The sequence below is a fragment of the Pseudomonas citronellolis genome (assembly GCF_900112375.1).
In the GTDB taxonomy this organism is placed as follows: Bacteria; Pseudomonadota; Gammaproteobacteria; order Pseudomonadales; family Pseudomonadaceae; genus Pseudomonas; species Pseudomonas citronellolis.
Map to the genome: position 1 here is coordinate 1 of NZ_FOLS01000025.1, position 57389 is coordinate 57389.

Consider the following 57389-nt stretch of genomic DNA (forward strand, 5'->3'; position numbering starts at 1 on the left):
CGGGGCTCTCGCGACATCCATGTCGCATGACCTCCTGAGCGCGGGTTTCGCTCGGCCTTCTGAAGGGGCGTTTCGGAGTGCGCGGATGTTTCTCTGGAAGTCCCAAGAGCAAACGCGCTTTTGCTTTTGCTCTTCGTAGGAGCGAGCTTGCTCGCGAACCCAAAGTCTCTGGGTTCCCGCGTTCGCGGGAATGACGAGGTGGAAGGATGGTGCCTGACTTCCAGGCCACTCCGGACAGCTCCCTCTCCCTTCAGGGAGAGGGCTGGGGAGAGGGCGCTCTTGAACCCAGCCCCGAAACCACCAACAGGCTCCACCCCAAATGCACAGCATCCCCCCTCATCAGGGTTTTTTCTGCCGCCTGCCGAACACATCCCGTTAGACTGCAGGCTGACGACAGGCGAGAGGCGAGAGGCGAGCATGGCTGAGTCCGCATTCACCCCCTTCGGCGTGCAGAACCTGCTGGATACCGACTTCTACAAACTGAGCATGATGCAGGCGGTGCTGCACAACTACCCCAACGTCGAGGTGGAGTGGGAGTTCCGTTGCCGCAACCGCGAAGACCTGCGCCCATACCTGGCGCGCATCCGCGAGCGCATCGAGGCGCTGGCCGGGTTGAGCTTCAGCAGCGAGCAACTGGCCTTCCTCGAACGCATTCCCTTCTTCAAGCCGGACTTCATCCGCTTCCTCGGCCTGTTCCGCTTCAACATGCGCTACGTGCAGACCGGCATCGAGAACGATGAGTTCTTCCTGCGCCTGAAAGGCCCCTGGCTGCACGTGATCCTCTTCGAGGTGCCGGTGCTGGCGAGCATCAGCGAGGCGCGCAACCTGCAGCGTTATCCACAGGTGACCCTGGAGCTGGTGCGCGAGCGCCTGAGCGACAAGCTCGACTGGCTGCGCCGCGAGGCCAGCGCCGAGGAACTGGCCGGCTTCAAGATGGCCGACTTCGGCACCCGCCGGCGTTTCTCCTATGCCGTGCAGGAATGCGTGGTGCGCGAGCTGAAGGCGAGCTTCCCCGGGCGTTTCGTCGGCACCAGCAACGTGCACCTGGCGCGCAAGCTCGACCTCAAGCCGCTGGGCACCATGGCCCACGAATGGCTGATGGCCCACCAGCAGCTCGGCCCGCGGCTGATCGACAGCCAGGCCGCCGCGCTGGATGCCTGGGTCCGCGAATACCGCGGCCAGCTGGGCATCGCCCTGACCGACGTGATCACCATGGACGCCTTCCTGCGCGACTTCGACCTGTACTTCGCCAAGCTCTTCGACGGCCTGCGCCACGACTCCGGCGACCCGCTGCTTTGGGCGGAGAAGGCCATCACCCACTACGAGAGCCTCGGCATCGACCCGCGCAGCAAGACCCTGGTGTTCTCCGACGGCCTCGACCTGCCGCGCGCGCTGCACATCTACCGCTCGCTGCGCGGGCGCATCGACGCCAGCTTCGGCATCGGCACCCACTTCACCTGCGACATCCCCGGCGTCGAGCCGATGAACATCGTGCTGAAGATGACCGCCTGCAACGGCCAACCGGTGGCGAAAATCTCCGATACCCCGGGCAAGATGCAATGCAACGACGAGAATTTCGGCCGCTACCTCAAGCACGTCTTCCGCGTCGACGAGGCCCGCGGCTGAAAAGCGCTTCGGCGCCGTTGCGCTCGGGCGCGCGAAGCGCCAGTCTTGCCGGGTGACCTTCCGTCCACCAGGGGAGCAAGGATGTCAGCAAGCAACCAACTCATCATTGGCGCCGGCCCCGATGGCCAGCCCGTCAGCCAGCCGTGGAAGCTGGCCAACCGCCACGGCCTGATCGCCGGCGCCACCGGCACCGGCAAGACGGTGACCCTGCAGCACCTGGCCGAGAGCTTCAGCGATGCCGGCATCGCGGTGTTCGCCGCCGACATCAAGGGCGACCTCTGCGGCCTGGGCGCGGCGGGCAACCCGCAGGGCAAGGTGGCCGAGCGCATCGCCTCGATGCCCTGGCTGGGCTACCAGGCCAAGGCCTACCCGGTGAGCCTGTGGGACGTCGCCGGCCACAGCGGCCACCCGCTGCGCACTACCCTCAGCGAGATGGGCCCGCTGCTGCTGGGCAACCTGCTGGAGCTGACCGACAGCCAGCAGGCCGCGCTCTTCGCCGCCTTCAAGGTGGCCGACCAGCAGGGCCTGCTGCTGCTCGACCTGAAGGACCTGAAGGCGCTGCTCAATTACCTCAAGGACCACCCGGAAGTGCTCGGCGACGACCGCGCGCTGTTCACCGGCGCCTCGTCCCAGGCGCTGCTGCGGCGCCTGGCGACCCTCGAGCAGCAGGGCGCCGAGGCCTTCTTCGGCGAACCGGCGCTGCAGCTGGAAGACATCCTGCGCCCGGATTCCGACGGCCGCGGGCGCATCCACCTGCTCGACGCCAGCAAGCTGGTGCACGAGGCGCCCAAGGTCTACGCCACCTTCCTGCTCTGGCTGCTGTCGGAGCTGTTCGAGCAACTGCCCGAGCGCGGCGATGCCGACAAGCCGGTGCTGGCGCTGTTCTTCGACGAGGCGCACCTGCTGTTCAACGGCACGCCCAAGGCCCTGCACGACCGCCTGGAGCAGGTGGTGCGGCTGATCCGTTCCAAGGGCGTGGGCGTGTACTTCGTCACCCAGTCGCCCAGCGACCTGCCGGACGACGTCCTGGCCCAGCTCGGCCTGCGCATCCAGCACGGCCTGCGCGCCTTCACCGCGAAGGAGCAGAAATCCCTGCGCGCGGTGGCCGACGGCTTCCGCCCGAACCCGGCGTTCGACACCCTGAAGGTGCTCACCGAACTGGGCATCGGCGAAGCGCTGGTGGGCACCCTGGAAGAGAAGGGCACCCCGGCCATGGTCCAGCGCGTGGCCATCGCCCCGCCGCAATCGCGCATCGGCCCGCTGACCGACGCCGAGCGCGTGCAGATCATCCGCACTTCGCCCCTGGCTGGGCGCTACGACAAGCCGATCGACCGCGAATCGGCCTACGAACGCCTGACCGGCCGCACCGACGACAAGATGGCGCCCAGCGAAACCAAGGCCGACGCCGGCAGCAGCCTGGGCAGCATGGCCGGGGAAATCCTCGGCAACCTGGCCAGCCAGACCATGAAGACGGTGGTGCGCCAGGCTGCCAACCAGATCGGCCGCGAGCTGGTGCGCGGGCTGATGGGCTCGCTGCTGGGTGGCAAGCGGCGGTAGGTGGGCATATCGCTTACAGCCGGCGCCGCGATGCTCTTCGTAGGAGCGAGCTTGCTCGCGAACAAACGCGGTGTCATGCGGTTCGCGAGCAAGCTCGCTCCTACGAAAATCGCCGCCAACCGGTGATGTAGGAGCAACTGTCTTGCGCCGAGGTGCTCTTCGTAGGATGGGTTGAGCTTGCGAAACCCATGCGGTTGCGGTGATGGGTATCGCTTCGCTCAACGCCATCCTACGAAAAGCCGTGCTTCCTGGAACCGTAGGAGCGGACTCCGTCCGCGATGGGCCGGGCACGGGAACGGATCGCGAACGGAGCGTAGGGCGTATAACGCTCCGCGTTATACGCCGCTTGACCTTGGTTCCAGGCCCTTGCACGGTCGAGCCCGGACCTCTGTTTCCGCGCACTCCGGGCTTGGCCATGGAGGTGGCCTGTGGATGAGGTGTATCGGCGTATAACCGCGAACGGTTATACGCCCTACGGGTGCCCATGCCTCGCACCCTTGTAGGAGCGCGCCCTGCGCGCGATTCGCGGGCAGGGCCCGCTCCTACAGATGGCATCTTGCGAACATGAAAAAGGCGCCCGCAGGCGCCTTGTTCATGGATGGCGGATCAGATACGGAAGCTGTCCACCAACTGCCGCAGCCGCCCGGCCTGGTTCTCCAGGTCGGCGCAGGCGCGCAGGGTGGCCTTGAGGTTCTCCACGCCTTCCTGGTTGAGGGTGTTGATCTCGGTGATGTCCATGTTCAGCGAGTCGACCACCGCGGTCTGTTCTTCGGTGGCGGTGGCTACCGACTGGTTCATCGCATCGATCTCGCTGATCCGCCCGGTCACGCTGGCCAGGCGCTGGCCGGCGCGGTTGGCGATCTCCACGCTCTCCAGGCTGTAGCGCTGGCTTTCGCCCATGGTGGTGACCGCCTCGCGGGCACCCACCTGCAGTTCCTCGATCATGCCCTGGATCTGCTGCGCGGCCTCCTGGGCGCGGTGCGCCAGGTTGCGCACCTCGTCGGCCACCACGGCGAAGCCGCGGCCCGCCTCGCCGGCGCGGGCGGCTTCGATGGCGGCGTTGAGCGCCAGCAGGTTGGTCTGCTCGGAGATGCCCTTGATCACTTCGAGAATCTGCCCGATGTTCACCGTGCGGCTGTTCAGCGCCTCGATGTGGGTGCTGGCGTAGCTGATCTTCTCCGACAGTTGGTTCATCGCGCTGATGGTCTGCTCCACCACCTGGCGGCCGTCGCCGGCCTGGTGGCTGGCGTCGCTGGCGTGGTGCGAGGCATCGGCGGCGTTGCGGGCGATCTCCTGGGCGGCGGCGCCCAGCTCGTTGATCGCCGCGGCAACGCTGTTGGTGCGGTTGGCCTGTTCATCGGAGTTGGCCATGGACGAGTTGGAGGCATTGACCACCAGTTGCGAGACGTCATGCAGCTGGCGGGCCGTGCCGGCCACTTCGCGGATGGACTCGTGGATACGCTCGACGAAGCGGTTGAAGGCTTCGGCCAGGGCGCCGAACTCGTCGCGGCTGTGCACCACCAGGCGCTTGGTCAGGTCGCCTTCGCCCTGGGCGATGTCCTGCATGGCGCGGCCCATGGCGGTGAGGGGCTGCATCAGCACGCGGATCAGCATGCCCAGCAGCAGGAGGATCGCGACTATGGCGACCAGCGCTGCGATCACCGCTGAGGTGCGGAAGGTGCTGAGCATGGCATAGGCCTTGTCCTTGTCGATGGACAGGCCGATGTACCAGTTCACCGAAGGCAGGCCCTTGACCGGGGCGAAGGCGAGGATGCGGGTGGCGCCGTTGAGTTCGCTCTCGCTGAAGCCGTTGCCGATCCGCGGGGTGTTCTGCGGGTAGATTTCGCTGAGGTTCTTCATCACCTGCTGCTTGTCCGGGGCGACCAGCACCTTGCCGTCGCCGCTGACCAGGAAGGCGTAGCCCATGCCGCTGAAGTCCAGCGAGTTGATGATCTGCACGATGGCTTGCAGGTTGAGGTCGCCGCCGACCACGCCCACCGTCTTGCCGGCGGCCTGGGCCGGCGTGGCGATGGTGATGATCAGCTGGCCGGTGGCGGCATCGACGTAGGGTTCGGTCAGGGTGGTGCCGCCGGCGGCCAGGGCGTCCTTGTACCAGGGGCGGGTGCGCGGGTCGTAGCCGTCGGGCATCTTGTCGTCCGGGCGCATGGTGAAGGTGCCGTCGGCCTGGCCGAGGTAGGTGAAGCTGAAGGTCGAGGTCAGCGCCTTCTGCTCCAGCAGGCCGCCGAGGCTGGCCGGCGCGCTGTCGCGGCCGATGCTCTGGGCGGTGTGTTCCACCAGCAGGATGCGCCCGCTGAGCCAGTTCTGGATGTTGCTGGCGGTGACTTCACCCATTTCCTGCAGGTAGGACTCCAGGTCCGCGCGGATGGCGCTGCGCTGCAGGTAGTCGTTGTACAGGGTGAAGAGCGCGAATGCGGCGAAAACCACCAGAGAAGCGGCCAGCAGTATTTTGTGGCTGAACTTCAGGTTCTTCATCATCTTGTTTTTGCATCCAGGGATGGGGCCAGTGATTGGGGGCCTCGGCGATGGTTCCGAGCCCCCGGACTACAGACCGCGCGCCGGGTGGGGCGGCGGTGGGGGCCGCCCGCGGGTGACGTGCGGCCGGTGGCACTCCTGTGCCGGGAAGCCCTTGCCCGGGGCTGAAGCGCCGGCTGATGCGGCTTTCAGACAAGAAGTCGGCATTTTCCGTAGGAAGCTTTAGCGAGGCGGACGAACGGTAGCGGTCGGAGGGTGAAAGGCAGAGACGTGCGTAGGGCGTATAACGCTCCGCGTTATACGCCGCTTGACCTTGGTTCCAGGCATTTGTTCGGTCGAGCCCGGACCTCTGTTTCCGCGCATTCCGGGCTTGGCCATGGAGGTGGCTTGTGGATGAGGTGTATCGGCGTATAACCGCGAACGGTTATACGCCCTACGGGTGCCCATGCCCCGCTCCTACCCTACGGGTGGGCACGGCTTCTCGTAGGAGCGAGCTTGCTCGCGAATGAGCCCGGCAGCGGAGTGTGTTCGCGAGCAAGCTCGCTCCTACGAAGAGCACAGGGCATGGCCGTCCGGACGCAAATGAAAAAGGCGCCCGCAGGCGCCTTGTTCATGGATGGCGGATCAGATACGGAAGCTGTCCACCAGGTGCCGCAGTCGTCCGGCCTGGGTTTCCAGGTCGGCGCAGGCGCGCAGGGTGGCCTGGAGGTTTTCCACGCCTTCCTGGTTGAGGGTGTTGATCTCGGTGATGTCCATGTTCAGCGAGTCGACCACCGCGGTCTGCTCCTCGGTGGCGGTGGCCACCGACTGGTTCATCGCGTCGATCTCGCTGATGCGCCCGGTCACGCTGGCCAGGCGCTGGCCGGCGCGGTTGGCGATTTCCACGCTCTCCAGGCTGTAGCGCTGGCTTTCGCCCATGGTGTTGACCGCCTCGCGGGCGCCCACCTGCAGTTCCTCGATCATGCCCTGGATCTGCTGCGCGGCCTCCTGGGCGCGGTGCGCCAGGTTGCGCACCTCGTCGGCCACCACGGCGAAGCCGCGGCCCGCCTCGCCGGCGCGGGCGGCTTCGATGGCGGCGTTGAGCGCCAGCAGGTTGGTCTGCTCGGAGATGCCCTTGATCACTTCGAGAATCTGCCCGATGTTCACCGTGCGGCTGTTCAGCGCCTCGATGTGGGTGCTGGCGTAGCTGATCTTCTCCGACAGCTGGTTCATCGCGGCGATGGTCTGTTCCACCACCTGGCGGCCGTCGCCGGCCTGGTGGCTGGCGTCGCTGGCGTGGTGCGAGGCATCGGCGGCGTTGCGGGCGATTTCCTGGGCGGCGGCGCCCAGCTCGTTGATCGCCGCAGCCACGCTGTTGGTGCGGGTGGCCTGCTCGTCGGAGTTGGCCATGGACGAGTTGGAGGCGTTGACCACCAGCTGCGACACGTCATGCAGCTGGCGCGCGGTGCCGGCCACTTCGCGGATGGATTCGTGGATGCGCTCGACGAAGCGGTTGAAGGCCTCGGCCAGCAGGCCGAACTCGTCGCGGCTGTGCACCGCCAGGCGCTTGGTCAGGTCGCCCTCGCCCTGGGCGATGTCCTGCATGGCGCGGCCCATGTCGGTGAGTGGCTGCATCAGCACGCGGATCAGCATGCCCAGCAGGAAGATGATGGCGACGATGGCGACCAGGGTGGCGATCACCGCCGAGGTGCGGAAGTCGCTGAGCATGGCGTAGGCGGCGCTCTTGTCCAGCACCAGGGCGACGTACCAGGACACCCCCGGCAGGCCCTCGACGCGGGTCATGGAGACCAGTTGCGTATGGCCGTCGACCTGCACTTCCTGCACCCCGGGGCGAACCTGCGGGGCGCCATGCGGGTAGACCTCGGTGAGGTTCTTGAACACCTTCGCGTCGTCCGGGTGCAGGAGGATCTTGCCGGCGTCGCTGACCAGGAAGGCATAGCCGTCGCCGTCGAACTTCAGCGAGTTGAGGATGGCGGTGATGGTCTGCAGCTTCATGTCGCCGGCGGCCACGCCGACCAACTGGCCGTTGCGCATGACCGGCATGGACATGGCGAGGATCTGCTCCTTGGTGCCGGCGTCGAGGAAGGGCTCGGTGACGATCAGCCGGCCGGCGGCCGCGGCGTCCTTGTACCAGCCGCGCTGGCGCGGGTCGTAGCCGTCGGGCATGGGCGAATAGGGGCGCATGGTGAAGACGCCGCTGGCGGCCTCGCCCAGGTACACCGATTCGAAGTTCCGCTGCAGCACCTGCTGCTCCAGCACGTGCTGGATGCGCTCGGCGGTGGGCTCGCCATCGGCCAGTTGCGCGGCTTCCATCTCCACCAGGTGGATGCGGCCTTCCAGCCAGCTCTGGATGTTGCTGGCGGTGAGGCTGCCGACCTCGCGCAGGTAGGACTCGGTGTCCTCCTGGATGGCGCGGCTCTGGCGGAAGTCGTTGAAGAAGATGAAGCAGGCGAAGGCGAAGATCACCACGAGGGAGGCCGCCAGAAGGATCTTCTTGGCGAAGGACAGCGAGCGAAGCATGGGTAGAGCATCCTGCGGGAACGACGGTGTGGGCAGGTTGTATCGGCCGTCTTCTGTAGGACTTTAGCTTTGCGATGGGAAAATGACGTCAGAAAATAATGACGGATCCCGCGGGCATCGTTCAGGTGAATGCCAGTTGCAGCAGATAGCCGGTAAAGATCGAGAAAACGAAGGGAAAAGACTTGGAACGGCTGACATCGAAGGATTTCAGCCGCGCCACGACGGGCTGCGGAAGCCTGTGCGAATCGATCGAAAGCCTGCTGCCCAGCATCAGCAGCAGCGTCGCCAGGCAGGCCAGGCCCAGGCTATAGAGCAGGGTGTCGGGGTCGCTGGCCAGGCCCAGCGCGGCCAGTAGCTTGACGTCCGCCGCGCCCAGCTTGCCGAGCAGGTAGCCGGGCAGGCTCAGCCCCAGGCCCAGGGCCGCCGCGGCGAGGGCGGCCGCCACGGAATGCTGGGTCAGGCTGTGGCCGTGCAGGTAGAGGTAGGCGGTGGCCGCGGCCAGGCCGCCGAGGGTCAGCAGGTTGTCCACCTTGCGGCGGCGCAGGTCCTGGTAGGCACAGGCCGCCAGCCAACCGAGCAGCATCCATGTCGCCAGCATTCGCTCGTGTCCTGCTCAGGTCAGGCCCGGATGGCCAGGCGACGCCTGCGCGGGGCAGGCGTCGGCGGGGCCGTCAGTAGAAGCGCGAGGCCAGCCAGAACAGACCGGCGGCCAGGGCCATGGAGGTGGGCAGGGTGAGGATCCAGGCCATCAGGATGTTGCGCACGGTGCCGCCCTGCAGGCCGCTGCGGTTGGCGACCATGGTGCCGGCCACGCCCGAGGACAGCACGTGGGTGGTGGACACCGGCAGGCTGTAGAGGTTGGCCATGCCGATCGCCGCGGTGGCGGTGAGCTGGGCGCTGATGCCCTGGGCGTAGGTCATGCCCTGCTTGCCGATCTTCTCGCCGACGGTGAGCACCACGCGCTTCCAGCCGACCATGGTGCCTACGCCCAGGGCCAGGGCCACCGCGATGATCACCCAGAAGGGCGCGTATTCGGTGGTGCTGGTCAGGTCCTTGCGCAGCTTCTCCAGGTCGGCCTTCTCGCGCGCCGGCAGGCTGTCGAGCTTGCCGACCTTCTTCGCGGTGTCGTCCAGGCACAGCAGGTAGCGGCGCACCTGCACGCGGCTGTCGGCGGACAGCTCGTTGTAGCTGGAGATGCCCTTGATGTCGCTCAGCAGGCCCTTGAGGGTGGACTCGGTCTGCTTCGGTTCGCAGCGGTACAGCTCGGGCATCTCGCCGTCGGCGCCCTTGCCCAGGGCGAGCATGTCGCCGAGCACGTCGGTGTGGCGCTGGTAGAACTGGCTGAGGTGGATGGCGGCGTCGCGGGTGCGTTCGATCTGGTAGGTGGTGCTGTTGAGGTCGAGGACGAACTTGGCGGGGACGATGCCGATCAGCACCAGCATGATCAGGCCGATGCCCTTCTGGCCGTCGTTGGAGCCGTGGACGAAGCTCACGGTCATGGCCGAGAGCACCAGCACCAGGCGGTTCCAGAACGGCGGGTGCTTCTTCTCGTCGACTTCGCGGCGGGTTTCCGGGGTCTTGTGCATCTTCGACAGCGGGTACATCCACTTCAGGCCGATCAGCACCAGGGCGGCGACGAAGAAGCCGGCCAGCGGCGAGAAGATCAGCGACATGGCGATGTCGATCGCCTTCTGCCAGTTCACCCCGTCGGCCAGCGGCACGCCGGTGATGACGGCGTTGGCCAGGCCGACGCCGAGGATCGAGCCGATCAGGGTATGCGAGCTGGAGGCGGGGATGCCGAAGTACCAGGTGCCCAGGTTCCAGGCGATGGCCGCGGCCAGCAGCGAGAACACCATGGCCAGGCCGTGGCCGCTGTTGACGTTGATCAGCAGTTCCACCGGCAGCAGGTGCACGATGGCATAGGCCACGCCGACGCCACCGAGCAGCACGCCGAGGAAGTTGAAGATGCCGGAGAGGATGACCGCGCGGTAGGGCGACATGGCCTTGGTGTAGATCACCGTGGCCACCGCGTTCGCGGTGTCATGGAAGCCGTTGATGAACTCGAAGGCCAGGACGAAGCCCAGCGCCAGCACCAGGCTGATGCCTACCCAGAGGTCGAGTCCGCTGAAGAGATCGAACATGAAGTTTCTGTGACCGGTCGGTGACGGGGCGGCGATTATGCCAGAAGCGATAGGATGTCGTCTGAAACCTGAAGCGATTCTCGGAATCCAGCGACACCCGGTCGCACGGGGCTTGCAGCACTGCGGGCAATGCTCTGCAACGTTTTCGAGGGGCCCCGCGGCTCAGTTCGCGTCCTGTTCGGCCTGGCGTTGCTGGGCCTTCTGCAGGTCGGTCTGCATCTTCTCCAGTTCCCGGTCGAAGGCCTTGTCCTGCACGGACGGGCGCTTGCGCCAGGGCTTCTTGTCGGGGTCGGGCTGGGCGGCGTAGAGGGTGACCTCGCCGCCATAGACATCCTTGTAACGCTGTTCCTGGCGCTCCAGTTCGGCGCGCAGTTCGTCTTTCGTCACCTGTGTTCCTGATGGCGTGTGGCTGATGGGGGGGGATATGCGGGAAAAGCATAGCAGGCGCGATTATAACCGCTGGCGGGGCGCTGTCAGCCGGGGGCGGGAAGAGCGGGTGGGTTCGCACAAATGTAACAGCAGGCTACGCTCAGGAAGCGATCAACATTCGAGGAGACCGCTCCATGATCAAGCTCCGCCTTCCCCTGCTGCTGTGTGCGCTGTTGTTCTCGGTGCAGGGTTTCGCCGCCAACACCGCCCAGCAGGAAAAGATGAAGACCTGCAACGCCGACGCCACCGCCAAGTCGCTCAAGGGTGACGAGCGCAAGACCTTCATGAGCAGCTGCCTGAAAGCCGGCGGCGGCGATACCGGCAAGAAGCTGACGCCGCAGCAGGAGAAGATGGCCCAGTGCAACAAGGACGCCGCGGCCAAGGCGCTGAAGGGCGACGAGCGCAAGACGTTCATGAGTGGTTGTTTGAAGAAATAGCGGAGGCGGGGCGCTGGTGTGGCCGGGGCGTTCGGCGTGGCCGGTGAACCCGATCGCGGACGAAGTCCGCTCCTACGCCCGTGCTTCCCTGTAACCGTAGGAGCGGACTCCGTCCGCGATTCGGCGGATAACGCCATACGCCAAGCCCACCGTAGGGCGTATAACCGTTCGCGGTTATCCGCCGCCACACCCAAGCCCCCAGCCAACGCCCAGGCCAGCCCCGGAGCCGCCGGGCGCCAAGGCCAAACGGCGGATAACGCGGAGCGTTATTCGCCCTACGGATTTCCAGAGAAACCTCCGAGCGCACCGGAACGCCCCTTCAGAAGGCCGAGCGAAACCCGCGCTAGGGACGTACCCTCGGGGCGGGCCTCCGTGGCGGGGGAGTTCGCGAGGGTAGCCCGACTCTGTCGGGCCCGTATGCGGGGCAAGCCTTTTTGGTTCCTTTTTGCGGGGGTGGCCTTCCACCGTTTGACAAAAGGGACTCGCCCGAGGGGGCGAAACAAGAAACATCAACGCACTCGGAGCGGCGCGCTACACCGAGCCCAACCCCAAAAGTCTCTGGGTTATTCCCCTTCGGGCCAGCGCAAGCGCTGTTCGCGATGGAGCCGCGTCCCGCGTTCGCGGGAATGACGGGGGTGGGGCAGGAGCGAGAGGGCAAGGTTCACGAGGCCCACTCGTTCAAACCCCCGAACACAACAACCAGGCCACCGCCAGCAGATAGAACAACACCGACCCATCCTCGCCCAACGGCGATTGAAGAACATGCCGTGCGTTCATGTTCATGCCTTCACCTCCGCCGACCAGTAGCCCTGGGCATTGCGGAAAGGCTGCCGGGCCATCTGCTCCGGGCGGGTGATGCCGTTGGCGCGCAGGGCGTTGACCAGCGCCGAGAAGGACTTCGCGGTATAGCTCATGGCGGGCTCCTTGCGTTCCGTCAGTGGGGGACGGAGCTATGAAAACGCAACGGCCACCATCAACGGAAATGGAACTTCCTGCTTTCGACTATTGATGAAATCGATGAAAGACCCTGCTCACCAGTCCAGCTGCAACTGGCTGTCGAACTGCCGCGGCCGGCCCGTCAGCGGATCGTCGAAGGCCAGGTGCCGGGCCAGCAGCTGCAGCGGGCGGGAGTAGTCGTCGCTGCGCCGCTGCTCTTCCGGCAGCAGCTGTGGATAAAGCGGATCGTTGCGCAGCGCCGCGCCCAGGGCGGCCATGTGCACGCGCAACTGGTGGCGCTTGCCGCTCACTGGATAGAGCGCGTAGCGCCACCAGTGCTCGCGGCACTCCAGCACCTCGATGCGGGTTTCGCTGTTGATCGCGCCCTCGGCCTCGCGCATGAGGATGAAGGGCTCGCCGTCCACCAGGCGGCTGCGCCGCACGTGGGGGAAGTCCAGCTGCGGCAGCGGCGGGGCGATCGCCTCGTAGCGCTTGTGCATGCGCCGCTCGCGGAACAGCGCCTGGTAGGCCGCTCGGCTGGCCGGGTTGGCGGAGAACAGCACCAGCCCGGCGGTGGGCCGGTCGATGCGGTGCAGCGGCACCAGCAGCGGGTTGTCCAGGCGCCGGGCCAGGCGCGCCAGCAGTGTCTGTTCGACGTACTGGCCGGAGGGCGTCACCGGCAGGAAGTGCGGCTTGTCGACCACCACCAGGTGTTCGTCGACGTGCAGGATGCGTTCTTCGAAGGGGATCGGCGTTTCCGCCTCCACCTCGCGGAAGTAGTGCACGCGCAGGCCCTCGCGGTGCGGTGTGCTGGCGTCCAGCGGCTTGCCCTCGGCGTCCAGCACGCGGCCGCGGGCCAGGCGCTGCAGCCAGGTCTCGCGGGGGATCGCCGGGAAGCGCGCGCACAGGCAGTCGAGCACCGTCGACCAGGGCCCGGCCGGCAGGTGCAGGGTACTGGCGCGGTGCTGGGCGGCGGAAAACGGCTTCTCGGACATGGTCGGCGGTGGCGGTCGGGGGCGTGCATTAGGCCGCAGATGGTTGCGTCCGTCAAAGACCGCTCGGCATCTCAGGCCGGGTTGACCTCGACCGTCACGTGGGCCAGCTCCTCGTGCTCCCCCAGCAGCGCCTTGAAGTCCTCCGGCCGCGCCGGGCTGGGACTGCTGAGGCTGAGGATGCAGGCGTACTTGCGCTTGCCCACCCGCCACAGGTGCAGGTCGGTGATGCGCGCCGGGTAGGGGCCGGCGGCGATGGCCTGGCGCACTTCCTCCAGCACCGGCGCGTCCATCTCCGCGTCGAGCAGCACCCGGCTGCTCTGGCGCAGCAGGCCGCGGGCCCAGATCGCCACCAGCACGGCGCCGACGATGCCCATCAGCGGGTCGAGCCAGGCCGCGCCCCAGAGCATGCCGCCGAGCAGCGCGACCATGGCCAGCACCGAGGTGGCGGCGTCGGCCAGCACGTGCAGGTAGGCGGCGCGCAGGTTGAGGTCGTGGCCATGGGCGTGCCCGTGGTCATGCTGGTGATCGTGATCGTGATCGTGATCATGGCCATGCCCGTGGTCATGACCGTGATGGTCGCGCAGCAGCCAGGCGCAGGCCAGGTTGACCAGCAGGCCGAGCGCGGCGATGGCGATGGCCTGGGCGTAGTGGATGGGCGAGGGCGCGAGCAGCCGCGCGACCGACTCGAACAGCATCAGCGCCGCCACGGCGAGCAGCAGCAGGGCGCTGCTGTAACTGGCCAGCACCTCGATCTTCCAGGTGCCGAAGGCGAAGCGCCCGTCGCCCTTCAGGCGCCGCGCCGCGACGTAGGCGAAGAACGCCAGGCCCAGGGCCAGGGCATGGGAACTCATGTGCCAGCCGTCGGCGAGCAGGGCCATGGAGTTGAAGTACCAGCCGCCGGCGATCTCCAGCACCATCATCAGCGCGGTGAGCACCACCGCGCGCAGGGTGTTGCGCTCGGCCAGCGGGTTGCTTTCGTTGAAGTCGTGCTGGTGCGACTGGTCGAGGGCGGGGGCTGGCATGCGAAAATGTCCCGGAGTCATTTTCAGATACTATACCCCAGTATACTTTCAGGACGTCAGCCCATGGCCCACACCATCCGTGACAAACGCAAGCTGCTCACCCGCATCCGCCGCATCAAGGGGCAGAGCGAGGCGCTGGAACGCGCGCTGGAGAAGGAGGAGGGCGACTGCGCCGCGGTGCTGCAGCAGATCGCGGCGATCCGCGGCGCGGTCAACGGCCTGATGGCCGAGGTGCTGGAAGGGCACCTGCGCGAGCACCTGGCGGCCGAGGCGCGCACGCCGCAACAGCGCGCGGAAGACCTCGACCAGGTGATGAGCGTGCTGCGTTCCTACCTGAAGTAGCTCAGTGGGACAGCCGCGCGGCCAGTTCGTCGACTTCCTCGGCCCAGTCCGAGTCCTCTTCCAGGGCCTCGCGGATGAAGGCCGCCTGGGCCTCGTTCCAGAAGGGCGCGTCGGCCAGGGCCTGGTCCGCGGGCAGGCGGTGCGCGGCGAGGAAGGCGTCGATCTCCTGGCGGCCGCTGGGCAGGCCCAGTTGCTTGAACAGTTCGGCGAAGGTGTGGGGTGTGGTGTCCATGGCGGGCCTCCTGTGGTCGGTCGTGCATCAACTATAGGCGTTCGGCGCGGGCCGGTCGGCCGCGGAATCGATAGGTGGCTTTCAATTTTCCCGGCGCCGGGCAATGATGGCGCAGTCCCTGACATCCCCTCGCGCCAGGCCCGTTCATGAGCTCTCCCGAGCAGCGTCCGCACGCCGTCACCCTGCAGATCGTCTCGATCGTCGGTTTCACCTTCCTGCTGTTCCTGTGCATCGGCTTCCTGCTGCCGGTGCTGCCCGGCTTCGTCCACCACGAGCTGGGCTTCGACGCCACCACCGCCGGCCTGGTGATCGGCGCGCAATACCTGGCGACCCTCGCCTCGCGGCCGCTGGCCGGGCGCCTGACCGACACCCTGGGGGCCAAACGCGCGGTGATCTACGGCCTGCTCAGCCTGGCCGGCGGCGGGGCGCTGGTGCTGCTGGCCACCAGCCTGCAGGCGCTGGTCTGGACGAGCCTGGCGCTGCTGCTGGGCAGCCGCCTGCTGATCGGCTTCGCCCAGGGCCTGATGGGCATCGGCACGGCGAGCTGGGGCATCGCCCGGGTCGGCGCGCAGAACACCGCGCGGGTGATCTCCTGGAACGGCATCGTCTGCTACGGCGGTATCGCCCTGGGCGCGCCGCTGGGTGTGGGCATGGCCGCGCAGCTGGGGCTGTGGAGCCTGGGCGCCGGCATCCTGGCGCTGGCCGGCCTGGGCCTGCTGCTGGCCCGCGGCAAGGCGCCGGCGCCGATCATCGCCGGCACGCGCATGGCCTTCTTCGCCGTGCTCGGCCGGGTACTCCCCTACGGTATGTGCGTGGCCCTGGGCTCCATCGGCTTCGGCAGCCTGGCCACCTTCATCACCCTCTACTACGGCAGCCGCGGCTGGGCCGACCCGGCCTGGTGCCTGAGCCTGTTCGGCATCAGCTTCGTCGGCGCGCGGCTGCTGCTGTCCTGGACCATCAACCGCTTCGGCGGCTTCAACGTGGCGGTGCTCTGCCTGCTGGTGGAAAGCGCCGGCCTGCTGTTGCTGTGGCAGGCGCCGAGCCCGGCCTTCGCCCTGCTCGGCACGGCGCTGACCGGCGCCGGGCTGTCGCTGGTGTACCCGGCGCTGGGCGTCGAGGCGGTGCTGCGCATTCCCGCCGCCAGCCGCAGTTCGGCGCTGGGCGCCTACGCGCTGTTCTTCGACCTGGCCCTGGGCCTGGCCGGCCCGCTGATGGGCGCGGTGGCCGCGCACTCGGACTACGCCAGCATCTTCCTGGTGGCCGCGCTGCTGGCCGCCTGCGGCTTCCTCATCTGCCTCTGGCTGCTGCGCTTCACCCGCCAGCGCCACGAGGAACTGGACTTCGACTAGACTGCGGCTTCCCCCGCCGTGACCGCTTCCCATGGACATCGAACTGGCGCGCACCTTCCTGGAAATCGCCCGTGGCGGCAGCTTCGTCGCCGCCGCGCAGCGCCTACACGTGACCCAGACCACGGTCACCGCGCGGGTGCACAACCTCGAGACGCAATTGGGCTGCCGGCTGTTCCAGCGCAGCCGCGCCGGCGCCCGGCTGACCGATGATGGTGAACGCTTCCTCGGCTACGCCAACCAGCTGGTGCAGACCTGGGACGCGGCGCGCCGCGACCTGCCGCTGCCGGCGGGCTACCGCGAGGTGCTCAACATCGGCGGCGAGCTGAGCCTGAGCAACCCGCTGATGCTCGCCTGGACGGTGCGCCTGCGCCAGCGCATGCCAGCCCTGGCCCTGCACGCCGAGATCGGCAGCGGCGAGCGCCTGCAGAAGCAGCTGGAGCTGGGCGTGCTCGACGCCGCGCTGGTCTACCGCCCGGACTACTGGCCGGGCATGCAGGTGGAGCAGTTGCTGGAGGAGAAGCTGATCCTGGTGCGCTCGACGCAGCAGCCGGAGCCCTACATCTACATCGACTGGGGCGAGGAATTCCGCCGCCAGCACGACGCCGCGCTGCCCGACCGGGCCCACGCCGCCACCAGCTTCAGCCTCGGCCCGCTGGCCCTGCAGCACCTGCTGCAATGCGGCGGCAGCGGCTATTTCCGCACGCGGGTGGTGCACAGCTACCTGCAGGCCGGGGTGCTGGAGCGGGTGCCGCTGGCGCCGGAATTCATCTACCCGACCTACCTGGTGTATTCCCGCGAGAAGGATTCGCCGGCGCTGCAGAACGCCCTGGCCATCCTCCGCGAGGTGGTGGCCGGGGACATCGACTGGTCGCAGCGCTGGGACTACGAGGCCTAGACCGCCACCTGCAGGGCGCGCTCGGCCTGCACCTGCGGCTGCAGCCAGAGGTGGCGGAAGGCGGCGATAAGGTCGGTCTGGCTGAGCATGCCGACCAGCCGGCCGGCGCCGTCGACCACCGGCAGGCAGTGCCGGCCCTGGTCGGAGAGCAGCTGGATCAGCTCCGGCAGCTGGGCGTCCTCGCGCAGCGACTGCACGCGGTGCGTCATCAGGTTGCCGACGCGCTGGCCGAAGGGCGAGCGCAGGCGGCGCTGGCCGCGGAACAGGTCGCTCAAGGTGAGGATGCCCACCAGGTGGCCGCGGTCGAGCACTGGCAGGGCCTTGAGGTGGTGCTTGTCGAGCAGGCCCCAGGCTTCCTCGATGCGCGCGTCCGGGCTGACCGAGCGGATGTCGCGGGACATGATGTCGCGCGCGCGGATGCCGCCCAGCAGGCGTTCGCTGGCGTGCTTCTCGGCGGCCAGCAGCAGGCGTTCGAGGTCCTCGGGCGTCACGTCGACGAAGCCGCCGGCGCTGGCCAGGGCGCTTTCCAGGTCGTCGGCGTGCAGGCCCAGGCGCTCGCCGGGCAGCGGGTCGGCGGTCAGGTGCGGGTTGCTGGCCGGGACGGCGAGCTTGCGCGGGTAGGGCGCGCGGGTGAGGTTGTTGTAGACCAGGGCCAAGCCGATCAGCGCCAGCGAGGCCACGCCCACCGGCAGCAGCAGGTGCAGCAGATGCTGGTCCACCAGCGGCCCGCCCACGGCCAGGCTGAAGGCCATGGCCGTGCTCGGCGGATGCAGGCAGCGCAGGCCGAGCATCAGTAGCACCGCCACCACCATGGACAGCGACGCCTGCGGCCAGCTGTGGCCGAGCCAGTGGCCGAGCAGCAGGCCCACCAGCGCCGCCACCAGATTGCCGCCCAGCAGCGACCAGGGCTGCGCCAGCGGGCTGGACGGCACGGCGATGGCCAGCAGGGCCGAGGCGGCCAGCGGCGGGCCGATGCGCAGCATGGTGTCGACGCCGAACAGCCAGGCGCACAAGGGCATGCACAGGCCCAGGGCGAACCCGCAGCCGAGCACCGCGCGCAGCCAGTCGCGGTTGGACGAGGGGCCGGCGCAGGGCGCCAGGCGGTGCAGCCAGGCGCCGAAGGCAGCGGCTTTCATCGCGGCACCTCGCGGGAGGCGCCGGGAAGGGGGGCAGTCAATGGATGCATGTCACGCAGGCACCGCGCATCACGATTCCGGGCTGGGCCGGTCGGGCGGGCGCTTCCTTATGGTTGGTCGAGCGGCGATTCGTCGCAGGGGCGAGGCCGACGGCCATCCTAGACAGCGTGACGATCCATATCCAATGAATGTTATTGCTGTTTGAGTGCAATATCGGTGAAGTGTGGGCGCGCCCGCGCGGGGCTCACACCGGTGGGAAGGCCTTGAACGCCTCCAGCGTCTCGGCGTAGGCGGTCCAGTCGCGCAGGGCCGGGTAGTCGCCGGCGGCCACGCGCTCGGCATGCACCAGCTGGATGAAGGTCCAGGCCACGGCGGCGCTCAGGCCGGCCTGGTCGAGGCGCCCGTCGCGCGGCAGCGGCTGCGTCAGCAGCTCCAGCTCCAGGCCGGCGCAGGCGGCGCGCAGCTGCTGGTCCACCCGGGCGTACCAGGCGGCGTCGCGGCGGGCCTCGTCGCGCTGCAGCTCGTAGTACAGCTGCACGGCCTTCTCGCAGGCCGCCAGGGCCATGCCCAGCAGGCGCGTGGCGCGCACCCGCTCGGCCGGCTCGGCGGGCATCAGGCTGCGCCCGGCCTGGTGTTCGGCCAGGTCGATGATCAGGCTCGAATCCATCAGCACCTGGCCGTCGTCCAGCACCAGGCTGGGCGCCTTGACCACCGGGTTGATGGCGCGGAACTCCTCGACGTGGCGGAACACCGAGAGCGAGCGGTGGCTGAAGTCGACGTCCAGCAGGCGCAGGCTGATGGCCACGCGGCGGACGTAGGGCGAGTCGAGCATTCCGATCAGTTGCATGGAGGCATCCTGTTATTGGAGATTACATGGGGTAGCCGGCCGTGAGGGCCGCATGGCAGCGCTGCTGTCGCTAAATCTAGCGGCTTGAAAGGCCGGAAAAAATCGACGATTTATAACTGCAAGGGTTAGCGGAACTTACATGAGTGCCTATCCACCCCTGTCCGCGCTGCGCAGCTTCGAGGCCGTGGCCCGGCTCGGCAGCGTGACCCAGGCCGCCGCCGAGCTGCACGTCACCCACTCGGCGGTCAGCCAGCAGGTGCGCCAGCTGGAGGAACTGCTCGGCGTCACCCTGCTGCAGCGCGAGGGCCGCGGCCTGCGCCTGAGCGAGGAGGGCCGCCTCTACGCCCTGCAGGTGCGCCGCGCCCTGCGCGACATAGCCGAAGCCACGCGCCTGGCGCGGGCGCGGCCCAGCGAGGGGGAACTGGTGGTGGCGGTGCTGCCGTCCTTCGCCCAGCAATGGCTGCTGCCGCGCCTGCCGGCGTTCCGCGAACGCCATCCCGAATACCGCCTGCGCCTGCTGGCCAGCCTGGAAGTGATCGACCTGCGCCAGGGCCTGGCCGACGTGGCCATCCGCATCGGCCAGGGGCACTGGGAAGGCCTGGCCCAGCAGCGCCTGTTCGACGACGAATTGCTGGCGGTCTGCGCCCCGCACTTCAACGGCGGACGCCTGCCGCGCACGCCGCAGCAGATCCTCGCCGGCCCGCTGATCCACGGCTTCGAGTCCTGGCTGCCCTGGTGCCAGGCCGCGGGCGTGGCACTGCCCGAAGGCGACGGCCTGTTCACCGTCAACGACTCCAACCTGGTGGTGGAAGCCCTGCGCCTGGGCCTGGGCATAAGCGTCGAACGCCGCAGCCTGGTGGCCGGCGCCCTGGCCCGCGGCGAACTGGTGCAACTGGGCGAGGTCAGCGCGCCCTACGCCTACCCCTACTGGCTGGTGTGGCCGCAGCGGGAGGAGACGCGGACCAAGGTGGCGGTGTTTGCCCAGTGGTTGGCGGAGGAGGTGGAAGAGTACCTGGGGCGGGGTGATTCGCGTCCATCGTAGGGCGGATAACCGTCCGCGGTTATCCGCCGTTGGCCGCGCCACCGGGGCGTCCGGCGTGGGCGGTGAACCCAATCGCGGACGGAGTCCGCTCCTACGTCCGTGCTTCCTTGTAACCTACGGATTTCCCGAGAGATTTAGGTGCTGAGTTCAAGAGCGCCCTCTCCCCAACCCTCTCCCGCAAGCGGGAGAGGGGGCTGTCCTGAGTGGTTGGAGAGTTCGGAGTCTTCCTGAAACGCCTAACCCCAACCCGTCATTCCCGCGAACGCGGGAACCCAGTGACTGGCGGGTTCGCGAGCAAGCTCGCTCCTACGAAAAGCAAAAGCGCGTTTGTTCTTGGACTTCCAGAGGAATATCCGCGTGCACCGGAACGCCCCTTCAGAAGGCCGAGCGAAACCGGCGCTCAGGAGGTCATGCGACATGGATGTCGCGAGAGCCCCGATGGGCTACAGGGACGTACCCTCGGGGCGGGCCTCCGTGGCGGGGGAATTCGCGAGGGTAGCCCGACTCTGTCGGGCCCGTATGCGGGGCAAGCCTTTTTGGTTCCTTTTGTGGCGTTTGACAAAAGGGACTCGCCCGAGGGGGCGAAACAAGAAGGCCGGGCAAACTCGGAGCGGCGCAGAAACACCCAAGCCAAGGCAACTGGGTTATTCCCCTTCGGGCCAGCGCAAGCGCTGTTCGCGATGGAGCCGCGTCCCGCGTTCGCGGGAATGACGAGTTCAAGATCGAAGCACGCGCTTAGCGACACAGACCGTCGCCCCACCCCGATAAAATCCCCCCTCGCAGGAAAAACCCTCCCACCCCACCCCGGCTTCTGCTCAAATTGCCGGGCACCCCGGCAAACCTGGAGAAACGATGAGCGAAGCCCTGAGCCCCGGCCTGATGGTCATCCACGGCAACCACCCCGAGGCGCTGCGCGACCTGCTGGTGGCCTGGATGGCGCGCTACCCGCTGGCGCCGCTGGAAAGCGAAACCATCCTGGTGCAGAGCAACGGCATCGCCCAGTGGCTGAAACTGGCCCTGGGCCGCGACGTCGCCGACGGCGGCTGCGGCATTACCGCGGCGCTGGACGTGCAGCTGCCCGCGCAGTTCCTCTGGCGCGCCTACCGCGGCGCCCTGGGCAAGGACCAGGTGCCGGAAGTCTCGGTGCTGGACAAGGCGCCGCTCACCTGGCGCCTGATGCGCCTGCTGCCGACCTTGCTGGCGCGCGAGGAATTCCAGGCCCTGCGCCGCTTCCTCGCCGACGACGCCGACCTGCGCAAGCGCTACCAGCTGGCCGAGCGCCTGGCCGACCTGTTCGACCAGTACCAGGTGTACCGCGCCGACTGGCTGGAGGACTGGAGCGAGCACCGCGACCAGTTGCGCACCGCCGGCGGCAACCTCCGCCCGCTGAACGACGACGAACGCTGGCAGGCCGAGCTGTGGCGCGCCCTGCTGGCGGAGGTGGGCGAGGACGGCCTGGCCGGCAGCCGCGCCGGCGTGCACCGGCGCTTCCTCGAACGCCTGCGCGAAGGCGCGCCGCCCAGGGGCCTGCCGCGCCGGGTGGTGGTGTTCGGCATCTCCGCCATGCCGGCGCAGACCGTGGAGGCCCTGGCCGCGCTGGCGCAGGTGGCCCAGGTGCTGCTGTGCGTGCACAACCCCTGCCGCCACCACTGGGCCGACATCGTCGCCGACAAGGACCTGCTGCGCCACGAATACCGCCGCCAGCAGCGCCGCCCCGGCGTGCCGCTGCAACTGGACGACGACCTCCAGCACCAGTACGCCCAGCCGTTGCTGGCGGCCTGGGGCAAGCAGGGCCGCGACTACATCAACCTGCTTGACCAGTACGACAATCCCGAGAGCTACCGCAGCCGCTTCGGCGAGGTCAGCGGCGGGCGCATCGATCTGTTCAGCGAAGAGTCGCCCGCGCACCTGCTCGGCCAGTTGCAGGACGACATCCTCGAACTGCGCCCGCTGGCCGAGACCCGCACGCAATGGCCGGCCCTGGAGCCGGCGCGGGACCGCTCCGTCCGCTTCCACCTGGCCCACAGCGCCCAGCGCGAGGTGGAGGTGCTGCACGACCAGCTGCTGGCGCGCTTCGACGCCGACCCTACGCTGCGCCCGCGCGACGTCATCGTCATGGTCCCCGACATCGACGCCTACGCGCCGCACATCCAGGCGGTGTTCGGCCAGCTCGGGCGCGACGACCGGCGCTTCATCCCCTTCACCCTGGCCGACCAGGGCCAGCGCGGCCGCGAGCCGCTGCTGGTGGCCCTGGAGCACCTGCTGCAACTGCCCGACAGCCGCTTCGCGGTGAGCGAAATCCTCGACCTGCTGGACGTCGGCGCCCTGCGCGCGCGCTTCGGCATCGGCGAGGCCGATCTGCCGCTGCTGCAACGCTGGATCGACGGCGCCGGGGTGCGCTGGGGCCTGGACGGCGAGCAGCGCGAAGACCTCGGCCTGCCCGCCGCCGAAGAGGCCAACACCTGGCGCTTCGGCCTGCGGCGCATGCTGCTGGGCTTCGCGGTGGGCGAGGGCGAGGCCTTCCAGGGCATCCAGCCCTACGCCGAGATCGGCGGCCTGGACGCCGCCGTGCTCGGCCCCCTGGCCGGCCTGCTGCAGCGCCTGGCCGAGGCCTGCGAGCGCCTGGCCGAGCCGGCGCCGCCGGAGGTCTGGCGCGAGCGCCTGCGCCAGCTGCTCGACGACTTCTTCCTGACCCGCGACGAGCACGACGAACTGCTGCGCCAGCAACTGCTGCAACTGCTCGAACGCTGGCTGGAAACCTGCGGGCGCGCCGCCTTCGGCGAACCGCTGCCGCTGTCGGTGGTGCGCGAGGCCTGGCTCGGCGGCCTCGACGCCGGCGGCCTGAACCAGCGCTTCCTGGCCGGCGCGGTGAGCTTCTGCACGCTGATGCCGATGCGCGCCATTCCCTTCCGCGTGGTCTGCCTGCTGGGCATGAACGACGGCGACTACCCGCGCCAGCAACCGCCGCTGGACTTCGACCTGATGCGCAACGACTACCGCCCCGGCGACCGCTCGCGGCGCGAGGACGACCGCTACCTGCTGCTCGAAGCCGTGCTCTCGGCGCGCGACCAGCTGTACGTCAGCTGGGTGGGCCGCAGCATCCGCGACAACAGCGAGCGCCCGCCCTCGGTGCTGATCGGCCAGCTGCGCGACCACCTGGCGGCCGGCTGGTCGTTGCCCGGCCAGCCCGGCGACGGCAAGGCGCTGCTCCACGCGCTGACCACCGAACATCCGCTGCAACCCTTCAGCCGCCGCTACTTCGAAGGCCGGGGCGAGGGCGTCGACGGCTTCTACACCTACGCCCGCGAATGGCGCGAGGTGCACCGCGACGACGAGCCGGCGGAACAGGCCGAGGCGCCGCTGCCCGAACTGCTGCCGGACGCGCCCATCGGCCTGCGCGTGCTCGCCGACTTCCTCGCCAGCCCGGTCAACGCCTTCTTCCAGCAGCGCCTGAAGGTGCGCTTCGCCGAGGAAGACCTGACCGGCCACGACGAGGAAACCTTCGCCCTCGACGGCCTGCAGGTCTGGCAGCTGCAGTTCGAACTGTGCGAGCGCCTGCGCCCGTGGATCGAGCAGCACTGGGCCGACGGTGAACTACCCGGCCGCATCGAGGGGCAACTGGCGCGCCTGCGCGGCGAGGGGCGCCTGCCGCTGGCGGCCTTCGGCGCCTTCAGTGCCCGCGAGCTGAGCGCGCCGCTGGGCGAACTGCTGACGCGCTACCGCGAGGAGCTGGAGCACTGGAGCGAGGCCGAGGAAGGCCAGCGCGAGCTTATCCACAGCCACGCGGCCAGCGGCGTGGAGCTGGGCGACTGGCTCGGCGGCCTGCGGCGCAACGCCGAGGGCCAGTGGGCCAGCGTGCAACTGGTCAGCGGCAAGCTGCACGAAGGCCGCGGCTACAAGTGGCACAGCCTGGTGCGCCACTGGGTGCGCCACTTGGGCCTGCAACTGTGCGGCGCGCCGGTGCGCAGCCTGCTGGTCAGCCAGACCGGCACCCTGGAACTGCCGCCGCTGACCGCGGAGATCGCCCGCGGTCACCTGGACGCGCTGATCACCGCCTGGCTCGAAGGCCTGCGCCGGCCGCTGCCGGTGGCCTGCAAGGCGGCCTTCGCCTGGCTGGGAGCCGGCGGTGACGAAGCCCGCGCCGCCAGCGAGGCGGCCAAGCGCTACGACGGCGGCTTCGGCAGCACCGGCGAGGCAGCTTCCTCGCCGGCGCTGGCGCGGGTCTACCCGGACTTCGCCAGCCTCAACGCCAGCGGTGAATTCGCCACCTGGGCCGAGAACCTCTACGGCCCGCTGTACCAGCTGCTGCAACGCCGCGACGACGAGGAGCAAGGCCAATGAGCCGCGAACTGCGCGCCCTGGAATTTCCCCTGCACGGCAGCCGCCTGATCGAGGCCAGCGCCGGCACCGGCAAGACCTTCACCATCGCCCTGCTGTACCTGCGCCTGGTGCTCGACCACGGCGGCGAACTGGCCTTCGGCCGGCCGCTGAGCCCGCCGGAAATCCTCGTGGTGACCTTCACCGACGCCGCCACCCAGGAGCTGCGCGAACGCATCCGCGCGCGCCTGGGCGAGGCCGCCGCCTGCTTCGCCGAGCCGGCGCTGCAGCACGACGCGCTGCTGGTCGAGCTGCGCGCCAGCTACCCGGAGCAGCGCTGGCCCGGCTGCGCGCGCCTGCTGCGCCTGGCCGCCGAATGGATGGACGAGGCCGCCGTGTCGACCATCCACAGCTGGTGCTACCGCATGCTCCGCGAGCACGCCTTCGACAGCGGCAGCCTGTTCACCCAGGACCTGATCACCGACCAGAGCGAACTGCTCGCCGAAGTGGTGCGCGACTACTGGCGGCGTAACTTCTACCCGCTGCCGGCGCCGGCGGCGAAGGTGGTCGGCGATATCTACAAGGGCGGCCCCGAGGCCCTGGCGCGCCTGCTGCAGCCCTTGCTGGCGCAGCAGGAGGCCGGCTTCCGCTATGCCGACCAGCCGCTGAGCGCGCCCGGCTCGCTGCGCGAGCTGCTGGAGGAAACCGGCGCCTTCTACGCCCGCCTGGACGAACTGGAGCAGCAGGCCCGCGCCGCCTGGGCCGCCGACGCCCAGGGCCTGCGCCAGCTGCTGATCGACCTGCGCCCGCAGCTCAACGGCAACAGCTACCGCAACAAGGATGACGACGCCGTCTTCGAAGGCTGGCTGCAGGCGCTGGAAGCCTGGAGCCTGGGCGGCGCGGCGCCGGACAACCTCGCCCGCTTCGGCCAGACGCGGATCAAGGTGAAGGGCAAGACGCCGGTGCCCGAGCATGCCGCGTTCCAGGCCATCGATGCCTGGCTGGAGGCCGCCGAGCAGCAGCCGGACATCGCCCCGCAACTGCTGCTGCACGCCCTGGGCGAAGTCAGCCGCGCCCTGGAGGCGGAGAAGCAGCGCCGCGCCGAACTAGGCTTCGACGACCTGCTGGCGCGCCTGGACCGCGCCCTGGCCGGCCCCGGCGGCGAGCACCTGGCCGAGCGCATCCGCGAGCAGTTCCCGGTGGCGCTGATCGACGAATTCCAAGACACCGACCCGCTGCAGTACCGCATCTTCGAGCGCATCTACCGCATCGCCGACAACCCCAGGGATTGCGGCCTGTTCATGATCGGCGACCCCAAGCAGGCGATCTACGCCTTCCGCGGCGCCGACATCCACACCTACCTGCGCGCCCGCGCCGCCACCGCCGGGCGCCACTACACCCTGGGCACCAACTACCGCTCGACCCTGGCCGTGGTGGAGGCGGTGAACCACTGCTTCGCCTTCGCCGAGGGCCATGAGCGCGGCGCCTTCCGCTTCGCCGCGCAGGGCGACAACCCGGTGCCGTTCCAGGCGGTGGCCGCCAAGGGCCGCGACGAGCGCCTGCTGATCGACGGCGAGGAAGCCGCGGCGCTGACCCTCTGGCAACTGGAGAACGACGGCCAGGTGGTTGGCAGCCGGCTCTACCGCGAGCAGATGGCCGCCGGCGCCGCCAGCGCCATCCGCCATTGGCTGAGCCTCGCCCAGCAGGGCCGCGCCGGGCTGTACAAGGCCGATGGCACGGGCCGCGCGCTGCGCCCGGCGGACATCGCCATCCTGGTGCGCGGGCGCAGCGAGGCCGAGGCGGTGCGCGCGGAACTGGCGGCGCGGCGCCTGGCCAGCGTCTACCTGTCCGACCGCGACTCGGTGTTCGACAGCCCCGAGGCCGGCGACCTGCTGCACTGGCTGCGCGCCTGCGCCGAGCCGGGCAACGACGCCCTGCTGCGCAGCGCCCTGGCCACCCGCACCCTGGGCCTGGGCTGGCAGACCCTGGAACGGCTGAACCAGGACGAACAGTTCTGGGAAGGCATGCTCATGCGCTTCCGCGACTACCGCAGCCAGTGGCAGCAGCAGGGCGTGCTGCCCATGCTGCGCCGGCTGCTGGCCGACTTCGAACTGCCGGCGCGGCTGCTGCGCCGCGCCGACGGCGAGCGCAGCCTGACCAACCTGCTGCACCTGGCCGAATGGCTGCAGCGCGAGGCCGCCGAGCTGGACGGCGAGCACGCCCTGCTGCGGGTGCTGGCCGAGCAGCTGGCCAGCCCGTCGAGCGAGGAAATCCTTCGTCTGGAAAGCGACGCCGACCTGATCAAGGTGGTGACCATCCACAAGTCCAAGGGCCTGGAATACCCGCTGGTGCTGCTGCCGTTCATCTGCAGCTGGAAGGAACTGGACGGCAAGAGCCAGACGCCGCCCAGCTTCCAGGGCGAGGAGGGCAAGGTGATCGAGCTGGCGCGCGGCAAGGACCTGGCCGAGGCCGCCTACCGCCTGGCCAACGACGAACGCCTGGGCGAGGACATGCGCCTGCTCTACGTGGCTCTGACCCGCGCCCGCCACGCTCTGTGGCTGGGCGTGGCGCCGCTGGTGGCGGGCAACGCGAAGAGCCCCGAGCTGCACAAGGGCGCCTTCGGCTACCTGCTCGGCGGCGGCGCGGCCATCGCCCTGGACGGCTTCGCCGGCTGCCTGCAGGCCCTGGGCGGCGGCTGCCCCGGCATCCGCATCGAGCCCGTGCCGGCGGTGGACGCCACGGCCTACGACGAGGCCCGCGCCGGCCTGCTCGGCCAGGCCCGCGAGCCGCAGCGGCGGGTGGCGGAGAAATGGTGGATCGCCAGCTATTCCGCGCTGGCCACCCTGGACGCCGAAGGCGACGCGCCGGCGCCGGCCAGCGAACCCATCAGCGCCGAAGAGGCCACCCTGCGCGAAGGCGACGCCGACAGCGCCGCGGCCGAACTGGCCCAGGCCGCGCCGGCCGCCGGCAGCCTGCACGCCTTCCCGCGCGGGCCCAACCCCGGCAGCTTCCTCCACGGCCTGCTGGAATGGGCCGCCGACGAGGGCTTCGCCGCCGTGGCGGAGCAACCCGAGGCACTGCGCGACCTGGTCGCCCGGCGCTGCCAGCTGCGCGGCTGGGAAGCCTGGATCGAGCCCCTGGCGCAGTGGCTGCCGGCCTTCCTCCAGGCCCGCCTGGCGGTGCCCGGCGCGGCGCCGGTGCAACTGGCGGCGCTGGCCAGCTACCAGAAGGAAATGGAGTTCTGGTTCGCCGTGAAACCCACCGACAGCACCCGCCTCGACGCCGCCGTGCGCGCCCACGTGCTGCCCGGCGAGGCGCGCCCGGCGCTGCAGCCGACGCAGCTGGGCGGCATGCTCAAGGGCTTCATCGACCTGGTCTTCGAACATGAGGGGCGCTACTACGTGGCCGACTACAAATCCAACTGGCTCGGCCCCGACGCCGCCGCCTACACCGCGCCGGCCCTGCGCGCGGCGGTGCTGGAGCACCGCTACGACCTGCAGTACGCGCTCTACCTGTTCGCCCTGCACCGCCTGCTCAAGGCGCGCCTGACGGACTACGACTACGACCGCCACGTGGGCGGCGCGCTCTACCTGTTCCTGCGCGGCGGCGAGCACGGCGTGTTCCACGAACGCCCGCCGAAGGCGCTGATGGAGGCGCTGGAAGCGCTGTTCAGCCAGCACGCCGAGGAGGTGCCGGCATGACCCGCGAGCAACTGCTGGAACTGCTCGGCCAATGGGCCGGGCGCGGCTGGCTGCGCGAGCTGGACCGCGCCTTCGCCGCCTTCCTGGTGGAACAGGCGCCCGACGCCGAGCCGCTGCTGATCCTCGCCGCCGCCCTGGCCAGCCACCAGCTGGGTCGCGGCCACGTGTGCCTGGACCTGGCCGCGACCCTCGCCGACAGCCGCTTCGCCCTGTCGCTGCCGCCGGACGGCGAACTGGAAGGCACGCCGCTGACGCTGCCCGGCGAACTGCTCGACGGCCTCGACCTGGCCGCCTGGCAGGCCGCCCTGGCCGACCTGCGCCTGGTGGGCGAGGGCCCCGGCGCCACGCCGCTGGTGCTGGCCGGCCCGCGCCTGTACCTGCGTCGCTACTGGCAGTACGAACGCGAGGTGCGCGCCGGCATCGACCAGCGCCTGGCCCGCGGCGAGGCCCTGCGCGCGGCATTGCCGGTGGATGCCCTGCGCCAGGCCCTGGACGCGCTCTTCCCGAAACGCCCCGGCGCCCCGGCGGACTGGCAGAAACTGGCCTGCGCCCTGGCCGCCGGCAACGCCTTCGGCATCGTCACCGGCGGCCCCGGCACCGGCAAGACCACCACCGTGGTGCGCCTGCTGGCGCTGCTGCAGAGCCTGGCCCTGGGCGGCGAGGGTGGCCGGCCGCTGCGCATCCGCCTGGCGGCACCCACCGGCAAGGCGGCGGCGCGGCTCAACGAATCCATCGCTAATGCCGTGGACCGCCTGGACCTCGGCGCCTTCGCCAACGGCGAGCAGATACGCCAGCAGGTGCCCAAGGAAGTCACCACCCTGCACCGCCTGCTCGGCAGCCGCCCGGACAGCCGGCAGTTCCGCCACCACCCCGGCAACCCGCTGGCGCTGGACCTGCTGGTGGTGGACGAAGCCTCCATGGTCGACCTGGAAATGATGGCCGCGCTGCTCGGCGCGCTGCCGGACAAGGCGCGGCTGATCCTGCTCGGCGACAAGGACCAGCTGGCCTCGGTGGAGGCCGGCGCAGTGCTCGGCGAACTGTGCAGCCGCGCCCGCGAGGGCCACTACCGTGCGGCGACCCGCGATTGGTTGCAGGCGGTCAGCGGCGAGCAGGTCGACGATGATCTGCTCGACGCCCACGGCCAGCCCCTCGACCAGGCCGTGGCCATGCTCCGCCACAGCCACCGCTTCAGTTCCGCCAGCGGCATCGGCCAGCTCGCCGAGGCGGTCAACGCCGGCGACGTGGCGGCCATGCGCGCGGTCTGGGAACGGGGCTACGCCGACCTGGCGCGCCTGGCCCTGGACGCCCGCGACGACCGCGGCCTGCGCGAACTGGTGGTGGAAGGCGGCGGCCGCTACTTCCTCGACGCCGCCGCCCGCCCGGATGTGGCGCCGCCCCAGGGCTACCGCCACTACCTGCAGGTGCTGCGCGACACCCGCCCGGCGCCGGACGCCGCCCAGGCCGACTTCGACGCCTGGGCCGGGCGCGTGCTCGCCGCCCACGGCCAGTTCCAGGTGCTCTGCGCCCTGCGCCGCGGCCCCTGGGGCGTGGACGGGTTGAACCTGCGCATCGCCGACCTGCTGCAGGACGAGGGGCTGATCCAGCCCCACGGCGGCGCCTGGTACCTCGGCCGCCCGCTGCTGGTCACGCGCAACGACTACGGCCTGGGCCTGATGAACGGCGACATCGGCATCACCCTGGCGCTGCCCCGGGAGGAGGGCGGCGAGCGCAAATGGCCGCTGCGCGTGGCCTTCGCCGACGGCCGCGGCGGCATCAAGTGGGTGCTGCCCAGCCGCCTGCAGGCGGTGGAAACGGTGTTCGCCATGACCGTGCACAAGTCCCAGGGCTCGGAGTTCACCCACGCCGCCCTGGTGCTGCCCGACGCGCTCAACCCGATCCTCACCCGCGAGCTGGTCTACACCGGCATCACCCGCGCGCGCAGCTGGTTCAGCCTGGCCAGCGCCGGACGCGGCCAGTGGGTGCTGGAGGCGGCCATCGAGCGGCGGGTGCAGCGGGCCAGCGGGTTGCTGGAAGCTTGAGGGGCAAAATTGCGATAGGCATCACAATTAGAATTGTCTGATGTCAGATTGAGGTCATTGCCTACAAGCTGACAGGATGAAGTTAGGACAATTCCTTCGTCCGCTGGACGCCTCCTTTTCCACTCCCAGCGCCGCCCGCAAACTGCTGCGCCTGCTCAGCGGCGCACTGCTGCTGTGCCTGCTGTGCAGCCTGGCGTTCGCCCTGAGCATGGCGTTCAACCATGAGGTGTCGATCCGCCGCCGCGACATGAACGCGGCCATGTACGAGGCGCAGCTGTACTTCAGCCAGCGCGAGTCGCTGCTCGACTACCTCGGCCGCGGCCAGTTGCCGCTGGCCACGCCGGCCGGCGCGGCCACGCGGCTGCCGGCCTGGCCCGGCGAAGGCCCGGCGCCGCTGTTGCTGCCGCTGCCTGGCGCCGCGCGGGCGCTGCTGCTGTTCCCCGGCGACCTGGCCGAGCTGCGCGACAAGCGCCTGGGGCTGATCCACGTGGCGTCCGGCGCTACGCCGCAGGTCAGCCGGCTCAACGAGGCGGGCCACCCCGACGCCGCGCTGCCGGCCGGCGTGCTCGCCGCCCTGGCGGGCAGCTCCGGGGCGGGGCCGGGCACGCGCTGGCTGGCCGACCCCGGCGACCCGCTGGGGCGGCTGTTCCTGTTCAAGCGCCTGGAGGACGGCTGGCTGGGCCTGGAAATCCGCGGCGACGACCTCGACGCGGCGCTGCAGCGGCCCGAGGCCGGCGACTACCTGCTGCTGGACCGCCGGCACCGGGTGGTTTTCTCCAGCCCCGCCGAAAGCCCCGACGGCGAGGTGTTCCGCAACCTGTGGAATGGCGACTGCTTCGACTTCGTCGGCCTGGGCCCGATTCCCCTGCAGGTGGCCCTGCTCAAGCACCTGGGCGCCTCGAACTGGGCGCTGGTCTACCACCAGGGCGTCGGCCAGCTGCTGGTCGCCCTCTGGCTGCCGATCCTGCTGGCCAGCGGCCTGGCGCTGGCCGCCGGCCTGCTGCTGCAGCGCCTGGGGCAGCGCATCGACCAGCGCCTGATCCGCCCGGCGCAGCAGCGCCTGGAGGCGCTCAAGGAAAGCGAAGCCTTCTCCCGCGCAGTCATCCGCGCAGCCCCCGTGGCGCTGTGCGTGCTGCGCCGCGCCGATGCCGCGGTGGTGCTGGAGAACCCCCAGGCCGAGCAGTGGCTGGACGGCGGCCAGGTGATCCCCCGCGACGGCGCGCGCTGGATCGCCCAGGCCTTCGCCAGGGAGGGCGGCGCGGCCTGCGAGGAACTGGCGGTGGGCGGCGGGCGTCACCTGTACCTGAGCTACACGCCGACGCGCTACAACGGCGAGGACGTGCTGTTCTGCGCCTTCAGCGACATCAGCGCGCGCAAGCAGGCCGAGGCCGAGCTGTCCCGCGCCAAGCAGCTGGCCGACGCCGCCAACCAGGCCAAGACGCTGTTCCTGGCCACCATGAGCCACGAGATCCGCACGCCGCTGTACGGCGTGCTGGGCACCCTGGAACTGCTCGGCCGCACCCGCCTGGATCTGCAGCAGACCGGCTACCTGCAGGCCATCCAGCGTTCCTCCTCGACCCTGCTGCAGCTGATCAGCGACGTGCTCGACGTGTCCAAGATCGAGGCCGGGCAACTGGTGCTGGAGCCGGAGGAATTCTCGCCCCTGGAGCTGACCGAGGAAGTGGTCCAGTCCTTCGCCGGGGCGGCGCGGGCCAAGGGCCTGCAACTGTTCAGCTGCATCGACGCGCAGCTGCCCCTGCGCCTGTCCGGCGACGCCACGCGCATCCGCCAGATCCTGGGCAACCTGCTGAGCAACGCGCTGAAGTTCACCGACAGCGGCCGCGTGCTGGTGCGCGTGCGCCAGCGCGGCGAGGAGGGCGGCAAGGCGATCCTGGACTGGCAGGTGATCGACAGCGGCTGCGGCATCGCCGCCGAGGAGCAGGTGCGGCTGTTCGAGCCCTTCTACCAGGTTGGCGGCAGCGCCCGCCAGGTGGGCGGCACCGGCCTGGGCCTGTCGATCTGCAAGCGCCTCACCCGCCTGATGCACGGCCGCCTGCGGGTGGTCAGCGACCTCGGCCTGGGCAGCAGCTTCACCCTGAGCCTGCCGCTGGAGCCGGTCGAGGCCGCGGCGCCGCAACCGATACTGGAGGACGGCCCGGTGCTGGTGCTCTCGCCCATGCGCGAGCTGGGCGAGGCGCTGTGCGGCTGGATCGCCCGCTGGGGCGCGCGGGCGCGGATGGCCACGCCGCAGCTGCTGGCCGAGGCCGACGACCAGTCGGTGCTGGTGGAGGTCCGCCTGCACGGCCCGGCGGCGGCGCCGCCGGAGGGCTGGCCGAGCTGCCGCGTGGTGCTCAGCGCCGAAGGGCACCTGCAGCCGGCGCGCCTGGGCTGCGACTGGCTGGTCGGCCTGCACAGCCTGGGCGCCCTGGGCCGGGCCATCGGGCTGGCCCAGGGCTGCCTCAGCGGCGGCGCCCAGCGCGAACGCCCGGCGGGCGCCGCGCGCGACCTGCTGGGGCTGCGCGTGCTGGTGGTGGAAGACAACCAGATCAACCAACTGATCCTGCGTGACCAGCTGAACGCCCTGGGCTGCCGCGTGGAACTGGCCGGCAACGGCCAGGAGGCCCTGCAGCGCGGGCGCGCCGAAGACATCGACGTGGTCCTCACCGACCTCAACATGCCACGCATGGACGGCTACCAGCTGGCCAGCGAACTGCGCCAGCGCGGCTGGCAGCAGCCGATCATCGGGGCCACCGCCAATGCCATGCGCGAGGAGCGCGAGCGCTGCCTCGCCGCCGGCATGGAGGACTGCCTGCTCAAGCCGGTGGACCTGGAGACGTTGTACCGCTGCCTGGCGGCAGCGAAGGAGATTTCATGAACCCCCTGCCTTACCGGGTGCTGGTCGTCGAAGACCAGGCCTTCCAGCGCGAGTACCTGCTGGAGCAACTGCGCACCCAGGGCGTGTGCTACCTCGAGGCGGCCGCCGACGGCGCCGAGGCCATCGAGCGCCTGGAGCGCCAGCGCTTCGACCTGGTGCTCAGCGACCTGCTGATGCCGGGGATGGACGGCGTGCAGCTGATCCAGCACCTGTCCACCCTGGAGTGGCGCCCGCAGCTGGCGCTGATGAGCTCGGCGCCGCAGCGGGTGCTCGGCGGCGCCTGCCAGGCGGCCCGGGCGCTGGGCCTGTCGGTGCTCGACCTGATCGCCAAGCCGGCGCCGCCGGCGGCCATCGCGCGGCTGCTGGAGCGCCTCGGCCAGCGCCAGGGCGCCGCGCGCGAACCGGGCCGGCAGGCGACCTGCTTCAGCCGCTCGCAACTGCTGCTGGCCCTGGCGCGGGGCGAGCTGCAGGCCTGGTTCCAGCCGAAGAAGTCGCTGCGCGACGGGCGCATCGTCGCCGCCGAGGCCTTGGTGCGCTGGCTGCACCCGGAGCACGGCCTGCTGCTGCCCGGCGCCTTCATCGACGACCTGGCCCGCCACGGCCTGGAGCAGGTGCTGCTGTGGACCATGATCGAGCAGTCGCTGCGCGCCCAGGCCGGCTGGCGCCAGCAGGGCTACCGCATACCGGTGTCGGTGAACCTGCCGACGCACCTGCTGGACGACCCCGGCCTGCCCGACCGCCTGGCCGACTTCGTCGTGTTGCAGGGCGGCGAGCCGGCCTCGCTGTGCTTCGAGTTGACCGAAAGCAGCACCACGCGCCGGCCTGGCAACTACCATGCCGGGGCCTGCCGCCTGCGCATGAAGGGCTTCGGCCTGGCCCAGGACGACTTCGGCCAGGGCTACAGCTCGCTGTACAACCTGGTGTCGACGCCCTTCACCGAGCTGAAGATCGACCGCGCCCTGGTGCACGGCAGCGTCGAGGACGAATCCCTCGCCGCGGCCCTGGAGAGCACCGTGGCCCTGGGCCACCGGCTGGGCCTGGAAGTGGTCGCCGAAGGCGTGGAGAGCACCGCCGAGCTGAGCCTGCTGCGGCGCCTGGCCTGCGACCGGGTACAGGGCTTCCTGATCTCCGAGGCGGTGTGCGCCGAGGCCTTCGACCGCCTGCTGCACGAAGACGGGCCGGCGGGGGCTCCCTGAGCCTCGTCCGGCGCCGCGCCGGCGGCGCAGCCTCGCGGGCTCGCCCGGGGCCATCTACAGTCAGCGAATCATGTTCTGCATGTTTCATGCGCGGAGCCCATTGCACCTTGGAACACAACGAAGGCTCGATCGGCAAGCTGGCCCGCAGCTCGCAGCGCCTGAACTTCTGGCTGTTCGGGCTGCTGGCGCTCAGCCTCGGGCTGGTGGGCGTGAGCTTCTGGGCGATCAAGCGCGTGCTGCAGGAGGAGTACGACAAGATCGACTTCCACTTCTCCCGGCTGATGGGCGACATCCGCGAGCACGAGGCGTTCCTGCTGCGCATCGCCCAGCAGAGCGACGAGGCCACGCGCAAGCGCGACCAGGACGTGGTGCCGCTGCAGCTCTCGCTGCAATGGCGCGAGGGGCCGATGGAGGTCTACGAGGGCCGCGAGTTCTCCTTCGCCATGCCCTTCACCCTGGCCGCCCGCGACCACGCGCCGGCGGACGGCGTCTCCACCGGGCCGTTCTCCCTCGGGGTGATGCTGGCGAACTTCTACTCCAGCGTCTGGAGCACTTCCAGCTACCCGGCGCCGCAGGCGCTGCTGTTCGACCTGGACGGCACCACCAGCATCGCGGTGCCGGCCCTGGCCAGCTCCCCGGGGCGCGGCGGGCTGGCCCGCGACACCTTCCTCGAAGTGGCCGCGCGGGTCGCCGCCGGCGTGCGCGAGCGCCCGCCCCCCGCGCACGACTACCAGGTGCACTGGGGCCGCGCCGACACCTACCACGGCGACAGCCGCGCGCTGCTCGGCTACGTCACCGTCGACCTGCCGGACAGCCTGTGGTGGGAAGGCGAGCGCGAGCGCCAGGTGATCGCCGCCAGCCTGCTCGACCTGGACCGCATCAACGACTACGAGCAGACCCTCCTGCGCCCGCTGTTCGGCCAGCTGACCCTGCTGGCGCCGGACGGCCGCCAACTGATGGGCCCGCCGCGCCCGGCGGAGCTGGACGACGGCCTGAGCCTGGGCAGCCGCGGCATGCTGTTCAAGCTGCGCAGCCAGCCCCACGGCGGCTGGGTTGCCGTCTACGGGGTGGACTACACGCTGTTCTTCCGCAACCTGGAGTGGCTGTTGCTGAGCCTGCCGGCGCTGGTGCTGACGGGCGTGGGCATCGGCCTGTACAGCGTGCGCTGGTACGCGCGGCGGGTGGTGGGGCCGGCCAGCGCGGCGCACCTGCGGGTGGTGGAGAGCGATGCCTTCAGCCGCACGGTGATCGACACCGCGCCGGTGGCCCTGTGCGTGCTGGGCCGCCATGGCCAGCAGCTGATCATCCACAACCAGCTGGCCGCGCAGTGGCTGGGCAGCGAGGCCGACATCCTCGCCCTGGCCCGCGACTGGCGGCTGTTCGACGGCGGCTGGCAGCACGGCGAGCTGTGCATCCGCAACGACGGCCTGTACCTGCAGGCGGCCTTCGCCGCCACCCGCTACCACGGCGAGGAAGCGCTGCTCTGCGTGTTCCGCGACATCACCGCCTACCACCAGGCCCAGGGCGCGCTGGCCGAGGCCAAGCGCGCGGCGGACTCGGCCAACGCCGCCAAGACGCTGTTCCTGGCCAACATGAGCCACGAGATCCGCACGCCGCTGTACGGCGTGCTGGGCACCCTGGAACTGCTCGCCCTGACCAGCCTGGACGTGCAGCAGCGCGGTTACCTGCAGGCCATCCAGGGCTCCTCGACGACCTTGCTGCAACTGATCAGCGACATCCTCGACGTGTCCAAGATCGAGGCCGGGCAGATGCTCCTCACCGAAGAGGACTTCAGCCCGCTGGACCTGGCCGAGGAAGTGATGCGCGGCTTCGCCGTCGGCGCCGCGGCCAAGCACCTGCAGTGGTACGCCTGCATCGACGCCGAGGTGCCGGCGCGCCTGCACGGCGACGCGGCGCGCCTGCGCCAGGTGCTGAACAACCTGCTGAGCAACGCGCTGAAGTTCACCGACGTCGGCCGCGTGGTGCTGCGCCTGAAGGTGCTCGGCCGCAGCGGGCAGCGGGTGCGCCTGCAATGGCAGGTCACCGACACCGGCATCGGCATTCCCGAGCACCTGCAGCCGCGCCTGTTCGAACCCTTCTTCCAGGTCGCCGAGGGCCACGGCAGCCTGGGCGGCACCGGCCTGGGCCTGGCCATCTGCTCGCGGCTCACGCAACTGATGGGCGGCGAGCTGCGCCTGGTCAGCGAGCCGGGCCTGGGCAGCAGCTTCTCGCTGTTCCTCGACCTGCCCGAAAGCGGCGAGGGCGGCAGCGCCCTGGCCGAGGTGCAGCTGCAATCCGGGCCGGTCTACCTGCGCGGCGCCGTGCGCGAGCTGGCCGGCTGCCTGGAGGCCTGGCTGCAGCGCTGGGGCTGCCTGGTGCTGCCCGGCGAGCCGCCGCCCGGCAGCGAGGCGACGACGGTGCTGCTGGAGCTGTTTCCCGATGCCCTGGAGCGCTGCGACTGGTCGGGGCCGCGGGTGCGCGTCCTGGCCGAGGCCGCCGGCCAGCCGCAGTTCGAGCGCGGCGCCTGGTGCGTCAGCCCGCTCAGCCTGCGCGGCATCGCCCGGGCCCTGGCGCTGGCGCAGAACGGCGAGGAGCAGCTGCCGGCGGTGGCCGAGCCGCCGCGCTTCGGCAAGCTCGGCCTGCGGGTGCTGGTGGCCGAGGACAACCCGGTCAACCAGGTGCTGCTGCGCGAGCAACTGGAGGAGCTGGGCTGCCAGGTGCGCCTGGCCGGCGACGGCCGCGAGGCATTGCGGCAGTTCGAGGGCGAGACCTTCGACGTGCTGCTCACCGACGTCAACATGCCGCACTGCAACGGCTACCAGCTGACCCGCGAATTGCGCGAGCGCGGCCTGGCGCTGCCGATCATCGGCGTGACCGCCAACGCCATGCGCGAGGAGGGCGAGCGCTGCCGGGCGGTGGGGATGAACGCCTGGCTGGTCAAGCCGCTGAGCCTGCAGGTGCTGCACGACACCCTGCGCGCGCTGGCGGCGCCCGGCGTGGCGCCCGAGGCGACGGCCGGCGCGGCGGCTGGCACTGCGCAGGCGCCGCAGGCCGCGGCGGGGCTGCAGGTGCCGGCGCACATGCTGCGGCTGTTCGTCGACACCATGCGCCAGGACCTGGAAAGCGCCGCCCAGGCCCGCCAGGCGGGCGACGCGGCGGCGCTGTGCCAGGCCCTGCACCGCATGGCCGGAGCCCTGGCGGTGGTGCGCGGGCAGGCCCTGGTGCGCAGCTGCCGGCTGCTGGAGGAGGGCCTCGGGGAAGGCCGCGTGGACTGCGACGATCCGCGGGTGGCGCGCCTGCTGGCGCGGATCGACGAGGCTCTGTGCAGCCTCTGAGGGCTAAGCTGAGAAGGACGGCCCGTCGCTGCGGCGGGCAACAGGCATGACCAAGAGACCGTTATGGAAAAACTCAGAATCGTGGTGGCCGATGATCATTCGATCGTACGGATGGGCGTGCGCGAAGTGGTGCAGGGGGACCCGCGCTTCTCCATCGTCGGCATGGCCGCCAACTCCAGCGAACTGGTGCGCCTGTACGGCGAGCTGGCGCCGGACATCGTCATCGCCGACTACAACATGCCCGGCGACGAGCAGTACGGCGACGGCCTCAAGCTGGTCGGCTACCTGCTGCGGCAGTTCCCGGGCACCCGCGTGCTGATCTACACCATGCTCAGCAACAACCTGATCTTCTCCAGCCTCTACGATCTGGGCGTGGCCGGGGTGGTGCCCAAGAGCAGCGACCCGGAGGAAATCCTCGCGGCGCTCGACGCCATCGCCGGCGGGCGCATCTACCGCGGCGCCTGCATGCAGGACCCGAACAGCGTGCTGCCCGGCGGCGACGACATCGAGGGGCGCATCGCCAGCCTCTCGACCAAGGAGTACGAAGTGCTGCGCCACTTCGTCTCGGGCCTGAGCGTGCGCGACATCGCCCGGGTGCTCAACCGCAGCGTGAAGACCGTCAGCGCGCAGAAGATCGCCGCCATGCGCAAGCTGGAGGTGGACAGCGACCAGGCGCTGCTGACCTTCTGCATCAAGGCCGAGCTCTTCCAGTGAGAGGCTGTAGGAATCTTCTCGTTACATCCATAGGAAGAGTTTGAAATTCCTTTGAGATTTGTCTGATTAAAGCCTTCCTGCGCACTCCCTAAAGTATGCGGCGTCGAGGCTGCCGGCCCTCCATCGCCACTGCGCTGGAAGGCGGTGGCGAGGAACCTTCGAGTGGCTCGGGTTCCTCGGGCGGGCCATTGCCGCTCGGCAGGCAGCCAGCGCAACCGCATTCAATTGGAGTTCGATCATGCACAAGAACCTGCTCGCCGCCCTGATCGTGGCCGGCGCCGGCCTGTCGCTAAACGCCCAGGCGGCCCAGACCGGGCAGATCCAGATCACCGGCAAGGTGGTGGACACCACCTGCTCGGTGGACGCCGGCTCGGGCAATGTCCAGGTGACCCTGCCCAACGTCGACAAGTCGCTGCTGCAGAACCCGGGCAGCAACACCGGCATCACCCCGTTCTCGGTCAAGGTCTCCGGCTGCACCGGCAGCTCCGGCACCGGCGCCGATACCGTGTCCATCGCCTTCGTCCCGGACGCCAACGTCGACATGAACGGCAACCTGGTCAACACCGGCGGCGCCAGCGCCGTGGCGGTGCAGCTGCTGGACAAGAACCAGCAGCCGATCAACATCCACAACGACAGCTACAGCGCCCAGGTGGCCCGCGGCGAGTCCACCGACGTGTCCGGCGGCGACATCAACCTGAACTACTACGCCCGCTACTTCTCCGCGGCCGGCGGGGCTGGCGCGGGTGACGTCGCGACCCAGGCGAACTTCCAGCTGATCTACCAGTGATCCACCCGTGATCGACCTGCCCGAGGCTCCGCCCCGGGCATCGAGGTACCCATGAAACAAGTCTTCCCCTCGCTGCGGCCGGCCTGGCTGCTGGCCGGCTTCCTGCTGCTCGCCTTCGGCGCGCCCCTGGCCCGCGCCGGGGTGGTCATCGACGGCACGCGGGTGATCTACCCGGCGAAGGAACGCGAGGTCACCCTGCGCCTGACCAACCAGGGCAAACAGCCGGTGCTGATGCAGGTCTGGGCCGACCGCGGCGACGAACGCTCCACGCCGCAGACCGCCAACGCGCCCTTCCTCATCACGCCGCCGATCTTCCGCCTGGACCCGCGGAAGGGCCAGAGCGTGCGCCTGATGTTCACCGGCGAGAAGCTGCCGCAGGACCGCGAGTCGCTGTTCTGGTTCAACGCCTTGGAAGTGCCGCCCATGCCCCAGGGCGCCGAGGCCAACTACATGCAGATCGCCGTGCGCTCGCGGTTGAAGCTGTTCTACCGGCCGGCCGGGCTGCCCGGCGACGTGGGCAGCGCGGTGGGCCAGGTGCGCTGGCAGCTGGTGCGCCAGGGCGCGGGCTATGCCCTGCGCGGCGACAATTCCAGCCCCTACCACCTGTCCTACAGCGGCCTGACCCTGGTCCAGGGCGGCCGCGACTACAAGGCGGCGGGCGGGATGATCGCGCCCTTCGCCAGCCAGACCTTCGCCCTCGACGGCTTCGCCGGCGGCACGGGCGCCGGGCAGGTGCGCTACCGCTGGATGAGCGACTACGGCGCCGCCCCGGAACGAACCGCCAGCCTGCATTGACCCCGGCCGCGCCTGGCGCGCGAGGGCCGATCCGACAAGGTACATCGATGTCTCGTCATTCCCGCCGTATTCCGGCCGCGCGCCGGCGCGCCTGGCCGTGCCCGGGGCCGCTGGCCCTGGCTATCGCCGCGGCCTGGGCCGCCTTCCCGGCGGACGCGCCGCGGGCCGCCGAGGACGCGCTCTACGCCGCCTTCAACCCGGCCTTCCTGCGCGGCCCCGACGGCCGCCCGCTGGACGTCACGCGCTACGAGCACGGCAACCCGGTCACCCCGGGCAGCTACCGGGTGGACGTCTACGTCAACCAGACCTGGACCGGCCGCCAGGAACTGCGGGTGCGCGGCGGCGAGGGCGACGCCCCGCCCAGCTACTGCTTCAAGCGCAGCCAGTTGCCGGCCCTGGGCCTGGACAGCGCCCGGCTGCCGGACGCCAAGGCCGCCGCGCGCGCCCTGGAGGACGCCGACTGCGTGGACGTGGTGCGCCTGGTGCCCGGCGCCCGCGCGGACTTCGTCCAGGGCGACCTGCGCCTGGACCTGAGCATTCCCCAGGCCTACCTGGGCCGGGTGTCGCGCGGCTACGTCGACCCGCGCGACTGGGACCGCGGCGTCACCGCGGCCTTCGTCGACTACAACGCCAACGCCTACCGCACCGAGGCCGGCGGCACCCAGGACCAGTACTACGCCGGCCTCAACGCCGGGCTCAACCTGGGCGACTGGCGCCTGCGCCACAACGGCAGCTACAGCCAGAGCCAGGGCGACCGGCAGAAGAGCACGCGGCACTACGACGCGATCAGCAGCTACGCCCAGCGCGACGTCACCGCGTTGAAATCGCAGCTGACCCTGGGCGAATACTTCACCCCCGCCGACCTGTTCGACAGCGTGCCCTACAGCGGCGTCCAGCTGGCCTCGGACGACCGCATGCTGCCCGACTCGCAGCGCGGCTTCGCCCCGGCCATCCGCGGCACCGCCGAGACCAACGCCAAGGTCACGGTGCGCCAGGGCGGCAACGTCCTCTACGAAACCAGCGTGGCGCCCGGGCCCTTCGTCATCGACGACCTGTACAACTCCGGCTACGCCGGCGACCTGGAAGTGACGGTGACCGAGGCCGACGGCCGCGTGCGCCAGTTCACCGTGCCCTTCGCCAGCGTCGCGCAGCTGCTGCGCCCGGGCGTGTCGCGCTACAGCGTCACCGCCGGCAAGTACCGCGACGACCGTCTGGACGACACCCCGAACTTCGTCCAGGGCACCTACCAGCGCGGCATCTCCAACCTGTGGACCGGCTACACCGGCAGCATAGTCGCGGAGAACTACCTGGCGCTGCAGGGCGGCCTGGCCCTGAGCACGCCGGTGGGCGCCTTCGCCTTCGACGTCACCCAGTCCCACGCCAGCGGCCTGAAGGCCGGCGACCAGGGCGGCAGCGCCAGCGGCCAGAGCTTCCGCCTGAGCTACAGCAAGCTGCTGGAGTCCACCCGCACCAACTTCGCGGTGGCGGCCTACCGCTTCTCCAGCGACGGCTACCTGAACTTCGCCGACTTCGCCTACGCGCGCTCGCCGGAAGACGCCAACTACGTCGCCTGGCGCCAGCGCAACCGCTTCCAGGTCAACCTCAGCCAGCCCCTGGGCGAGCGCCTGGGCAGCCTGTACCTGAGCGGTTCGGCGCAGAACTACTGGAACACCGGCAAGGGCAGCGACATGAGCTACCAGGCCGGCTACTCCAACAGCTTCAGCTGGGGCAGCCTGAGTCTGTCGGCCAACCGCACCCGCGCGCTGTCCGGCGAGACCGACACCCAGTACATGCTCAACCTGTCGCTGCCGCTGGGGCGTTCCAGCCACGCGCCGTACCTGAACAGCACCACCACGCGCAACAGCAACGGCGATATCAACAGCCAGCTGAGCGTGGCCGGCTCGCTGGGCGACTACAACCAGTTCAGCTACGGCGTGTACGGCTCGCGCAGCCGCATCGACGGGCAGAGCAGCAACACCGGCGGCGCCAACGTGCAGTACTGCGCGCCGCAGACCAACCTGTCGGCCAGCTACAGCGAAGGCGAGGGCTACCACCAGTACGGCCTGGGCCTGACCGGCAGCGTGGTGGCGCACCCCGGCGGGATCAACTTCAGCCAGGCCCAGGGCGAGACCCGCGCGGTGATCGAGGCCAGGGGCGCGGCCGGCGCTGCGCTGGTCAACAGCAGCGGCGGCGCGGTCGGCGGCAACGGCTACGGGGTGGTCTCCAGCCTGATGCCCTACCGCGAGAACCAGGTGGCGCTCGACCCCAAGGGCCTGCCCGACGACGTCGAGCTGCAGACCACCGCGCAGAACGTGGCGCCGCGCTACGGCGCGGTGGTGATGCTCAAGTACCCCACCGTCAGCGGCCAGCCGCTGCTGCTGCGCCTGCTGGACGAGCAGGGCAACAGCCTGCCGGTGGGCGCCGAGGTGCTCGACGCCCAGGGCAACAGCCTGACCCTGGTGGGCCAGGGCAGCCGGGTGTTCCTGCGCCTGCGCGACACCAGCGGCGAGCTGCAGGTGCGCTGGGGCGAAGGCCCGCAGCGGCAATGCCGGGCGCGCTACCAGGTGCCGGCCGCGGCCGGCGACGGCAAACCCTTCCAGCAGGCCGAGGCGGTGTGCGTGCGCCCGTCCGCCGGCGGTGAACTGGCGGCCCGCTAGGCGGCCGCGTTCGACGAGGTATCCATGAAGAAGATTTTCCTGTTCTGCCTGCTGCTGTTGCTCGGCGGCCTGTCGACCACGGCCTGGGCGAGCTGCAGCTTCGACTCCGGCTACATGACCTCGCAGCTGAACATCAGCCTGCCGGCGACCATCAGCGTGCCCGTCGATGCCACGCCGAACACCGAGCTGTGGAGCAGCGGCTGGGTCTCCGCCAGCGGCAACAACATCAGCTGCAACAGCACCGGCGTCGTCTCCGGCGTGCTGGCCGGCGGCATCGGCGCGGCGGTGCCGGGCTTCACCAACAGCAGCGGCTACCCCTCGGTGTTCAAGACCAACATCGACGGCATCGGCATCTCGGTCTACTGGTGCAACAACGCCAACTGCAACCCGAACTACAACAACGTGACGCCCATCGCCAGCCTGGCCTGGCCGGTGAGCGCCACCCAGTACCCGCTGAAGAACTCCTGGTGGGTGCGCCTGGTGAAGACCGGGCCGATCCTCAATGGCGGCCAGCTGCAGGTCAGCGGCACCTCCACGGTGTCGTACCAGAACCTGACGGTGGCGCAGCTGACCTTCACCGGCGCCACCGCGGTCACCTCGCGGGCCTGCGAGATCAACCCCGACAGCCAGGGCATCACCGTGCCGCTGCCGACCGTGCTCAAGAGCGACTTCCCCGCCGGCCTCGGCGTGCTGGCCGACAACGGCAAGGCCCGCGCCTTCCACATCAACCTGCGCTGCGACAGCGGGGTGCAGGTCTGGTACCGCATCGACGGCGCCAGCAGCGGCAACCAGGTCCTCGACAACGCCAGCGGCGCCGGCATGGCCGGCGGCGTCGGCGTCCAGCTGTTCTATGGCGACGTCAGCAGCACCCTGGTGCAGCCCCTGGCCACCCGCGCGCTGCAGACCACCACCACGGGCTCCGGCCAGGCGGTGAGCATCCCGCTGGCGGCCAAGTACTACAAGACCGCCAGCACGGTGACGGGCGGGCAGGTGGCGGTCACCGCGACCTTCACCATGACCTACGAATGAGCGACCGTTCGTCCGTTGGCGGGGGATAAAACCGACCTGCTGTCGATCCCCTCCGGCCCGGCGCGACTATAGGTATCTGCGTCCCAACGCCCGGAGGAGCCGAGGATGAAATACCTGTGCCTGATCTACCTGGACGAGAAAGCCGCCGCGCAGCTGCCCGCCCATGACTACCGCGCCGTGGTGGAAGAGTGCCTGGGCTACGAGCAGCAGCTGCGCGAGCGCGGCCAGCTGCTGGCGGTGGAGGCCCTGCAATCGGTGGGCAGCGCCACCACCCTGCGCCACCGCGACGGCCAGCTGTCGGTCACCGACGGGCCCTTCGCCGAGACCCGCGAGCAGCTCGGCGGCTTCTACCTGATCGAGGCGCGCGACCTCAACGAGGCCATCCAGATCGCCGCGAAGATCCCGCCGGGGCGCCTGGGCTGCATCGAGGTGCGGCCGATCCGCGACTGGGAGCAGCACTTCGCCGCCCAGGGCTGAGCCCCGCCACCCGCCGCGGCGGCGAGCCGCGCGAAGAGGAGAGCCAAGCATGAGCATCGACAACTTCACCCTGCCGCCCGTGGTGCCCCGCGAAGACTGGCTGGCCGCGCGCAAGCGCCTGTGGCGGCTGGAGCGCGAGGCCACCCACGCCCGCGACGCCCTCAACGCCGAGCGGCGCAAGCTGCCGCTGGTGCGCATCGACAAGGACTACCGCTTCGAAGGCCCCAGCGGCCCGCTGCGCCTGCTCGACCTGTTCGAGGGCCGGCCGCAGCTGATCGTCTACCACTTCATGTTCCACCGCGACCGTGGCGAGGGCTGCGAGGGCTGCTCCTTCCTGGTCGACAACCTCGGCCGCCTGGAGCACCTGCACGCCCGCGGCACCACCCTGGCCCTGGTGTCCCGCGCGCCGCTGGCGGAGATCGCGCCGTTCCGCGCGCGCATGGGCTGGCGGCTGCCCTGGTACTCGTCCTTCGGCAGCGACTTCAACTACGACTTCCACGTCACCCTCGACGAGAAGGTGGCGCCGATCGAATACAACTACCGCGACCTGGACGAACTGCGGCGCCTGGGCCAGGACTACCACATCCAGGGCGAGCAGCCGGGGATGAGCGTGTTCCTGCGCGACGGCGACAGCGTCTACCACAGCTACTCCGCCTACGGCCGCGGGCTGGAGGCGCCGCTGTTCACCTACCACCTGCTCGACCTCACGCCCCTGGGCCGCGGCGAGGGCTGGGGCGGCATGGCCGACCTCGACGGCAAGGGCATGAACTGGCTGCGCTACCATGACCGCTACGACGACGAGCGACCACCGCACGGCTGCTGCGCATCCTGAAAAAGGAGGAATCGCCATGGGAAGTCCCATCGACCCGGCCATCCAGCGCCTGCTGGACGGCTGGCTGGAGGCGGTACAGGCCGGCGACGTCGCGGCCATCGTCCGCCACTACAGCGACGACGTGCTGGCCTTCGACGCCGTGGCCCAGCTGCAGTTCGTCGGCCGCGAGGCCTACGCGCAGCACTGGCGCGCCTGCCTGCAGGCCTGCCAGCAGACGCGCTTCGAGCGCCACCACCTGGTAGTGGAGCAGGGCGGCGACGTCGCCTTCGGCCACTATCTGTCGTACTGCGGCGGCAAGGACGAGAAGGGCGAGGAGAAGGCCTCCTGGGCGCGGGCGAGCTTCGGCCTGCGGCGGGTGGACGGGGAATGGAAGATCGTCCACGAGCATTTCTCCATCCCCTTCGACATGCACACCGGGCAGCTGCTGTTCGACGCCCAGCCATGAGCCGGCCGCATGCATGACTACGCGCCGCCTTCGCTGCGCGACGCGGTGGATGACATCTACCGCCGCGAATCGCGGCGCGTGCTGGCCACGCTGATCCGCCTGCTGGGCGACTTCGACCGCGCCGAGGAGGCGCTGCACGATGCCTTCGCCGCCGCCGTGGAGCAGTGGGGGCGCGATGGCCTGCCGCACAACCCGCGGGCCTGGCTGGTCTCCGCCGGACGCTTCAAGGCCATCGATCACCTGCGCCGGCGGGTGCGCTTCGACGCTTCGCTGGAGCAGATCGCTCGCCAGTTGGAGATCGACGCCCAGGGTGAGGAGGAGATGGAGCACGAAGGCCTGGAGGACGACCGCCTGCGCCTGGTGTTCACCTGCTGCCACCCGGCGCTGGCCGCCGACGCCCAGGTGGCGCTGACCCTGCGCGAAGTCTGCGACCTGCGCACCGAGGAGATCGCCCGGGCCTTCCTGGCAGCGCCCGCGACCATCGCCCAGCGCATCGTCCGCGCCAAGCAGAAGATCCGCGACGCGCGCATCCCCTACCAGGTGCCGGAGCCGGCCGAGCTGCCGCAGCGCCTGGCCAGCGTGCTGCGCGTGGTGTACCTGGTGTTCAACGAGGGCTACGCGGCCTCCAGCGGCGAATCCCTGACCCGCGCCGAGCTTTCCGCCGAGGCCATCCGCCTGGGCCGGCAACTGCTGGAACTGCTGCCGGAGCCGGAAGTGCTGGGCCTGCTGGCGCTGATGCTGCTGCAGGAATCGCGGCGCGCCGCGCGCAGCGACGAGCACGGCGAGCTGGTGCTGCTGGAGCACCAGGACCGCTCGCGCTGGGACGCCGGGCTGATCGCCGAGGGCCAGCGCCTGGTCGGCCTGGCCCTGGCCAGCCGCCGCTTCGGTTCCTACACCTTGCAGGCGGCCCTGGCCGCGGTGCACGCCGAGGCGGCGGACCTGGCCAGCACCGACTGGCCGCGGATGGTGGCGCTGTACGACGCGCTGCTGCAACTGCAGCCCTCGCCGGTGGTGGAACTCAACCGCGCCGTGGCCCTGGCCATGCGCGACGGCCCCCAGGTCGGGCTGGCAGCGGTGGACGCCATCCTCGCCCGCGGCGAACTGGCCGACTACCACCTGGCCCACGCCGCCCGCGCCGACTTCTGCCGGCGCCTGGGCCGCCCCGCCGAAGCCCGCGAGGCGTACGAGCGCGCGCTGGCGCTGACGCGCCTGGAGCCGGAGCGACGCTTCCTCGAACAGCGCCTGCGGGAGTTGGAAACGTAGGGCGTATAACCGTTCGCGGTTATACGCCGTTTAACCCACGCCGCAGTCAACGCCAAGGTCAACCCAGGCGCCGCCTGAGACCGAGGTCAACGTCCATAACCCCGGTACCGTTTGCGACCGAGGCCAACGCCCAGGCCAGCCCCGGCGCCGCCTGGGACCAAGGTCAAACGGCGGATAACGTCGAACGTTATCCGCCCTACGCCGCGCCAAGGTGCTCTTCGTAGGAGCGAGCTTGCTCGCGAACCAACCCCCGCTGCGAGGCCGGGTTCGCGAGCAAGCTCGCTCCTACGAAAAGCTGTGCTCGCCTGTAACGTAGGGCACCATCAACCCTGCGCCGCCATCTCCCGCAGCCGCTCCAGCGAGACGATGCGCAACTGCCGGTAGCCCAGCTCCAGCGCGCCGCCGGCCACCAGCTCGCGCAGTTCCAGGGACAGCGTCTGGCGGCTGATGCCGAGCATCATCGCCAGCTCGTCCTGGCTGATGCGCACCAACTGGCGCTGCTCGCCGTCGATGCTGCCGTCGCCGCGCGCCAGCTGTTCCAGGCGGCTGGCGATGCGGGCGCGGGTGGAGCGCAGCATGGCGTCTTCCAGCAGGCGGTAGACCAGGCGCGTGTGCTGCGCCTGGAGCACGCAGACGGCGCGGGCGAAGCCGTTGTCGAGCATCAGCCGGTCGAAGGTCGCCTGGTCCACGCCCAGCACCTCGCTGTCGCGGCTGGCGATCACGTCGTGGGTGCGCGGCAGGCCGTCGAGCATCGACGCCTCGCCGAACCAGTGGCCGGGCTCCAGCACCGCGAGGATCGCCTCCTTGCCGTCCTCGCGCAGGGTCGAGGCCTTCAGCTTGCCGTGCAGCAGGGTGAGGAAGTGCTCGCCGCGGTCGCCCTGGCGGAACACGAACTCGCCGGCGCGTAACGGCTGGCGCCGGCCCTCGGCGGCCAGGGTGCGGCGCACCGTGGGCGCCAGGCGGGCGAACCAGGGGTTGGCGCCCAATTGCTGCAGGAGGTCTTCGGTATCGGGCATGGGGCGGGTTCGGGCAGTGGGTCGAGGCACTTTGACCGCCTTGCCCGGCCGCTGCAAGCCATGGCAATTGTCGGGTTTCCGGCAGTCCTGCGCCGCGCGCTGGCCTAGCCTGCCTGGCAACGCGGGCGGCGTGCGCCCGCAGGCCAAGGAGAACAACAAGATGAGTTTCGCAGCCAAGGTAGTGTGGATAACCGGCGCCTCTTCCGGCATCGGCGAGGCGCTGGCGCTGGCATTGCTGGAGCAGGGCGCCGAGGTGATCCTCTCCGGCCGCCGCGTCGAGGCCCTGCAGGCGCTGGCCGGACGCGCCCCGCAGCGGGCCCTGGTGCTGCCCTTCGAAAGCACCGACTACGAGCGCCTGCCGGCCCTGGTGGAGCAGGCCTGGGCCTGGCGCGGGCGCATCGACCTGCTGGTGAACAACGCCGGCGTCAGCCAGCGCAGCCTGGCCCTGGATACCGGCCTTGCGGTCTATCGCCAACTGATGGAAGTGGACTACCTGGCCCCCGTGGCCCTGACCCAGGCCCTGCTGCCGCGCCTGGTGGAGCAGCGCGGCGGCCAACTGGCGGTGGTCAGCTCGGTGGCCGGCAAGGTCGGCGCGCCGCTGCGCACCGGCTACTGCGGGGCCAAGCACGCGGTGGTCGGCTACTTCGAGGCGCTGCGCGCGGAAGTGGAGGCGGCCTACGGCATCGGCGTCAGCGTGATCCTGCCGGGCTCGGTGCGCACCGCCATCGCGCTGAACTCCCTGGAAGGCAACGGCACCCAGCGCGGCCGCTCGGACACCAACATCGACAACGGCATCGACCCGGCGGTGGCGGCCCAGACCATCCTCGCCGGCCTGGCTGCGCGGCAGCATGACATCGTGGTGGCTGAGGGGATGGAGAAGCTGGCACTGCAGTTGCGGCAGGCTGATCCGGAGAAGCTTTTTGCGCTGGTTGCGCAGGAAGGGGCGCGTCTGGCGCAGCAGCGGGAGGAGTTGGGGGCTGGGGCGTCTATCGATCCGGGGGATGTGAGTCGGTTGCAGGGGTGAGCCCGGCGCGGCCTGGGGCCATCGCGGACGGAGTCCGCTCCTACGACCGGGCTTTCCCGGACCCTCTGCGGACGTCTCTCGGGCACCGAGGCGCTTTTCGTAGGATGGGTTGAGCCTTGGCGAAACCCATGCGGCCACGGCGATGGGTATCGCTTCGCTCAACCCATCCTACGGGGGCATATTTGCCGGGGGGTAGGAGCGGACTCCGTCCGCGATTATTCGTCGTTGGCACGGCGGTGTCTTTGCTAAGCTCCCCGGCGCTGAAGTCCATTCGAGGTCCCGCCATGCGCCGTTCCCCCCTGCTCGCCACCCTCGGCCTGCTCGCCCTTCTCAACGCCCCCGCCGTCTTCGCCCACGCCCACCTGAAGAGCGAAACCCCCGCCGCCGACAGCACTGCAGCCGCTCCCAGGGAGCTGCGCCTGACCTTCTCCGAGGGCGTCGAGGCGAAGTTCACCAAGGTCACGGTCACCGCCGCCGACGGCAAGGCCGTGAAGGTGGCCGGCATCGCCACCACCGAAGGCGACGCCAAGGTGCTGGTGGTGACCTTCGACCAGCCGCTGCCGGCCGGCGAGTACAAGGTGGAATGGCACGCCGTTTCGGTGGACACCCACAAGAGCAACGGCAGCTACGCTTTCAAGGTCGCGCCCTGAACCATGAGCCGCATCCGCCATGGATGACGCCCTGGTCTTCTGCCGTTTCCTGCATCTCGCCCTGACCCTGACGCTGTTCGGCGTGGCGCTGTTCCGTGCGGTGCTGCGCCGCCAGGAGCCCGCAGTGCTCGCTGCGCTGGACGGTCGCGTGCTGGCCGGGCAACGCATCGCCGCCGCGCTGGCGCTGCTCAGCGGCCTGGCCTGGCTCGGCCTGGTGGCGGCGAGCATGGCCGGCGACTGGTCCGCCGCGCTGGACGGGCCGACGCTGCGGCTGGTGCTGGGGCAGACCTTCTTCGGCCAGGTCTGGGCCTGGCACCTGCTGGCGAACGTCGCGCTGCTGGTTGCGCTGTGCCTGCCTTTGTCGGTGGACAACCCGCTGCGCGTGCTGCTGGCCGGCGCCGTGCTGGCCAGCCTGGCGCCGGTGGGCCATGGCGCCATGCTCGACGGCTGGGCCGGCGTCGGGCTGATGCTCAACCAGGCCCTGCACCTGCTCTGCGCCGGCGCCTGGCTCGGCGGCCTGCTGTTGCTGGCGGCGCTGCTGTACCGCGCGCCGGATTCCACCCATGGCGAGGCGCTGCGGCGCTTCAGTGGCGTGGGCTACCTGCTGGTGGCCGGGGTGGCGGCCAGCGGGCTGGTGAACGTCTGGGCGCTGGTCGGGCAATGGCCGGACCCGCGCACTTCCACCTTCGGGCTGGTGCTGACGATCAAGCTGCTGCTGGTGGCGGGGATGCTCGCCCTGGCCCTGCTCAACCGCGTGGCCCTGGCGTTCCGCGAGAAGCGCCTGCTGGCGCTGCGGCGCAGCGTGGTGCTGGAGTGGGTGTGCGGGCTCGCGGCTGTGGCCGTCGTGTCGCTGTTGGGGACGTTGTCCCCGGCGGGTTGATTCGGCGGGTTCGCGAGCAAGCTCGCTCCTACAGGTGCGCGCGGCTCTTCGTAGGAGCGAGCTTGCTCGCGAACAGGTGTTTCAACGCGCCGGCAGGATCACCCCGCGGCACTCGCCGAAGCCTATGCGCGGGTAGCCTTCGCGTTCGCACCAGGCGCGCAGGATCACTTCGTCGCCGTCCTGCAGGAAGGTGCGTTGTTCGCCGCCGGGCAGTGCCAGCGGCTGCTTGCCGCCGACGGTGCTCTCCAGCAGGCTGCCGAAGGCTTCCGGCGCGGGCCCGGAGAGGGTGCCGGAGCCGAACAGGTCGCCGGCCTGCAGCTTGCAGCCGCCGACGCTGTGGTGGGCGACCATCTGCGCCACCGTCCAGTACATGTTCTGCGTGTTGCTCAGCGCCAGGCGCAGCGGCTCGATGCCTTGCTCGCGCATGGCGGCGGTCTGCAGCAGCACTTCCAACTGGATGTCGAAGGCGCCATGGGCCTGGTCGTGCTCGTCCAGCAGGTAGGGCAGCGGCTGCGGGTCGCCTTCCGGGCGCGCCGGCTGGGCCTTGCGGAACGGCGCCAGGGCCTCGGCGGTGACCACCCAGGGCGACACGCTGGTGGCGAAGTTCTTCGCCAGGAACGGGCCCAGCGGCTGGTATTCCCAGGCCTGCACGTCGCGCGCCGACCAGTCGTTGAGCAGGCAGTAGCCGGCCACGTGCTGCTCGGCCTGGCCGATGCCGATGGCCTCGCCCATCTCGTTGCCCGGGCCGATCCAGATGCCCAGCTCCAGTTCGTAGTCCAGCCGCTTGCTCGGGCCGAAGCCCGGGGCCTCGGCGCCCGGCGCCAGGGTCTGGCCGTTGGGCCGGCGCACCGCGGCGCCGGAGGCGACCACCGTGGAGGCGCGGCCGTGGTAGCCGATGGGCACGTGCTTGTAGTTGGGCAGCAGCGGGTTGTCCGGACGGAACAGGCGGCCGACGTTGTTGGCGTGGTAGATGCCGACGTAGAAGTCGGTGTAGTCGCCGACCTGGGCCGGCAGGTGCAGCTGGCAACTGGCCTGGGCCGGCAGCAGGCTGGCGCCCAGTTCCTGCATCCGCGCCTGCTGCGGGCTGCCTTCGGCCAGCAGCGCCTGCAACTGCTCGCGCAGCACGCGGCGCGGGCCGGCGCCCAGGGCGAAGAAGGCGTTGAGGCTGGCGCCGCTGGCGGCTTCGGCGGCGTGGCGGGCCTCGCCCTCGAACAGGTCGGCGGCCAGCGCCGCCTTCAGGTCGAGGATGTGCTCGCCGATGGCCACGCCGCCGCGCGGCTCGCGGCCGGGGCTGCTGAATACGCCCAGCGGCAGGTTCTGCAGGGGGAAGTCGGGGTGGCCGTTGGCGGAGTCGAGCCAGCTGCGGCGGGTGTCTGCCTGGTTCATGGGGTTCAGTTCCTCTGGAAGGTCTTGGCCATGCCGCCCCAGCAGGCGTCGTAGTCGCGCTGCAGTTGCGGGCATTCGAGAGCGTAGCGGCTCGGGCGCAGCACGCGGCCGGTCTCGAACATGAAGGCCATGGTGTTTTCGATCTTGTGCGGTTTCAGCTCGGCGGCGATGGCTTGCACGGTGCTGGCGTTGTCCGGGCCGTGGGCGCTCATGCAGTTGTGCAGCGAGGCGCCGCCGGGGGCGAAGCCGTCGGCCTTGGCGTCGTAGGCGCCGAGGAGCAGGCCCATGAATTCGTTCATCAGGTTGCGGTGGAACCACGGCGGGCGGAAGGTGTTCTCGGCCACCATCCAGCGCGGCGGGAAGATCACGAAGTCGACGTTGGCCATGCCGTGGGTGTCGCTGGGCGAGGTGAGCACGGTGAAGATCGACGGGTCCGGGTGGTCGTAGCTGACCGTGCCGAGGGTGTTGAACAGGCGCAGGTCGTATTTGTAGGGCACGTTGTTGCCGTGCCAGGCGACCACGTCCAGCGGCGAGTGGTCCAGCTCGCAGGCCCACAGCTCGCCGAGGAATTTCTGCACCAGCTGCACCGGCGCGTCGATGTCCTCGTAGTGGGCCACCGGGGCGAGGAAGTCGCGCGGGTTGGCCAGGCCGTTGCTGCCGATGGGGCCCAGGTCGGGGATGCGCAGGGCGGCGCCGTGGTTCTCGCAGATGTAGCCGCTGGCGCTGGCGTCGAGCAGTTCGACGCGGAACTTCATGCCGCGCGGGATCACCGCGATCTCCAGCGGCTCGATGTCCAGCCGGCCCAGCTCGGTGGCCAGGCGCAGGCGGCCCTGTTGCGGGACGATCAGCAGCTCGCCGTCGGCGTCGTAGAACACCCGGTCCATGGAGCGGTTGGCGCGGTACAGGTGCACGCTGACGCCGCTGGCCTGCTCGGCGTCGGCGGTGGCGGCGAGGGTCAGCAGGCCGTCGAGGAAGTCGGTGGGCTCGCCGGGGATGTCCTGGGGGTTCCAGCGCAGGCGGTTGGGGGTCACCTGGCCCGGCTCGCGGCCGGGAATCTGCCGCGCCAGGCGCTCGAAGCGCGGGTGGCTGGCCGAGGGCTTGATGCGGTACAGCCAGGTGCGCCGGGCCTCGCTGCGCGGCACGGTGAAGGCGGTGCCGGAAAGCTGCTCGGCATAGAGCCCAAAGGGCACCTGCTGCGGCGAGTTCTGCCCGTGGGGCAGGGCGCCGGGCAGGGCCTCGCTGCTGAACTGGTTGTTGAAACCCGACAGGTAGGTGAGCGATTCGGCGGACGACATGGCGACCTCGTTGTTTTTGTAATCGAATTACGAATAACGTAATTTGAACGCCGGAAGGGGTCAAGCTATAACAGCGCCTCCATCGACGAACGAGTCATTGCATGGCCATTCCCAGGGACACCGGCGACGCGCCGAAACGCCAGAAAGTGCAGGCCGCCGAAGTCGGCACCGACATCCTCAAGGGCCTGGCCGACCTGGCCCCGGCCACTTCGCTGTCGCGCCTGGCCGAGCACGTGGGCATGCCCGCGGCCAAGGTCCACCGCTACCTGCAGGCACTGATCGCCAGCGGCTTCGCCGAGCAGGACGCGGCCACCAACCACTACGCCCTGGGCCCGGAGGCGCTGTTCGTCGGCCTGGCCGCCATCGGCCGGCTGGACGTGGTGCGCGCCGCCACGGCGCACCTGAGCGCCCTGCGCGACGAGCTGAACGAAACCTGCTTCCTCGCCGTGTGGGGCAACAAGGGCCCGACCGTGGTGCAGGTGGAGCAGCCGCTGCGCGCGGTGACCCTGGTCACCCGCGTGGGCTCGGTGCTGCCCTTATTGGGCTCGTCCACCGGGCTGGTATTCAACGCCTACCTGCCCGACGGCGAGACCGCGCCGCTGCGCGAGGAGGAGAAGGGCATGCCTGGTGCGCTGGACGAGGCGGAGTTGCACAAGCAGACGGCGGAGATCCGGGCCACGGGTCTGCACCATGTGCATGGGTTGTTGATGCCGGGGGTGAATGCGCTGTCGGCGCCGGTGTTCGCGGTGGGTGAGCAACTGGCGGGGGTGGTGACGGTGGTGGGGGCGGCGAGTGCCTTTCGTGCCGAGACCCAGGGGCGGGCGGCGGAGTTGCTGAAGGAAGCGGCGGCGGCGATTACCGCGCGGATGGCGGGGCGTAGGCCGGAGTAGGGGGCTGGTCGTGCCACCGGGGCGTCCGGCGTGGCCGGTGAATCTAATCGCGGACGAAGTCCGCTCCTACGCCCGTGCTTCCCTGGAGTCGTAGGAGCGGACTCTGTCCGCGGTAGGAGCGCGCCCTGCGCGCGAATCGCGGGCACGGCCTCTCGTAGGAGCGAGCTTGCTCGCGAACCGCATGGCACCGCGTTTGTTCGCGAGCAAGAACTAGGCGTCCCCCTCGCTCCTACGAAGAGCACCCCGGCGCGGTTTATTTCGTCTCCAACACCCCGCGACGGATCTGATCCCGCTCGATCGACTCGAACAGCGCCTTGAAGTTGCCTTCGCCGAAGCCGTCGTCGCCCTTGCGCTGGATGAACTCGAAGAACACCGGGCCCATCAGGGTTTCCGAGAAGATCTGCAGCAGCAGCCGGCGGCTGCCGCCCTCGGAGGTGCCGTCGAGGAGGATGCCGCGGTTGCGCAGTTCCTCCACCGGCTCGCCGTGGTTGGGCAGGCGCTCTTCGAGCATCTCGTAGTAGGTCGCCGGCGGCGCGGTCATGAAGCGCATGTCCAGGCCCTTGAGGGCGTCCCAGGTCTTCACCAGGTCGTCGGTGAGGAAGGCCACGTGCTGGATGCCCTCGCCGTTGAACTGCATGAGGAATTCCTCGATCTGCCCGGCGCCCTTGGAGGATTCCTCGTTGAGCGGGATGCGGATCATGCCGTCCGGCGCGGTCATGGCCTTGGAGGTCAGGCCGGTGTACTCGCCCTTGATGTCGAAGTAGCGGATCTCGCGGAAGTTGAACAGCTTCTCGTAGAAGTCCGCCCAGTAGGCCATGCGCCCGCGGTACACGTTGTGGGTGAGGTGGTCGATGATCTTCAGGCCGGCGCCTTTGGGGTGGCGGTCCACGCCTTCGATGAACTCGAAGTCGATGTCGTAGATCGACGAGCCCTCGCCGAAGCGGTCGATCAGGTACAGCGGCGCGCCGCCGATGCCCTTGATCGCCGGCAGGCGCAGCTCCATCGGCCCGGTGGGGATTTCCACCGGCTGCGCGCCCAGCTCCAGGGCGCGGGCGTAGGCCTGGTGGGCGTTCTTCACGCGGAAGGCCATGCCGCACACCGAGGGGCCGTGCTCGGCGGCGAAGTAGGCCGCCAGGCTCTTGGGCTCGTTGTTGAGGATCAGGTTGATCTCGCCCTGGCGGTACAGGTGCACGTCCTTGGAGCGGTGGCTGGCCACCTTGGTGAAGCCCAGGCTGGCGAAGATGGGTTCCATCACGCCGGAGGTGGGGGAGGCGAATTCGATGAATTCGAAGCCCATGAGGCCCATGGGGTTGTCGAAGAGGTCTGCCATGTTCGTGTTCCTCGCGGTGGACGCGCTCGGCGGCGCGTCCGGGATTCGGAAAGTCGTGGGGTCAGCTGCGCGGCTGGCGCGGCGGCGAGCAGGGCACGCCGCGTACGCTGCGGGCGAGGAAGTCGCCGATGGTGACTTTGAATCCGAGGCTTTGCATGGCGCGCTCCTCAGGCCGGCTTGTCGGCCTGGACGTCCGGGTGGGCCTGGCGGAAGGCCGGGTGCTCCAGGGCCAGGCGCTCTACCCTGAGTATGCGCGGGAATGGGCTCAGGTCCACCTCGAAGCGGCGGGCGGCGTACAACTGCGGCAGCAGGTAGACGTCGGCCAGGCCCGGCTGCGGGCCGCAGCAGAAGCCCTCGTCGCCGATCAGCGCTTCCACGGCCTTCAGGCCTTCGCCGATCCAGTGGGCGATCCACTGGTTCACGCCGTCCTCGTCTATGCCCAGCGCGCGCAGGCGGTTGAGCACGGCGACGTTGTGCAGCGGGTGGATGTCGCAACCGATGAGCGCCGCCACGCCGCGCTGGTGGGCGCGCTGCAGGGCGTCGGCCGGCAGCAGGGCGGGCTCGGGGTAGCGTTCTTCCAGGTATTCGATGATCGCCGGCGACTGGATCAGCAGCTCGCCTTCGTCGGTGCGCAGGGCCGGCACGCGGCCTTGCGGGTTCAGTGCAAGGTAAGCGTCCTGGCGGTGCTCGCCCTGCAGCAGGTTGACCGGGACGTGCCGGGGCTGCAGGCCCTTGAGGGCCAGGGCGATGCGCACGCGGTAGCTGGAGGTGGAGCGGTAGTAGGTGTAGAGGTCCATGGACTCTCACTCGCAGGCAGCGTGCGCGTCGTGGCGGGCACTGTTGTTTTCGTAATTGCCTTACACTCTGCGTAATTTTTCCGCCGAGGGCAAGCCCCCGCGCTCCTTCGGGGGCTCGCCGCGCTGCCTTCAGTCGATGCGTTCGAAGGGCAGGCCGACGTAGTTCTCGGCGATGCAGGTGCGCCCGGCCTGGGAGTCGAGGAAGTAGGCCAGTTCAGTATCGAGCATCTTCTGGGTGAAGGCGTCGTTGTCGGGGAATTTGTGCAGCATGCTGGTCATCCACCAGGAGAAGCGCTCGGCCTTCCAGATGCGCCGCAGGGCGACTTCCGAATAGCGCTGCAGCAGCTCGACGCGGCCTTCGCCGTAGACCTTCACCAGGATGCGGTACAGGGCGTCGACGTCGCTGGCCGCCAGGTTCAGGCCCTTGGCGCCGGTGGGCGGGACTATGTGCCCGGCGTCGCCGACCAGGAACAGCTTGCCGTACTGCAGCGGCTCCACCACGAAGCTGCGCAGCGGGGCGATGCTCTTCTCCAGCGACGGGCCGGTGACCAGGCGCGCGGCGGCGTCGGCCGGCAGGCGGCGCTTGAGTTCGTCCCAGAAGCGCTCGTCGGACCAGTCCTCGACCTTCTCCTCCAGGCCCACCTGCAGGTAGTAGCGGCTGCGGGTGGCCGAACGCATGCTGCTGAGGCTGAAGCCGCGCTCGCTGCTGGCGTAGATGAGTTCGTGGTTGACCGGCGGGGTGTCGCTGAGCAGGCCGAGCCAGCCGAAGGGGTAGACGCGTTCGTAGGTCTTGAGCTTGTCCGCCGGGATGGTCTGCCGCGACACGCCGTGGAAGCCGTCGCAGCCGGCGATGTAGTCGCAGTCCAGGCGCGCCGTCTCGCCGTCCTTGGTGAAGGTGACGTAGGGCTTCTCGCCCTGCACCTCGTGCAGCTGCACGTCGCCGGCTTCGTAGATGCTCAGGGCGCCGCTGGCCTGGCGGGCTTCCATGAGGTCGCGGGTGACTTCGGTCTGGCCGTAGACCATCACGTTCTTGCCGCCGGTCAGGCCCTTGAGGTCGATGCGCTCGCGGCGGCCGTCCAGCACCAGCTCGAAGCCGTCGTGGGGCAGGCCCTCGGCGTCCATGCGGGCATTGGCGCCGGCCTCGCGCAGCAGGTCCACGGTGCCCTGTTCCAGCACCCCGGCGCGGATGCGCCCGAGCACGTAGTCCGGGCTCTGGCGTTCGAGGATGACGTTGTCGATGCCGGCACGTTGCAGCAGTTGGCCGAGCAGCAGGCCGGAAGGGCCGGCGCCGATGATGGCAACCTGGGTTTTCATTGTTGTTTTCCTCGTCGTCGCGGGCCGGGGCCTGGTCGTAGGCACGCCCCCTGGCCGCGTAGTTGTTATTGGCACCTGCATTTTTGGTGGATGAATCGCCGCGCAGAAGGCAATATCCAACAGATAACCTGGATTTTTCGTGGATAGCCCCGGCGGCCTATAAATGCACAAGACGCCCGCTTCGAATCCGGTCCCGGTGTTCCAGCTCTACGGCGAGACCCACGCCTGGCCGACACCCGACCCCCTGCACTGCGAGACCATTCCGTCGCGCAGCAGCCTGTACGACTGGGAAATCCGCCCGCACCGCCACGCCGACCTGGTGCAGCTGCTCTACGTGCGCGCCGGC

General features: G+C 69.8%; 44 protein-coding genes and 1 pseudogene (1 of these 45 running past the window's edge). 27 read left to right on the forward strand and 18 right to left on the reverse strand.

The window, feature by feature from the left end:
• Nucleotides 1-417 precede the first annotated feature (417 nt).
• Nucleotides 418-1626 (forward strand): nicotinate phosphoribosyltransferase, encoded by a 1209-nt coding sequence (pncB, locus tag BM060_RS21875; protein ID WP_074982935.1) that lies wholly within the window; start codon nt 418-420, stop codon nt 1624-1626.
• Between the two features lie 81 nt (nt 1627-1707).
• Nucleotides 1708-3183, forward strand: a complete 1476-nt coding sequence (locus tag BM060_RS21880; protein ID WP_074982937.1) for a helicase HerA-like domain-containing protein — start codon at nt 1708-1710, stop codon at nt 3181-3183.
• Nucleotides 3184-3789: 606 nt separating this feature from the next.
• On the opposite strand, the gene BM060_RS21885 is transcribed toward BM060_RS21880, so the two are convergent.
• The 6 genes and pseudogenes from BM060_RS21885 to BM060_RS21905 form a co-directional block, all read right to left on the reverse strand.
• The gene (locus BM060_RS21885; protein WP_074982939.1) at nt 3790-5679 is read right to left on the reverse strand and encodes a methyl-accepting chemotaxis protein; all 1890 of its coding nucleotides are present in this window, start codon (nt 5677-5679) and stop codon (nt 3790-3792) included.
• 621 nt (nt 5680-6300) lie between these two features.
• Nucleotides 6301-7065: a methyl-accepting chemotaxis protein gene (locus BM060_RS33745; protein WP_439895980.1), complete on the reverse strand. Its 765-nt coding sequence runs from the start codon at nt 7063-7065 to the stop codon at nt 6301-6303.
• 90 nt (nt 7066-7155) lie between these two features.
• Nucleotides 7156-8196, reverse strand: a pseudogene (locus BM060_RS33750) (HAMP domain-containing protein); the annotation flags it as partial.
• A gap of 121 nt (nt 8197-8317) precedes the next feature.
• Nucleotides 8318-8794 (reverse strand): A24 family peptidase, encoded by a 477-nt coding sequence (locus tag BM060_RS21895; RefSeq protein ID WP_074982944.1) that lies wholly within the window; start codon nt 8792-8794, stop codon nt 8318-8320.
• A gap of 73 nt (nt 8795-8867) precedes the next feature.
• Nucleotides 8868-10337, reverse strand: a complete 1470-nt coding sequence (locus tag BM060_RS21900) for an inorganic phosphate transporter (RefSeq protein WP_074982946.1) — start codon at nt 10335-10337, stop codon at nt 8868-8870.
• 162 nt (nt 10338-10499) lie between these two features.
• Nucleotides 10500-10724, reverse strand: a complete 225-nt coding sequence (locus BM060_RS21905) for a hypothetical protein (RefSeq protein WP_074982948.1) — start codon at nt 10722-10724, stop codon at nt 10500-10502.
• 176 nt (nt 10725-10900) lie between these two features.
• On the opposite strand from BM060_RS21905, the gene BM060_RS21910 reads away from it, so the two are divergent.
• A complete protein-coding gene (locus tag BM060_RS21910; protein ID WP_009618000.1) occupies nt 10901-11203 on the forward strand; it encodes a PsiF family protein in 303 nt (100 codons plus the stop codon).
• Nucleotides 11204-11982: 779 nt separating this feature from the next.
• Here the strand turns inward: BM060_RS21910 and BM060_RS33395 are convergent.
• The 3 genes from BM060_RS33395 to dmeF all read right to left on the reverse strand — a co-directional run bounded on the left by BM060_RS33395 (nt 11983) and on the right by dmeF (nt 14156).
• The gene (locus BM060_RS33395) at nt 11983-12117 is read right to left on the reverse strand and encodes a hypothetical protein (RefSeq protein WP_009618002.1); all 135 of its coding nucleotides are present in this window, start codon (nt 12115-12117) and stop codon (nt 11983-11985) included.
• A 117-nt stretch (nt 12118-12234) separates the two neighbouring features.
• Nucleotides 12235-13134: a pseudouridine synthase gene (locus BM060_RS21915; RefSeq protein ID WP_074982951.1), complete on the reverse strand. Its 900-nt coding sequence runs from the start codon at nt 13132-13134 to the stop codon at nt 12235-12237.
• A 71-nt stretch (nt 13135-13205) separates the two neighbouring features.
• Nucleotides 13206-14156: a CDF family Co(II)/Ni(II) efflux transporter DmeF gene (gene dmeF, locus BM060_RS21920; protein WP_074982954.1), complete on the reverse strand. Its 951-nt coding sequence runs from the start codon at nt 14154-14156 to the stop codon at nt 13206-13208.
• Between the two features lie 63 nt (nt 14157-14219).
• Here dmeF and BM060_RS21925 point away from each other — a divergent pair, with 63 nt between their 5' ends.
• Nucleotides 14220-14498: a metal/formaldehyde-sensitive transcriptional repressor gene (locus tag BM060_RS21925; RefSeq protein WP_074982956.1), complete on the forward strand. Its 279-nt coding sequence runs from the start codon at nt 14220-14222 to the stop codon at nt 14496-14498.
• A gap of 1 nt (nt 14499) precedes the next feature.
• Here the strand turns inward: BM060_RS21925 and BM060_RS21930 are convergent, their stop codons facing one another.
• Nucleotides 14500-14730: a DUF2789 domain-containing protein gene (locus BM060_RS21930; RefSeq protein WP_009618004.1), complete on the reverse strand. Its 231-nt coding sequence runs from the start codon at nt 14728-14730 to the stop codon at nt 14500-14502.
• Between the two features lie 146 nt (nt 14731-14876).
• Here BM060_RS21930 and BM060_RS21935 point away from each other — a divergent pair, with 146 nt between their 5' ends.
• Nucleotides 14877-16079: an MFS transporter gene (locus tag BM060_RS21935; protein WP_074982959.1), complete on the forward strand. Its 1203-nt coding sequence runs from the start codon at nt 14877-14879 to the stop codon at nt 16077-16079.
• A 31-nt stretch (nt 16080-16110) separates the two neighbouring features.
• Entirely contained in the window at nt 16111-16974 is an 864-nt protein-coding gene (locus tag BM060_RS21940) for a LysR family transcriptional regulator (RefSeq protein WP_043272399.1), read from the forward strand.
• Here BM060_RS21940 and BM060_RS21945 read toward each other — a convergent pair.
• Together BM060_RS21945 and BM060_RS21950 are read right to left on the reverse strand one after the other, a co-directional pair.
• On the reverse strand, nt 16971-18110 hold the full coding sequence (locus tag BM060_RS21945; RefSeq protein ID WP_074982961.1) for an HPP family protein: 1140 nt from the start codon (nt 18108-18110) through the stop codon (nt 16971-16973). The two genes, BM060_RS21940 and BM060_RS21945, sit on opposite strands and share 4 nt — an antisense overlap.
• Before the next feature lie 244 nt (nt 18111-18354).
• Nucleotides 18355-18957, reverse strand: a complete 603-nt coding sequence (locus BM060_RS21950; protein WP_074982963.1) for a glutathione S-transferase family protein — start codon at nt 18955-18957, stop codon at nt 18355-18357.
• Nucleotides 18958-19096: 139 nt separating this feature from the next.
• Here BM060_RS21950 and BM060_RS21955 point away from each other — a divergent pair, with 139 nt between their 5' ends.
• The 16 genes from BM060_RS21955 (at nt 19097) to BM060_RS22030 (ending at nt 46461) form a co-directional block, all read left to right on the forward strand.
• Nucleotides 19097-19999 (forward strand): LysR substrate-binding domain-containing protein, encoded by a 903-nt coding sequence (locus BM060_RS21955; RefSeq protein WP_043272401.1) that lies wholly within the window; start codon nt 19097-19099, stop codon nt 19997-19999.
• 852 nt (nt 20000-20851) lie between these two features.
• Nucleotides 20852-24340, forward strand: coding sequence for an exodeoxyribonuclease V subunit gamma (gene recC / locus BM060_RS21960; protein ID WP_074982966.1), 3489 nt, complete (start codon nt 20852-20854; stop codon nt 24338-24340).
• Entirely contained in the window at nt 24337-28017 is a 3681-nt protein-coding gene (recB, locus tag BM060_RS21965) for an exodeoxyribonuclease V subunit beta (protein ID WP_074982968.1), read from the forward strand. Before recC ends, recB begins: the two co-directional genes overlap by 4 nt.
• The gene (recD, locus tag BM060_RS21970) at nt 28014-30056 is read left to right on the forward strand and encodes an exodeoxyribonuclease V subunit alpha (RefSeq protein ID WP_074982970.1); all 2043 of its coding nucleotides are present in this window, start codon (nt 28014-28016) and stop codon (nt 30054-30056) included. Before recB ends, recD begins: the two co-directional genes overlap by 4 nt.
• 76 nt (nt 30057-30132) lie before the next feature.
• On the forward strand, nt 30133-32931 hold the full coding sequence (locus BM060_RS21975) for an ATP-binding protein (RefSeq protein ID WP_074982974.1): 2799 nt from the start codon (nt 30133-30135) through the stop codon (nt 32929-32931).
• The gene (gene pvrR, locus BM060_RS21980) at nt 32928-34127 is read left to right on the forward strand and encodes a response regulator cyclic di-GMP phosphodiesterase PvrR (RefSeq protein WP_058072747.1); all 1200 of its coding nucleotides are present in this window, start codon (nt 32928-32930) and stop codon (nt 34125-34127) included. Before BM060_RS21975 ends, pvrR begins: the two co-directional genes overlap by 4 nt.
• Nucleotides 34128-34234: 107 nt before the next feature.
• On the forward strand, nt 34235-37462 hold the full coding sequence (locus BM060_RS21985; RefSeq protein WP_245322967.1) for a hybrid sensor histidine kinase/response regulator: 3228 nt from the start codon (nt 34235-34237) through the stop codon (nt 37460-37462).
• Between the two features lie 63 nt (nt 37463-37525).
• Nucleotides 37526-38176 carry a response regulator gene (locus BM060_RS21990; protein WP_043272408.1) on the forward strand — a complete coding sequence of 217 codons (651 nt, stop codon included), beginning with the start codon at nt 37526-37528 and terminating at the stop codon, nt 38174-38176.
• Between the two features lie 238 nt (nt 38177-38414).
• Nucleotides 38415-38963 (forward strand): fimbrial protein, encoded by a 549-nt coding sequence (locus tag BM060_RS21995; RefSeq protein WP_058072749.1) that lies wholly within the window; start codon nt 38415-38417, stop codon nt 38961-38963.
• A gap of 51 nt (nt 38964-39014) precedes the next feature.
• On the forward strand, nt 39015-39758 hold the full coding sequence (locus tag BM060_RS22000; protein ID WP_074982980.1) for a fimbrial biogenesis chaperone: 744 nt from the start codon (nt 39015-39017) through the stop codon (nt 39756-39758).
• 47 nt (nt 39759-39805) lie between these two features.
• Nucleotides 39806-42415, forward strand: a complete 2610-nt coding sequence (locus BM060_RS22005; RefSeq protein ID WP_083426809.1) for a fimbria/pilus outer membrane usher protein — start codon at nt 39806-39808, stop codon at nt 42413-42415.
• Between the two features lie 24 nt (nt 42416-42439).
• The gene (locus BM060_RS22010; RefSeq protein ID WP_074982983.1) at nt 42440-43444 is read left to right on the forward strand and encodes a fimbrial protein; all 1005 of its coding nucleotides are present in this window, start codon (nt 42440-42442) and stop codon (nt 43442-43444) included.
• A gap of 105 nt (nt 43445-43549) precedes the next feature.
• Nucleotides 43550-43921 carry a YciI family protein gene (locus BM060_RS22015; RefSeq protein WP_074982985.1) on the forward strand — a complete coding sequence of 124 codons (372 nt, stop codon included), beginning with the start codon at nt 43550-43552 and terminating at the stop codon, nt 43919-43921.
• Between the two features lie 49 nt (nt 43922-43970).
• Nucleotides 43971-44753 carry a DUF899 domain-containing protein gene (locus BM060_RS22020; protein ID WP_083426810.1) on the forward strand — a complete coding sequence of 261 codons (783 nt, stop codon included), beginning with the start codon at nt 43971-43973 and terminating at the stop codon, nt 44751-44753.
• Nucleotides 44754-44769: 16 nt separating this feature from the next.
• Complete coding sequence (locus BM060_RS22025) at nt 44770-45198, forward strand: YybH family protein (RefSeq protein WP_074982987.1); 429 nt, start codon at nt 44770-44772, stop codon at nt 45196-45198.
• A gap of 9 nt (nt 45199-45207) precedes the next feature.
• The gene (locus BM060_RS22030; protein WP_371857769.1) at nt 45208-46461 is read left to right on the forward strand and encodes an RNA polymerase sigma factor; all 1254 of its coding nucleotides are present in this window, start codon (nt 45208-45210) and stop codon (nt 46459-46461) included.
• A gap of 323 nt (nt 46462-46784) precedes the next feature.
• Here BM060_RS22030 and BM060_RS22035 read toward each other — a convergent pair whose 3' ends face one another.
• Nucleotides 46785-47477, reverse strand: a complete 693-nt coding sequence (locus BM060_RS22035) for a Crp/Fnr family transcriptional regulator (RefSeq protein ID WP_083426811.1) — start codon at nt 47475-47477, stop codon at nt 46785-46787.
• 160 nt (nt 47478-47637) lie between these two features.
• Between BM060_RS22035 and BM060_RS22040 the strand changes: the two genes are divergently transcribed.
• The 3 genes from BM060_RS22040 (at nt 47638) to copD (ending at nt 50031) form a co-directional block, all read left to right on the forward strand.
• Nucleotides 47638-48501 carry an SDR family NAD(P)-dependent oxidoreductase gene (locus BM060_RS22040; protein WP_043272414.1) on the forward strand — a complete coding sequence of 288 codons (864 nt, stop codon included), beginning with the start codon at nt 47638-47640 and terminating at the stop codon, nt 48499-48501.
• A gap of 284 nt (nt 48502-48785) precedes the next feature.
• A complete protein-coding gene (gene copC, locus BM060_RS22045; RefSeq protein ID WP_074982989.1) occupies nt 48786-49151 on the forward strand; it encodes a copper homeostasis periplasmic binding protein CopC in 366 nt (121 codons plus the stop codon).
• Nucleotides 49152-49170: 19 nt separating this feature from the next.
• Nucleotides 49171-50031, forward strand: coding sequence for a copper homeostasis membrane protein CopD (gene copD / locus BM060_RS22050; RefSeq protein WP_074982991.1), 861 nt, complete (start codon nt 49171-49173; stop codon nt 50029-50031).
• Between the two features lie 81 nt (nt 50032-50112).
• Here copD and fahA read toward each other — a convergent pair whose 3' ends face one another.
• Together fahA and hmgA are read right to left on the reverse strand one after the other, a co-directional pair.
• On the reverse strand, nt 50113-51417 hold the full coding sequence (fahA, locus tag BM060_RS22055) for a fumarylacetoacetase (RefSeq protein WP_074982994.1): 1305 nt from the start codon (nt 51415-51417) through the stop codon (nt 50113-50115).
• Between the two features lie 5 nt (nt 51418-51422).
• Entirely contained in the window at nt 51423-52712 is a 1290-nt protein-coding gene (gene hmgA / locus BM060_RS22060; protein ID WP_074982996.1) for a homogentisate 1,2-dioxygenase, read from the reverse strand.
• 101 nt (nt 52713-52813) lie between these two features.
• Between hmgA and BM060_RS22065 the strand changes: the two genes are divergently transcribed.
• A complete protein-coding gene (locus tag BM060_RS22065; protein WP_074982998.1) occupies nt 52814-53602 on the forward strand; it encodes an IclR family transcriptional regulator in 789 nt (262 codons plus the stop codon).
• A gap of 253 nt (nt 53603-53855) precedes the next feature.
• Here the strand turns inward: BM060_RS22065 and hppD are convergent, their stop codons facing one another.
• From hppD to pobA, 3 genes are all read right to left on the reverse strand, one after another.
• A complete protein-coding gene (gene hppD / locus BM060_RS22070) occupies nt 53856-54932 on the reverse strand; it encodes a 4-hydroxyphenylpyruvate dioxygenase (RefSeq protein ID WP_074983001.1) in 1077 nt (358 codons plus the stop codon).
• Between the two features lie 167 nt (nt 54933-55099).
• Nucleotides 55100-55729, reverse strand: a complete 630-nt coding sequence (maiA, locus tag BM060_RS22075) for a maleylacetoacetate isomerase (protein WP_074983006.1) — start codon at nt 55727-55729, stop codon at nt 55100-55102.
• A 129-nt stretch (nt 55730-55858) separates the two neighbouring features.
• Nucleotides 55859-57043 carry a 4-hydroxybenzoate 3-monooxygenase gene (gene pobA, locus BM060_RS22080; protein WP_074983008.1) on the reverse strand — a complete coding sequence of 395 codons (1185 nt, stop codon included), beginning with the start codon at nt 57041-57043 and terminating at the stop codon, nt 55859-55861.
• Between the two features lie 163 nt (nt 57044-57206).
• Between pobA and BM060_RS22085 the strand changes: the two genes are divergently transcribed.
• Nucleotides 57207-57389, forward strand: the 5' portion of a protein-coding gene (locus tag BM060_RS22085; protein ID WP_043272423.1) for a helix-turn-helix domain-containing protein. It continues 690 nt past the right edge of the window; only the first 183 of its 873 coding nucleotides appear in the window; its start codon is at nt 57207-57209; its stop codon lies beyond the right edge, outside the window.

Coding starts and splice junctions, on each gene's coding strand:
- BM060_RS33395 (WP_009618002.1), bottom strand. CDS start 12,117: ATGAGCTATACCGCGAAGTCCTTCTCGGCGCTGGTCAACGCCCTGCGC.
- BM060_RS22000 (WP_074982980.1), top strand. CDS start 39,015: ATGAAACAAGTCTTCCCCTCGCTGCGGCCGGCCTGGCTGCTGGCCGGC.
- BM060_RS21975 (WP_074982974.1), top strand. CDS start 30,133: ATGAAGTTAGGACAATTCCTTCGTCCGCTGGACGCCTCCTTTTCCACT.
- BM060_RS21925 (WP_074982956.1), top strand. CDS start 14,220: ATGGCCCACACCATCCGTGACAAACGCAAGCTGCTCACCCGCATCCGC.
- copC (WP_074982989.1), top strand. CDS start 48,786: ATGCGCCGTTCCCCCCTGCTCGCCACCCTCGGCCTGCTCGCCCTTCTC.
- recD (WP_074982970.1), top strand. CDS start 28,014: ATGACCCGCGAGCAACTGCTGGAACTGCTCGGCCAATGGGCCGGGCGC.
- recC (WP_074982966.1), top strand. CDS start 20,852: ATGAGCGAAGCCCTGAGCCCCGGCCTGATGGTCATCCACGGCAACCAC.
- copD (WP_074982991.1), top strand. CDS start 49,171: ATGGATGACGCCCTGGTCTTCTGCCGTTTCCTGCATCTCGCCCTGACC.
- BM060_RS21910 (WP_009618000.1), top strand. CDS start 10,901: ATGATCAAGCTCCGCCTTCCCCTGCTGCTGTGTGCGCTGTTGTTCTCG.
- fahA (WP_074982994.1), bottom strand. CDS start 51,417: ATGAACCAGGCAGACACCCGCCGCAGCTGGCTCGACTCCGCCAACGGC.
- BM060_RS21945 (WP_074982961.1), bottom strand. CDS start 18,110: ATGAAAGCCGCTGCCTTCGGCGCCTGGCTGCACCGCCTGGCGCCCTGC.
- BM060_RS21955 (WP_043272401.1), top strand. CDS start 19,097: ATGAGTGCCTATCCACCCCTGTCCGCGCTGCGCAGCTTCGAGGCCGTG.
- BM060_RS21940 (WP_043272399.1), top strand. CDS start 16,111: ATGGACATCGAACTGGCGCGCACCTTCCTGGAAATCGCCCGTGGCGGC.
- pvrR (WP_058072747.1), top strand. CDS start 32,928: ATGAACCCCCTGCCTTACCGGGTGCTGGTCGTCGAAGACCAGGCCTTC.
- recB (WP_074982968.1), top strand. CDS start 24,337: ATGAGCCGCGAACTGCGCGCCCTGGAATTTCCCCTGCACGGCAGCCGC.
- pobA (WP_074983008.1), bottom strand. CDS start 57,043: ATGAAAACCCAGGTTGCCATCATCGGCGCCGGCCCTTCCGGCCTGCTG.
- BM060_RS21930 (WP_009618004.1), bottom strand. CDS start 14,730: ATGGACACCACACCCCACACCTTCGCCGAACTGTTCAAGCAACTGGGC.
- BM060_RS33745 (WP_439895980.1), bottom strand. CDS start 7,065: ATGGCCAACTCCGACGAGCAGGCCACCCGCACCAACAGCGTGGCTGCG.
- BM060_RS21995 (WP_058072749.1), top strand. CDS start 38,415: ATGCACAAGAACCTGCTCGCCGCCCTGATCGTGGCCGGCGCCGGCCTG.
- BM060_RS22040 (WP_043272414.1), top strand. CDS start 47,638: ATGAGTTTCGCAGCCAAGGTAGTGTGGATAACCGGCGCCTCTTCCGGC.
- BM060_RS22005 (WP_083426809.1), top strand. CDS start 39,806: ATGTCTCGTCATTCCCGCCGTATTCCGGCCGCGCGCCGGCGCGCCTGG.
- BM060_RS22025 (WP_074982987.1), top strand. CDS start 44,770: ATGGGAAGTCCCATCGACCCGGCCATCCAGCGCCTGCTGGACGGCTGG.
- BM060_RS21900 (WP_074982946.1), bottom strand. CDS start 10,337: ATGTTCGATCTCTTCAGCGGACTCGACCTCTGGGTAGGCATCAGCCTG.
- pncB (WP_074982935.1), top strand. CDS start 418: ATGGCTGAGTCCGCATTCACCCCCTTCGGCGTGCAGAACCTGCTGGAT.
- hppD (WP_074983001.1), bottom strand. CDS start 54,932: ATGGCAGACCTCTTCGACAACCCCATGGGCCTCATGGGCTTCGAATTC.
- BM060_RS21915 (WP_074982951.1), bottom strand. CDS start 13,134: ATGTCCGAGAAGCCGTTTTCCGCCGCCCAGCACCGCGCCAGTACCCTG.
- BM060_RS21880 (WP_074982937.1), top strand. CDS start 1,708: ATGTCAGCAAGCAACCAACTCATCATTGGCGCCGGCCCCGATGGCCAG.
- BM060_RS21885 (WP_074982939.1), bottom strand. CDS start 5,679: ATGATGAAGAACCTGAAGTTCAGCCACAAAATACTGCTGGCCGCTTCT.
- BM060_RS22035 (WP_083426811.1), bottom strand. CDS start 47,477: ATGCCCGATACCGAAGACCTCCTGCAGCAATTGGGCGCCAACCCCTGG.
- BM060_RS21935 (WP_074982959.1), top strand. CDS start 14,877: ATGAGCTCTCCCGAGCAGCGTCCGCACGCCGTCACCCTGCAGATCGTC.
- BM060_RS21950 (WP_074982963.1), bottom strand. CDS start 18,957: ATGCAACTGATCGGAATGCTCGACTCGCCCTACGTCCGCCGCGTGGCC.
- BM060_RS21990 (WP_043272408.1), top strand. CDS start 37,526: ATGGAAAAACTCAGAATCGTGGTGGCCGATGATCATTCGATCGTACGG.
- dmeF (WP_074982954.1), bottom strand. CDS start 14,156: ATGCCAGCCCCCGCCCTCGACCAGTCGCACCAGCACGACTTCAACGAA.
- hmgA (WP_074982996.1), bottom strand. CDS start 52,712: ATGTCGTCCGCCGAATCGCTCACCTACCTGTCGGGTTTCAACAACCAG.
- BM060_RS22065 (WP_074982998.1), top strand. CDS start 52,814: ATGGCCATTCCCAGGGACACCGGCGACGCGCCGAAACGCCAGAAAGTG.
- maiA (WP_074983006.1), bottom strand. CDS start 55,729: ATGGACCTCTACACCTACTACCGCTCCACCTCCAGCTACCGCGTGCGC.
- BM060_RS22030 (WP_371857769.1), top strand. CDS start 45,208: ATGCATGACTACGCGCCGCCTTCGCTGCGCGACGCGGTGGATGACATC.
- BM060_RS21895 (WP_074982944.1), bottom strand. CDS start 8,794: ATGCTGGCGACATGGATGCTGCTCGGTTGGCTGGCGGCCTGTGCCTAC.
- BM060_RS22020 (WP_083426810.1), top strand. CDS start 43,971: ATGAGCATCGACAACTTCACCCTGCCGCCCGTGGTGCCCCGCGAAGAC.
- BM060_RS22015 (WP_074982985.1), top strand. CDS start 43,550: ATGAAATACCTGTGCCTGATCTACCTGGACGAGAAAGCCGCCGCGCAG.
- BM060_RS22010 (WP_074982983.1), top strand. CDS start 42,440: ATGAAGAAGATTTTCCTGTTCTGCCTGCTGCTGTTGCTCGGCGGCCTG.